Here is a 57,671-nt window from a genome sequence, read left to right on the forward strand (position 1 = left end):
TCGTCGGCAGCGTCAGATGTGTATAAGAGACAGGAGCGTCAGATGTGTATAAGAGACAGGAGATACCCGGGGCGACCGCCGGGTTTGGTGTCCCCAGGGGAACCGAATCCTGACGTTTCCCCTAATCGCTTTGCTTAAGTGAACGGTGTTAGCCTGCGGCCGCTTTTTTTATCACGCGAAATCATGCCTTTCCTATAATTCAGTCATGCTTATTCATTATCCGTCGCAGAAGGAACCAACAGGTGCGAATTGCCACAATCACAAACTGGGCCTACAGCGCGACGGTCTGCCTGACAATTATCTCCGGTATCGTCATGGTGATGGCGTCCAATGCCGATAATCACGAGCGTCAGGCAGTAGAGCAGCGGCAGATTTTCGATCAGTTGACGGACGAAGTTGAAACCGATGCCTGGGAGTTGTCGGACCTGGCGCGTCTGTATGTATTGGCGAAAGACCCCGATGTGCTGAATGACTATCAGCAGAAAATGGCGTCACAGAAAAGTATTGAATATCGCTTATCGAAGCTGAGAGATTCCGGCGCGACACGCGAGGAGCTGGTGCTGCTGCATGAGGGATTACAAATTGCCGATGAGCTGCAAGATGAACAGAAAACGGCTTTTGATAGCGTGGCGCGGGGTGAAGATAAAGAAGGGATAGCGCTGCTCTACGGAAAACTGTATGAACAGGAACTGGATCGCGTTCAGGAGCGCATCGACCACTTTCGTCAGATGCTGGATAACCGCGCACGTGATGCCATTATCGACGCCACCAAAGCGTCCCGCACGCTGCGTACGCTCTCTGAAGTGATGGTTGGGCTCACCGCGCTGCTCTTTTTGTTTGTCCTCGGGTTTATTTTAAAGCGCCGCGTGTTGCGGCCCGTTGTTCGATTGAGCGACGTCGTTCACCGTCTGGCGTCACAGGATTACGCTGTTGAAACCCCTAACTTCAACCAGATTGATGAGATTGGTGATATGGCTCAGGCCATTCGTATTTTCCGCGAAAATGGCCTGGCGCGACAGCAGCTGGAAAAAGAACGCGATGCTAACTGGGCGATACGCGAACTGCTGGCGCGGATGACCCAGCGTTTACAGGGCTGCGAAAACTTTGCTGACGTTATCAACGTGGCGGAGCTTTTCGCGCCGAACATCGCACCTGGTGTTGCGGGACGGCTCTACATTCTTGATAGAGAACCCTGGCAGATGCGCTGCGTAGCGCAGTGGCTCTCACCGCAGGGCAGTGATGAACCTTTCCATCCTGATGAATGTTGGGCGGTGCGGCGCGGTCAGAGCCATCCGCCGGTACACGGAGAGCCGGATATTGTCTGCTATCACCTGCCGGAGAGTTGTCAGGATCACACGCTATGTGTACCGCTTATCGCGCAAGGTGAAGCTATCGGTCTGCTTTCATTTCAGAATCTTGATACCACCACCGCGTCTTCTCGCGCCTATCTGGAACTGATGGCGGAGGCGCTCGGGCTGGCGTTAGCCAACCAGCGCTTGCGCGATGCGTTGCTGGAAAAAGCGCTCTACGATCCCCTGACCGGCCTGCGTAACCGTCATCATCTGGAGGATATGCTGGGGGCACAGATGAGCCAGGCGATCCGCAATAAAACGCCGATCAGCTGTTTAATGATCGATATTGATCACTTCAAAAGCATCAACGACCGATTCGGCCACGAAGTGGGGGATGGGGTGATTAAAAGCGTTGCCTCGATTATCCAGCGCGTGGTCCGCGAAGGGGGGATGGCCTTCCGCTACGGTGGTGAAGAGTTTCTGGTTTTGCTGGCGAACATGGATGAAGAGGCCGCCAACCGCTGTGCCACGGTCATTTTCAACGGCGTACGCGAAATGCCGCTGCGCTTTGGCGGCGTGGATGTGGGGCATGTTGATGTCTCTATCGGCGTCGCCAGCTACCCTGAGCATGTCCAGAGCGATAACCTGCTGCGCGCTGCGGATGTCGCGCTCTACCGTGCGAAAGAAATGGGGCGTTCGCGGATAGTCAGTTTTGGGATGCTGGAGGCGGGGTGATTTTTTCAATACCTGCGGAAAATAGCGCTGATTATTGGTAGATAATGGTTTTGGGAGTTCGTTGTTACAATGGTTTACTGAAATCGAATAATAAAAAAATGAGATATAAATGAACCGTAAACTTCTTCTCGTGCTGTTTTTACTGGCGTCACCCGCAGCGATGGCGGACACACTGCTTGTTAGCTTAACCTGCGTTGAAGAGTCTGATTTTAATCAACAGACATCTCAGCACGGCGCGATGCTTGTTGATGTGAAATCATCGGATGACAATGTTGGGTATGCCGTCACGAAGTATCTATCAAAGGAGGGTGACGTAAAGCAAGGAATGACCTATTTCAAAGCAATGACGAAGACGCAGCAAGAAAATAATGAAGATTTCATCTTGTTTACGACCCGGCAAAATATGGCGGACCTCGGGAAAGATGCTGACTTTTTAGGGCTGAATCTGAAGGATGTCGGTACGAAGGATGCCTCTCTTTATCGGGCCGTTGCGGGTCGCGGACATGATGATGTTAGCATTAGTCGTACAGGCTATTTTTGTATAGAAAACAAATAGGTTATCTGTATTCGCTGGCCTCTCATCTTTATCATTGCTGCTATAGAAAGCCGCCAGTTTCGCTCGGCGGCTTTCTCTTAGCTCATTACCGCACGGCGTGCAGCGGACTGTCTCCTTTGCCGCTTGCCTTATTCAACACTCGCTCGATAACGGATGCCAGCTCGTTAATTTCGAACTTAGCGACATAGCCATCGGCATTCACTTTACGGATATGGTCTTCGTTCGCGTTGCCTGACAGCGATGAGTGGATCACCACCGGAATATTCTTCAATCGTGGATCGGTTTTGATCTTGCGGGTGAGGGTGAAACCGTCCATCTCCGGCATTTCGAGATCGGTCAGCACCAGCGCGATTTTATCGCTGACCGGGATGCCTTCCTTCGCGGCTTCTTGCGCAAGCAGCTCGATTTTCTCCCATGCTTCTTTGCCGGTCACGTGCAGCTGCGCCGGAATATCCATCGCTTTCAGCCCTTTTTCCAGCATCGCACGCGCCACTTTGGAGTCTTCGGCGACGATGGCGGTGGCACCCGGTTTGATATTGAATTTGCGTGGGCTCAGTTCTTTAGCGTGCAGATCGTGGTTGGCGGGGGTGATGTCGTAGAGAATTTGCTCCACGTCGATAACCATCGCCAGATTGTTGCTTTCTACGTGATCGTCAAGACAGGCAATGCTGGTGATGTACTTGCCGTTCACGGCTTTCTCAGCGGTATGGATTTGCGTCCAGTCGAGACGAGTGATGTTCTCAACGGACTCAACGGCAAACGCCTGCACGCTACGGGCGTATTCGGTGATAAGCAAAATGTTGAGCCCATTTTTAGGCGTGCAGCCCGCCACGGCGGCGAGATCGATAACCGGAATGATCTGGTCGCGAATGTTCACCATTCCCATTAGCGGCGGTTTAATCCCGGCAGGGCGGGTGAAGCTTGGCATGGGGACAATTTCCCGCAGCTTAAAGACGTTAATACCGTACAGTTCGGAAGCGTCCGTTTGCGACGCGGCACCCAACCGAAAGAGCAGCAGCTCAAAACGGTTGGACAGCGTCAGGTTTGCCCTGTCGTCGATCTCTTTCTGGAAGTTATCCATGGTGCCCTCAGCGTGGTAAAGCGTAATCTCGATAGCAGAGTTATCGGCACCAAAGGGCAAAACGTTATGCCAGCGTGAAGGTGGCAAAATCCTCTGCCAGTTCGCATTCCGGGAAATGGTTGCGGCACTCGGCCAGCAGCCGACGACAGCCTTCGGCATCGTAGCGGGAACTGACGTGAGTCACGATGAGCCGTTTCACGTTGGCCGCGCGCGCCAGCTGGGCGGTCTGCTCGGTGGATGAGTGACCGCGGCTGTTGGCTTTTTCCGCCATTGCCGCTTCAAGCGTCGCCTCATGCACCATCAAATCGACATCCCGGGCCATCTCCAACGCGGATTCACAGGGGGCGGTATCACCAAAAATGGCGATCTTCTTACCGGGCGTTGCCGGGGCGATAAAGTCCTGGCCGTTAATCGTGCGGCCATCGTCCAGCGTGACGGATTCACCGGCCTTGAGGCGCTGGAACAGAGGGCCGAACGGAACGCCGGCGGCAATCAGCCGCTTGCCGTCGAGTGCGCCGGGTTTATCGTGTTCCTCAACGCGAAAACCGTAGCACTCTACCGGGTGACTCAACGGATAGGCGGTTACTTTGCGTAGGCCGTCGTCAAGTATTTCACCGGCGCTGATTTCAATCACCTCCAGTGGGAAATCGGTCCACGAACCGCTGAGCCGCAGGCTGGTTTCGACGTATTCTTTCAGTCCCTTCGGGCCGTAAATTGTCAGCGGCTGCACGTTACCCGCCATCGAACGGCTGCAAATTAGGCCCGGCAGGCCGAACAGATGGTCGCCGTGTAAATGGCTAATAAAAATGCGTTCGATTTTTCCCGGATGAAACGCGGTGTGCAGTAGCTGGTGCTGGGTCCCTTCACCGCAGTCAAAAAGCCACAGCCCCGGCTGCGTTGGATGTTGCAGATGCAGCAGCATTGCTGTTACGTTGCGGGTTCGGGTTGGCACGCCCGCAGATGTGCCTAAAAACGTCAATTGCATAGCGCCGCGCCCCTGGCGGTAAAAAGGTCTAAGGAGCCTATCATGATTCGCTGGCAAGATTTGCACCATTCTGAACTCACCGTCGCGGAACTGTACGCCTTGTTGAAGCTGCGCAGCGAAGTGTTTGTCGTCGAACAGGCCTGCATTTATCTCGATATCGATGGTGATGACTTGTTAGGGGAAAACCGTCACATCCTCGGCTGGAAGGACAACGAACTGGTGGCCTATGCCCGTATTCTGGTCAGCGAAGAAACGGTTGAACCGGTGACCATTGGCCGGGTGATTGTCAGCCCTGCGGTGCGCGGCGAACGTCTGGGTTATCAATTGATGGAAAGGACGATGGCCACCTGTGAGCAGCGCTGGCCAACTCGCGCACTCTACCTTGGCGCACAGGCTCACCTTCGTGGCTTCTATGCCCACTTTGGGTTTAACACCGTGACCGACGTTTACGATGAAGATGGCATTCCCCATATTGGGATGGCGCGCGAGGTTCAGTAAGCCTGGTCGTCGGACTTCCCCCTGATTATTCGCACTGCTGATGCCCTGCAGCGCGGAGGATTAGCGTCTATAGTAAAAGGCAAAGAGCGTTGTATTTCAGTGCGATATTGCCTTATTAGCCCTTCGCTCCCTCATCATGGGTACTGCATTTTATCCTTAGTACCCCGTATACTATGTGGTTTTTATGATAGGGAGGTTCGCGTGCGATCCATATTAGCGGCGTTGCAGAGCCTGTCAGGGCATCTGGCAGATGATTTTCCTGCGTTGCCCGGCACGCGAATACTTGAAGTGACCTTCCCTTTGAATGATGCTTTCGACCCGCTGGCCTGGCTTTCCGCACAGCCGGTGTGGCCGCAGTTCTACTGGCAGCAGCGCAGCGGCCGTGAAGAGATTGCTGCGCTCGGTGCGGTGAAAACCTTTTCCTCATTGGTACAGGCTAACGCTTTTCTGGCAACCCAGGAGCGCGATGATATTCGCCTGTGCGGCGTGAATGCCTTTGATCCGCAACACGGCATGCTGTTTCTACCGCGCCTGGTGTGGCGACGGGAAGCCGGGCGTGCGACGCTGCGGCTCTACTTGTGGAGCGATACGTCGCTTCGGCAGGATGCCGAGCGTGCCCGTGAATCTCTGGCTGCGCTCTGCGCCGATCATGCGTCGACCACACTCAATTTGCAGCAGGAAGATGAAACTCATCGTCCCGATAAAGCGGGCTGGTGTCAGCTGATAAATCAGGCTACCGAAGCGATTAGCCGCGGTGAGTTCAGCAAAGTGGTGCTGGCGCGAGCGACGAATCTGATTTTTACCCACGCACCCAACGCGGGGGCATTAATGGCCGCCAGCCGCCGGGTCAATTTCTCTTGCTATCATTTCTACATGGCCTTCGACGCGGAACGGGCATTTCTCGGCTCCTCGCCGGAGCGCTTATGGCGTCGGCGAGGTTATCAGCTGGATACCGAAGCGTTGGCGGGCACCGTGGCCGGGCATGACGATGATGCCACGGCACGCCGGCTCGGCGACTGGCTGATGGCGGATGATAAGAATCAGCGCGAAAACGGCCTGGTGGTGGATGACATATGTCAGCGACTGCAGGGCATGACGCAAACGCTGGATGTATTACCGGCCGAAATTGTGCGTCTGCGTAAGGTGCAGCATCTGCGTCGCCGCATCCAGGCTGAGTTGAACACCCCGGATGATACGCGCTGCCTGCTGCAGCTGCAGCCCACCGCGGCGGTGGCCGGATTACCCAGAGCCGCCGCGCTGGCCTTTATTGAGCGCGAAGAACCTTTTACCCGGGAATGGTACGCCGGGTCGGCCGGTATTCTCTCCCGCCGCCAGAGCGAGTTTTGCGTGACGCTGCGTTCGGCGATGGTTGAGGGCAATAGGCTGCGGCTGTATGCGGGTGCCGGTATCGTGGAAGGCTCCGATCCCGAACAGGAATGGCAGGAAATCGAAAACAAAGCGGCGGGACTCCGCTCATTACTGTTCTCTGAATAAAACATTATCGACTCATATCAAGATCCTACTCTTTCGTAGAACCTATACTGAGCCGCAATATTTGATACCGGACAATTTCATGTCAGTAAGCGCATTTAACCGACGCTGGGCGGCGGTGATCCTTGAAGCATTAACCCGTCACGGCGTGCGGCATATCTGCATTGCGCCGGGATCGCGCTCGACGCCGCTGACGCTAGCGGCAGCGGAGAATCGCACCTTTATCCACCATACCCACTTCGACGAGCGCGGTCTGGGGCATCTGGCGTTGGGGCTGGCCAAAGTCAGCCAGCAGCCGGTGGCGGTGATTGTCACGTCCGGTACGGCTGTCGCCAATCTCTATCCGGCCCTGATTGAAGCAGGGTTAACCGGTGAAAAAATTATTCTACTGACGGCGGATCGTCCGCCGGAGCTGATTGACTGTGGTGCGAACCAGGCTATTCGTCAGCCGGGTATGTTTGCCTCTCATCCCTCGCAAACCGTGTCGCTGCCGCGTCCAAGCCAGGATATCCCGGCTCGCTGGCTGGTCTCGGTGGTAGATGATGCGCTTGGCGCACTCCATAGCGGCGGCGTGCATATCAACTGTCCCTTTGCTGAACCGCTATACGGCGATATGGATGAGACAGGCCTGAGCTGGCAACAGGCGCTGGGTGACTGGTGGCAAAGCGATAAACCCTGGCTGCGTGAATCGCTGCACCAGGAGAGCGCGGCTCAGCGTGACTGGTTCTTTTGGCGACAAAAGCGCGGTGTGGTTGTTGCTGGGCGAATGAGCGCGGAAGAGGGTAAACAGGTTGCTGATTGGGCGAAAACGCTGGGCTGGCCGCTGATTAGCGACGTGCTGTCGCAAACCGGGCAGCCGCTGCCGTGCGCCGATTTATGGCTGGGTAATCCCGCAGCCATCAGTGAACTGGAGCAGGCGCAGATTGTGGTTCAGCTGGGCAGTAGCCTTACCGGCAAGCGAGTGCTGCAATGGCAACAATCCTGCGAGCCGGACGAATATTGGCTGGTGGATAATCTCACCGGCCGTCTCGATCCCGCACACCATCGCGGACGCCGCCTGGTATGCTCGATTGACCGCTGGCTGGAACAACATCCGGCGGAGAAGCGCACGCCGTGGACGAAAGTCATCCCCACTCTTGCCGAACAGGCCTGGCAAATGGTTGCCGATCATAGCGAACGCTTTGGTGAAGCACAGTTGGCGCACCGGATTCGCCGCTATCTACCGGATCAGGGGCAACTTTTTGTCGGCAACAGCCTGGTCGTGCGTCTGATTGACGCCTTGGGCCAGCTTCCGGCGGGCTATCCGGTCTACAGCAACCGCGGCGCTAGCGGTATCGACGGGCTGATCTCGACCGCCGCTGGCGTGCAGCGCGCCAGCGCTCGGCCAACGCTGGCGATTGTTGGCGATCTCTCGGCCCTGTATGACCTCAACGCGCTGGCGCTGCTGCGGCAGGTCTCGGCGCCGATGGTGTTGATTATCGTCAACAACAACGGTGGGCAGATTTTCTCCCTGCTGCCAACGCCGGTATCCGAGCGCGAACGTTTTTATGCTATGCCGCAGAATGTGCATTTCTGTCATGCGGCGCAGATGTTTGGCTTGCGCTACCAGCAGCCGCAGGATTGGGATGCGCTGGAATCCGCGCTGAGCACCGCATGGTGTACCCCAGCAACGACGGTGATTGAGCTGGTGGTGAACGATACCGACGGCGCGCAAACCTTGCAGCATCTTCTGGCGCAGGTTAGCCATCTATGATTTTGCACGCTGTCGCCGAACGTGGAGAGCCGACGCAGCCCTGGCTGGTCTTCCTGCACGGTTTTTCCGGCGACCACCGAGAATGGCAAACGGTCGGCGAGGCGTTTCCTCGCGCCAATCGCCTATATGTCGATCTGCCCGGCCACGGTGGCTCGGCATCCGTACCGGTTAGCAATTTCACCGAAGTAGCCGAAATGATTACAGCGACGCTGCTGAGTTACAACATACTCAACCACTGGTTGGTGGGGTACTCGCTGGGCGGGCGGATTGCGATGCATTACGCCTGCTGTTCGCGGCCGCAAGGTCTGGCAGGGGTGATTGTCGAAGGGGCTCACCCGGGGCTGACGGATGCCGACGCGCGTCAGCAACGGCTGCACAGCGACCAACGATGGGTGCAGCGTTTTGCCGACCAGCCGCTGGCGGACGTGTTTCATGACTGGTATCAACAACCGGTATTTTCTAGCCTGACGGCGGTTCAGCGCGATGCGCTGGTGACGCTGCGTCAGGATAACGACGGCCGTGCGCTGGCCGCCATGCTGATGGCGACGTCGCTGGCGGTGCAGGACGATCTACGTCCGGCACTGCGTCGTTGCCCCACACCTTTCTGGTATCTCTGCGGCGAGCGCGACGTTAAGTTTCGCGCTATCGCGGAGGAACTCTCGCTCCCTTGCCGCATTATTCATGATGCCGGGCACAACGCGCACCGGGAAAATCCCGCGGGCGTGGTCGCGTGTCTGGCGCAGATTCTGCCTCTCTGATAATAGGACACGTTATGATTTATCCTGATGAAGCTATGCTGTACGCCCCTGCCGAGTGGCACGATTGTTCTGAAGGTTTTACCGATATCCTTTACGAGAAATCCGCTGACGGTATTGCCAAAATTACCATTAACCGCCCGCAGGTGCGCAATGCGTTCCGCCCGCTGACGGTAAAAGAGATGATTCAGGCGATGTCCGATGCGCGCTATGACGACAACATCGGCGTGATTATTTTGACCGGTGCGGGCGACAAAGCCTTCTGTGCCGGCGGCGACCAGAAGGTTCGCGGTGATTACGGCGGCTACCAGGACGACAGCGGCGTGCATCACCTGAACGTGCTGGACTTCCAGCGCCAGATCCGTACCTGTCCAAAACCGGTTGTGGCAATGGTTGCGGGCTTCTCCATCGGCGGCGGCCACGTGCTGCACATGATGTGTGACCTGACGATTGCGGCGGAAAATGCCATCTTCGGCCAGACTGGCCCGAAAGTTGGCTCCTTCGACGGTGGCTGGGGCGCATCCTATATGGCGCGCATCGTTGGCCAGAAGAAAGCGCGTGAAATCTGGTTCCTGTGCCGTCAGTACGACGCAAAAGCGGCGCTGGATATGGGCCTCGTCAACACCGTGGTTCCGCTGGCGGATCTGGAAAAAGAGACCGTACGCTGGTGTCGTGAAATGCTGCAAAATAGCCCAATGGCGCTGCGTTGCCTGAAAGCCGCGCTCAACGCCGACTGCGATGGTCAGGCAGGTTTGCAGGAACTGGCCGGTAACGCGACTATGCTGTTCTACATGACTGAAGAAGGTCAGGAAGGGCGCAATGCGTTTAACCAGAAGCGTCAGCCTGACTTCAGCAAATTTAAACGGAATCCGTAATGCGTAGCGCGCAGGTGTACCGCTGGCAGATCCCGATGGACGCGGGTGTGGTTCTGCGTGAACGGCGGCTGAAAACCCGCGACGGGTTATTTGTCTACCTGCGTGACGGCGAACGCGATGGGTGGGGAGAAATCTCCCCCCTGCCGGGCTTCAGCCTGGAGACGCTGGATGAGGCGCAGGCGGCGCTGCTCGCCTGGGCTGAAGGCTGGCGACAAGGCAATGACCTTGTTCTGCCCGCGCAGCCTTCTGTCGCTTTTGGTATCAGCTGTGCGCTGGCGGAACTTCGCGATGAACTGCCGCAGGAAGCGGACTATCGCGCCGCGCCGCTGTGCACTGGTGACCCGGATGAACTGGTGCTGAAGCTGGCTGAAATGTCCGGTGAGAAGGTCGCCAAGGTGAAAGTGGGTCTTTACGAAGCGGTGCGCGATGGCATGGTGGTCAACCTGCTGCTGGAAGCGATTCCCGACCTGACGCTTCGCCTTGACGCCAATCGTGCCTGGACGCCATTGAAGGCCCAGCAGTTCGCTAAATACGTCAATCCTGATTACCGTGCGCGTATCGCTTTCCTTGAAGAACCGTGCAAAACCCGCGATGACTCGCGTGCATTTGCCCGTGAAACGGGGATTGCTATTGCCTGGGACGAAAGCCTGCGCGAAGCCGATTTCCACTTTGAAGCCGAACCTGGCCTGCGGGCGGTGGTGATAAAACCGACTCTGACCGGTAGCCTGGCGCGGGTTAAAGAGCAGGTGGCCGCCGCGCATGCGCTCGGTCTTACGGCGGTCATTAGTTCCTCTCTTGAATCCAGCCTTGGCTTAACCCAGCTGGCGCGTATTGCTGCCTGGTTAACGCCGCAAACGATGCCTGGCCTCGATACGCTGAATCTTATGCAAACGCAGCTGATTCGCTGCTGGCCAAATAGCTCGCTACCGTGCGGGGCGATTAAAGAGATGGAGCCGCTGCTGTGACTTTTGCCACCTGGCCGTGGCAGCACTGGCGCGCGCAGCGTGGCGACGCACCGGCGCTGCACCTGGACGAAGAAACCTTAAGCTGGTCAACGCTATGCCAGCGTATAGATCAATTGGCCGCTGGTTTTCAGACTCAGGGTGTGAATGTCGGTGATGGTGTAGCGCTGTGCGCACGTAATCGCCCCGAGGCGGTGTTGGCCTGGCTGGCGCTGCTACAGTGCGGGGCGCGTATTCTCCCTCTTAATCCGAGATTGCCTACCGCGCAGGTCGAAGAACTGCTGCCGGGTTTAACGCTGCATCACTTTCTAAACCTGGAAGCCAATGAGCACTATGGTTTGGCGCCGCTGCGTACGCTTTCGGCGTCCTCCTGTGTCGATGTTGATTGGCAGGCTCAGCGATTTGTCTCTATGACGCTGACCTCCGGTTCAACGGGGCTTCCCAAGGCCGCGGTGCACAGCGCAGCTGCCCATCTCGCCAGCGCGGAGGGGGTGTTAAGCCTGATGCCGTTTAGTGAAAACGACTGCTGGCTGCTGTCGCTGCCGCTGTTTCACGTCTCCGGACAGGGCATTTTCTGGCGCTGGTTGTTGGCGGGCGGGCAGATGGCGATAAGCGAACGGCCGCTGGCGCAGGCGCTGGCCGGGTGTACGCATGCTTCTCTGGTCCCAACGCAGCTATGGCGTTTACTAAACGATGATAAGCCTTTAAGCCTTAATGCCGTACTGCTTGGCGGCGCGGCGATTCCTGCTGAGCTAACCACACGAGCGGCACAGCAGGGCATTCGTACTTTCTGTGGTTACGGATTAACCGAATTTGCCTCTACGGTTTGTGCGCGAGAAGCCAACGGTGGCGATGACGTCGGTGCGCCGCTTCCCGGGCGCGAACTGCGGTTGGTGGACGGTGAAATCTGGCTGCGGGCGACGAGTATGGCGGCGGGTTACTGGCGCAACGGTGGGTTAATTCCGCTGGTGAACGAACAGGGGTGGTTTGCCACCCGCGATCGCGGTGAGTTGCGTGAGGATACGCTGCGGGTAATCGGGCGTCTGGATAATCTCTTTTTCAGCGGGGGCGAAGGTATTCAGCCGGAAACGGTGGAAAAGGTCATTGCCCTGCATCCAGAGGTCTCACAGGTCTTTGTCGTTCCGATTGATGACCCCGAATTTGGTCAACGCCCGGTCGCGGTTGTTGATGCACAGGCATCGCTAAACCTCTCAGAATTGGCCGCATGGGCGAAAGGTAAGTTGGCGGGATTCCAGCAACCCTGCTGCTGGTTGTTTTTGCCAGAAACAATGAAGGGCACGGGTATTAAAGTCTCTCGCCATCAGCTGACGCGATGGGTCAGTGAACAGATGAGCTAACGTATAATAGTTCTGCATTATTGAATAAATATCAATTATCATTGCCGCGGATATGGGGTTGTACTTGGTTACAATCCCACCGTTTATTGCCCGTTCAGGACATTGAATCCTGATATTATCGCAGTACAATTCAGCTGTTTATGGGCATTTATTTTTTGCGTTTGCGTGAAAGGATTAAGATGAAAAAGAGCGTGTTATTTGGCCTTGCAGGTTTGATGTTTGTCTCGGCTTCTGCGAGTGCAATCAGTTTTAATGGCCAGGCGGGTAAAGATTATACCAACCTGGGTTTTGGCGTCGGCACCGAAACGTCGGGCCTGGCGTTAACCGGTAACTGGACGCACAGTGATGACGACGGCGACGTTGCTGGTCTGGGGCTGGGTCTGAATATCCCGCTGGGTCCATTCATGGCGACGGTTGGCGGGAAAGCGCTTTACACCGACCCTAACAACAGCGATTCCGGTTACGCAGCCGCGGTCGGCGGTGGCCTGCAGTGGAAAATCGGCGATAGCCTGCGTCTGTTTGGCGAGTACTACTACTCCCCGGATTCACTGTCCAGCGGCATCGAAAGCTATACCGAAGCGAATGCCGGTGCGCGTTACACCATCATGCGTCCAATCAGCATTGAGGCTGGTTATCGCTATCTGAACCTTGCAGGTAAAGACGGTCACCGTGACAACGCCGTGGCCGATGGCCCATACGTAGGCGTGAGCGCTTCGTTCTAATATCCCCCGGCGCAGCAGCCCTGCTGCGCCAGTTTTCCCTTTTTAAATCCCCACCTTGCGCTATAGTAAACCGTTCTCTTTTTACTGGAGTAAGTGATGATAACGGTTGAGATGCTGTCCACGGGCGACGAAGTCTTATCGGGGCAGATTGTTGATACAAACGCTGCCTGGCTTGCCGATTTTTGTTTTCAGCAGGGAATTCCCCTGTCACGGCGTAACACCGTGGGCGACAACCTGGATGATTTGGTGGCTATTCTGCGCGAGCGCAGCACGCAGGCTGACGTCTTAATTGTCAACGGTGGCTTGGGCCCAACCAGTGATGACTTAAGCGCGCTGGCGGCGGCAACGGCGAAAGGCGAATCGCTGATTCTGCATGAAGAGTGGCTGGCCAGCATGGAACGTTTTTTCACCGAACGTGGTCGCATCATGGCGCCAAGCAACCGCAAGCAGGCGGAGATTCCCGCCAGCGCTGAGCTTATTGATAACCCCGTGGGTACCGCCTGTGGCTTTGCCGTAAGACTCAATCGTTGTCTGATGTTCTTCACGCCGGGCGTGCCGTCTGAATTCAAAGTCATGGTCGAAAAAGAGATTTTGCCTCGCATTCGCCAGCGTTATCCAGTAGGCGAGCCGCCAATCTGCCTGCGTTTGACCACCTTTGGTCGTTCTGAAAGTGATTTGGCGCAGAGCTTGCAGCATCTGGACTTACCGCCGGGCGTTACTATGGGCTATCGCTCCTCAATGCCGATTATTGAGCTGAAGCTGACCGGGCCCGCTGAACATCGCGATGCAATGCTGGCGCTGTGGCCGGAAGTACAGAAAGTGGCGGGAGAAAGCCTGATTTTTGAAGGCACCGAAGGTCTGCCCGCACAGATTGCCCGCGTGTTGAAAGAAAAGCAGCTGAGCCTGACGCTGAGCGAGCAGTTCACCAGCGGGCTGCTGGCGCTACAGCTCTCCCGCGCTGGTGCGCCGCTGCTGGCCAGTGAGGTGGTTCCAGCCCAGGATGAAACGCTCGCGCAAACCGCGCGTTGGGCAGAAGAGCGGCGGATTAACCACTTCGCCGGGCTGGCATTGGCGGTGAGCGGGCTTGAATCGGAACATATCAACGTAGCGCTTTCCACTCCTGACAAAACCTATGCGCTTCAGCTGAAGTTCAGCAATACGCGCCATGGCTTAGTGGTGCGTCAGGAAGTGTGCGCGATGATGGCATTAAATATGCTGCGTCGCTGGCTAAACGGTCGCCCGGTCGCCAGCGAACACGGCTGGATTAACGTGGTCGATTCTCTGGTGCTGTAAGCGCCTGAGCCAACAACGAAATGGGATGTTCGCAGCGCTTGCTGGTGGACATCTCAATCTGCCATTTACAGGTTTCACAGTCGGTTATCACAAGATCAGCACCGCTGTCTTCAATTTGCGCAAACAGTGGGGCGCCTATCGCTTGTGATGTCGGGTAGTTTTCGGATTTAAAGCCGTAGGTCCCGGCAATACCGCAGCAGTTTGACTCCAGTACCTGCAATTCCAGACCCGGAATACGCCGCAATAATTCCAGCGTATACAGCGACCAGCCCATTTTCTCCATATGACACGGCGTGTGATAGACCACTTTGAGCGGCAACGGCTTTAACGGCAGCTCAGCACCCGCATCCAGCTTGCGCCAAATCCAGCGGGTGGCGAGTTCAATACTGTCGCGCAGATCGTGGTTATCCACTTCCAGCAGGTGCGGATACTCATCCCGCAGCGTGAACGTGCAGGTGGATGAGGTGGCCAGCACCGGCATCTGTTTCTCTATAATCGCTTCCCGCAGTGAGATGGCATTACTTTGCGCCTGACGCCGCGCTTTATCGAAGAACCCATTGGCAATCAGCGGCACGCCGCAACACTTCTCTTTACTTAGCAACTGAACGCCTATGCCCAGTGCGTTAAGCACGTGGATCATGTCCAGCCCGAGCTGCGGATGGTTGTAATTCACGTAGCAACCATGGAAGAAAGCGACCTGTTCGGCAAACTGCATCTGGCTTTTAGCGATGCGCTGATAGCGGCGGCGGAAAGTGCCGAAGGAATATTTTGGCAGGCTACGGCGGTGGTCGATTTTCAGCGCCGTATCCAACAGCTGACGGACCGGTTTCAGCCCGGTGACGGCATTAACGATGGGGGCAAACGGTGTGGAAAGCGTGCCCATCATGTCGGTATGGCTGAGAATAGCGTCGCGCAGGCCCGGTTTGGCATTGCTGTAATCGGCGCGGGCGCGTTGAATAATATCGCCAATCTTGACATCAGACGGGCAGGCAACCTCACAGCGTTTGCAGTTGATGCAGTATTTTAGCGCCTCATCATACAGCCCGCTGTCTTTACGCCGCAGCCGTTCACCGTCAGGCCCAGCCTGTTTTGGCCCAGGATAGCGCGGGTTCACGCGGCTTACCGGGCAGACGGTGGTGCAGACGGTGCACTTAATGCAGTTTTCGAAACTTTGCTGGCTCATGCTTCACCTCCGGCTAATGCAATAATATGCTGCGCGGCATGCATCGCGCTGATGGCGCATACTCCGCCACCGCAGCCCATAGCGATGGGATCGTATCCACCGAGCAGCGAACCGATGGCAAAGAGATTTGGTAACGTTACCCCGCGCAGAGAGGGGTGAAGCATTTGGTCAACCACAACGCCGGAATGTTGCCACGGTTGTGAGGCAAAGAAGTCCTGGTGATACCACTGCGCGCGCGGCGCAGGGGCGAGAATATCCAGCCCCAGAATGGTTTCGCGGATACGTTCACGTTCGGCGGTCAGGCCGTTGCTGAAAAAGCTCCCGCTGGCGAGTACGGCAAAGCGCGGTCTTAACGGGATATCACCGTGGTTGCGGGTCCAGATTTCATTAATCATTCCTTCACTGTGACTGATTCGTACCACCTCATCTCCGGCCATCCAGATTCCGCCAAGTGCGACAAACCGGCGCTGTAGCGCAGCGTGGAGGCGCATACCCGGCACTGAAGGCGGTAGGGTGGGCAGCAGCGAGAGTGGGCAGGGAAGGTTAGCGTTAAGCCAGTCAAATAGCGTGCTATCCCGTAGACCAAAACAGGCCGGTATCAGCAGCAAGTCACAGCCTTCGCTCTGCGAAAGCAGAGCCTGTAAAAGCGGTTGCCATAGTGGTTTTTCATCCAGCACGCGGGCAATATTCACCGCGCGAAATTCAGTTGGGTTTTCGCGTAGCACATCCAACTCAGGTAAGTCGATTTCGGCGATATCGACGTCGAGCCCCTGCTGTTGTAGCGAACCAGCGACCAGATGCGGTTGGAAATCGAGAAAGCCACTGATGCCGATCACCCGAATATGTCCGCGCGGCAGCGGTGAAACCGGCACTTCCAGCGGGCTTAACCACGCGGAACGCAGCCTGCCGAGCGGTGTGACGCGCTGATGAATCTGCGCGACATCGCCCTGCATGGCGACGTCGCATTCTGCGAGCAGCGTTTGTGTCTGGCGGGCATAATGCCGCACTTTGTCGATTCCGATGCTGACATAGGGATGGTGGGGCGATTGCGCCGCCAGTGCTGAAAGCCCTTGATCAAGGTCATGAACCACCGCACCGTCCGGGAGGGCGCTTAACAGATCCAGCGATCCGGAAGAGAAGTGAAGGGCGCTTTGGCCACGCGAAACAATCGCGCAGCGCAGGCCGGACTGCTGTAGCCGTAGCCCGCATAGCAACCCGGCGAGGCCGCCGCCGATAATGACGCTGTCAAATTTCATCTTCAGGCTCCTTTTGTAGGCCGCACAGTCCTTGATAAACCCAGCGGGTTAATTCGCTCTCGCGCAGCGCATCACCCCAGGTAATGGGCTGCACCCCTTTCCAGCGCTCATTGAGGAAGTTTGAGAGCTGCGCCAGAGATTGCGCTGAGGTGGTGACGTCAAAACGCTGAAGCAGACCGCTGGCCCGGCAGGCGCACAGTTCACCCTGGCAGGTGCCCATGCCAACGCGGGTGCGACGGCGAAGGTCGAGTAGATTATTCACTGCCAGATTTTCGACCGCATATTGCACTTCGCCTGCGGTGACTGCCTCGCATTCGCAAACCACGCTGCGATGCAGGCGGCTATTGCCTAGCCACGTTGGGGTGCGATCGCCGTGACGATAGACGGCGGAACCGCGCAGTGGTGTGGGCAGGGAAATCATGCGCTGTAGCGTTTTTTCTACCGGCTCCTGCGAACCGGGCAACGGCGTATCGGCGGTGGTACAGGGGCGACTGTGATTCAGCTTGCGGCAGACGGCATCGGTGGCCCATTCCGCCATCAGCCGATAGGTCATCAGCTTGCCGCCGGTGATGGTGATAAAGCCTTCCAGCCCATCGCGCTCGGCGTGATCGAGCAGCACGATGCCGCGACTGACGTTGCGTCCGCTTGGGTCGTCATCGCTGGCGACCAGCGGACGTACGCCGCAGTAGGCGCGCAGAATACGCGTATTGGCCATGATGGGGGCCAGCTTTTCCCCTTCACGCAGCAGGATGTCGACTTCATCGGCGGTAACGCGGCAGCGGTCAATATCCTGGTAATCAATATGCGTCGAGGTTGTGCCAATCAGGGAAATGGTATCACCGGGTACCAGAATATCGGCGTCGGCCGGTGGACGGCAGCGGTTGATCACATGCTGGTTAATGCGACTTTCGAAAATGAGCAGCGAGCCTTTGGCCGGGAACATGCGGATTTTCAGATCGGCATATTCGGCAATTCGCTGCCCCCAAATCCCTGCGGCGTTGACCACCACCGGCGCATACAGCTGGCGATTTTCACGGCTGGCATGGTGATAGAGCCTTACTCCGCGCACCTGGTCGCCTTCTCGGATGAGGCCAGTGACTTCATGACCGGTGAAAATGGTGGCACCGTGTTCGCGGGCGTCGAGCATGTTGGCGGCAGTCAGGCGGAAAGGATCAACGGTGCCATCCGGCACGCGAACGGCACCCAGCAACGCGGGATTCACCGCCGGTTCGATACGGCGAGCGAGCGCAGGGTCAATCGCTTCGGCCTGAATACCCGCGTTGGTGCAGGCATGGATAAAAGTGTTCTGGAAGGCGAGATCATCATCCGGCAGCGTGATAAACAGCCCGCTGGTGGGTTCGATGCAGTGGCGAGCGATGCGGCGTAAGATTTGATTTTCACTGATACATTCACGCGCTGATTCACTATCGGTTACCGCGTAGCGTGCGCCGCTGTGCAGTAAACCGTGGTTACGGCCAGTTGCGCCGGTCGCAATGTCAAAGCGTTCAACCAGTGCGACCTTCAGGCCGCGCAGTGTGCAGTCACGGGCAATCCCGGCTCCGGTGGCACCACCGCCGATAATAATAGCGTCGTATTCGTGTGCAGAGGCGCTGTCCATTTAGTGTCCTCAATGTTCGTTTTAACAACATTAAGTCACATGAATAGGTTTTTTTGTTTGATATCGAACATATTCGCGCGTAAATCGAAAGTGAATTGCCGCGATTTGTGGGGGATATCGCTTTTTGTTATCGGTAATGAACGCGCTGAATGTGGCAGGTGGGGGAGGGTTAGCGGCGGAAATGTGAAAATGAGTGCACGCACGGTGCACTCATCATTACATCTCTATTTCGATGTCACCTTTCGCCCGGCAGCAGCAGGGCAAAATTTCGTCCGGCTGAATAAAGGCCAGTGGCTCGGTCAGCCAGTCTACCTGGCCGGATACCAACCGAGTACGGCAGGAGCCGCAGTAGCCTTCACGACATTGATATTCCACCTCAACGTTGTGAGATTCCAGTGCCGCCAGCAGGGATGGGTGTTCATCCTGGCACAGCAAGCGTGTGCCAGAGATGCGTAGAATCACGCGGCTCATTAGAGCTGGAAGTTGCTGAGATCGTCAGTATCGACTTCCGCGTCAATCTGTCCAACCAGATAGGAGCTGACTTCCACTTCCTGCGGCGCAACCTGTACGTTATCAGACACCAGCCAGGTGTTGATCCATGGGATTGGGTTAGAGCGCGTCTGGAACGGCAGATCCAGCCCAACCGCCTGCATACGGATGTTGGTGATGTACTCAACGTACTGGCACAGAATGTCTTTGTTCAGGCCAATCATTGAGCCGTCGCGGAACAGATAATCTGCCCACTCTTTTTCCTGTACTGCCGCCTGGACGAAGAGGTCATAGCATTCCTGTTTGCACTCTTCGGCAATCTCCGCCATCTCCGGGTCATCCGCGCCACTGCGCAGCAGGTTCAGCATGTGCTGAGTACCCGTCAGGTGCAGCGCTTCATCGCGGGCGATCAGGCGAATAATTTTGGCGTTGCCTTCCATCAGTTCACGCTCGGCGAAAGCGAAGGAACAGGCGAAGCTGACGTAGAAGCGAATGGCTTCCAGTGCGTTGACGCTCATCAGGCAGACATACAGTTTCTTTTTCAGCTCGCGCAGGTTCACGGTGACGGTTTTGCCGTTCACGGTATGCGTACCTTCGCCCAGCAGGTGCCAGTAGCTGGTCATCTCAATCAGCTCATCGTAATAGCTGGAGATGCCTTCGGCGCGTTTCTGGATCTGTTCGTTGGTGACAATATCGTCAAACACAATCGCCGGATCGTTGACGATGTTACGGATGATATGGGTATAAGAACGCGAGTGGATGGTTTCAGAGAAGGCCCACGTTTCAACCCAGGTTTCCAGCTCCGGAATAGAGATCAGTGGCAGCAGTGCCACGTTCGGGCTACGGCCCTGGATGGAGTCCAGCAGCGTTTGGTATTTCAGGTTGCTGATGAAGATATGCTTTTCGTGTTCTGGCAGCGCCTGATAGTCGATACGGTCGCGAGACACGTCCACTTCTTCCGGACGCCAGAAGAAGGAAAGTTGCTTTTCAATCAGCTTTTCGAAAATGTCATATTTTTGCTGGTCGTAGCGTGCCACGTTGACCGGCTGGCCAAAGAACATCGGCTCTTTGAGCTGATCGTTTTTCGTCTGTGAAAAAGTGGTGTATGCCATTGATGTCAATCCTGTCTGGAGAGTAATGCCGGATGGCGTTTACTTACCTGCTTACAATATCATTGTAAATATACACGTCATCTCGTCTGCGCCGTCTTGATGTAACTCGCCTGAGTGCGTGTATAAATCCGCGTACCGGATACCGTTTTTACGTCGTAACCGGGCATGACGGAAATCAAAGGCCGGGTCAGCGTAACGCTGCCCGGCAATCGTTATCAGATCTTACATGCGCCGCTTTCGCAGCCGTCGTCCTGAATGGACGGCACCAGATCGTCCTGCGCATCTTCTGCACCGTCGCGGGTGTTCTGATAGTACAGGGTCTTCACGCCAAATTTATAGGCGGTGAGCAAGTCTTTGAGAAGCTGCTGCATCGGCACTTTGCCTGATGGGAAGCGCGTCGGGTCATAGTTGGTGTTGGCAGAAATCGACTGGTCGATAAACTTCTGCATGACGCCAACCAGTTGCAGATAGCCGTCATTGTTTGGCATTTCCCACAGCAGTTCGTACGCATTTTTCAGATGCTCATAGTCCGGAACCACCTGACGAAGAATACCGTCTTTCGACGCTTTGATGCTGACGTAGCCGCGCGGCGGCTCAATACCGTTGGTGGCGTTGGAGATCTGCGAAGAGGTCTCGGACGGCATCAGGGCAGAGAGCGTGGAGTTACGCAGACCGTGGGTCTTAATCGACTCACGCAGCGCTTCCCAATCCAGGTGCAGCGGCTCGTTGGTGATCGCATCCAGGTCTTTCTTATAGGTATCAATCGGCAAAATACCCTGGGAGTAGGTCGTTTCATTGAACCATGGGCACGCGCCTTGCTCTTTCGCCAGCTCGTTAGAGGCTTTCAGCAAGTAATACTGAATAGCTTCGAAAGTCTGGTGTGTCAGATTGTTGGCGCTGCCATCGGAGTAGCGTTTGCCATTTTTCGCCAGCCAGTAGGCGTAGTTGATGACGCCGATACCCAGCGTACGACGACCCATTGCGCCGCGTTCTGCCGCTTTGATTGGGTAGTCCTGGTAGTCGAGCAGGGCATCCAGCGCACGGACTGCCAGCACCGCCAGTTCTTCGAGTTCATCGAGGCTCTTAATCGCGCCAAGGTTGAACGCTGACAGCGTACACAGAGCGATTTCACCGTTTTCGTCGTTAACATCGTCCAGCGGTTTGGTTGGCAGGGCAATTTCCAGGCACAGGTTAGACTGGCGCACCGGTGCGATAGCCGGGTCAAACGGGCTGTGGGTGTTGCAGTGGTCGACGTTCTGGATATAGATACGGCCAGTAGAGGCGCGTTCCTGCATCATCAGTGAGAACAGCTCAACCGCTTTCACGCGCTGCTTACGGATGCTGTCGTCGTTTTCATACTGGGTGTACAGACGTTCGAATTCGTCCTGATCGGCGAAGAATGCATCGTACAGGCCTGGGACGTCGGACGGGCTGAACAGGGTGATGTCGCCGCCCTTCAGCAGACGGGTGTACATCAGTTTGTTGATCTGTACGCCGTAGTCCATATGACGCACGCGGTTGCCTTCAACACCGCGGTTGTTTTTCAGGACCAGCAGGCTTTCCACTTCCAGGTGCCACATTGGGTAGAACAGGGTGGCCGCACCACCACGCACGCCGCCCTGAGAGCAGGATTTCACTGCGGTCTGGAAGTGCTTATAGAACGGGATACAGCCGGTATGGAAGGCTTCACCGCCGCGAATTGGGCTCCCCAGCGCACGAATGCGGCCGGCGTTGATGCCGATACCGGCACGCTGGGAAACGTATTTCACGATTGCGCTGGAGGTGGCGTTGATGGAGTCCAGGCTGTCGCCGCACTCGATCAGCACGCAGGAGCTGAACTGGCGAGTCGGGGTACGTACGCCGGACATAATTGGCGTTGGCAGCGAAATTTTGAACGTAGAGACCGCATCATAGAAGCGTTTGACGTAGCTCAGACGGGTTTCACGTGGATAGTTAGAGAACAGGCACGCAGCGACCAGGATATAGAGGAACTGGGCGCTTTCATAGATTTCGCCGGTGACGCGGTTCTGTACCAGGTATTTACCTTCCAGCTGCTTCACGGCGGCGTAGGAGAAGGTCATGTCACGTTCGTGAACGATGAACGAGTCCATCTGCTTGAACTCTTCTTCCGTATAGTCTTCCAGCAGATGATTGTCGTATTTACCCAGATCGACCATGTGTTTGACATGGGTGAACAGCGCCGGTGGCTCGAACTGGCCGTAGGCTTTTTTACGCAGGTGGAATACCGCCAGGCGTGCGGCCAGGTACTGGTAGTCCGGTGCGTCGTGAGAGATCAGGTCTGCGGCGGCCTTGATAATGGTCTCATGAATATCGGACGTCTTCATCCCGTCGTAGAACTGGATGTGGGAACGCAGCTCAACCTGAGAAATAGAAACGTTATGCAACCCTTCAGCAGCCCAATCCAGCACGCGATGAATTTTGTCGAGGTTAATGCGCTCTGTGCGGCCGTCACGCTTCGTCACCAGCAGACTCTGATTCATGTGATTTTTACCTGTCCGTGAAAAGAAAAATGTCCCCTGCTTATCCACAATTACCGTTGGTGTGAAAACCTGTGGATAAATACTATATGTAGGGGGTCGTTGATTAATTGAACGCTATATGGTGAGTTATTCTAGTAGGGATTCTTTTGAGTACAAGAGTTGATTTTGATGTTGAATTGAGGTTGTGAAAGGGTAAAAAACGCTAAGTCCACGGCACATAAGGGCTGGCGAGGATGTCAATAATTTGCAAAAAAAAATGAAAATTTGATCGAGTGCTGATTTCTTCGTCGAAGGGCGTTGTTGCGCAATATGATGTGGCGCAAATTCGTTGTAGCTGGCCTACCAATGATGGGTAGGCCAGCTTAATTAAGCGCCATTGGGCGGGCTGGCAGAATGCACTGGCGGATAAAAATGCGGCAGCAGCTTATCCGGCCTGTAGAGTCAGTTACTCCGCTTTCGCCGTGGTATGCAGCATATAGTTAACATCGACGCCCGGTGCCAACTTAAAGGTATTGGTCAGCGGGTTGTAGTGCAGGCCCGTCATGTGGCGCTCTTTCAGTACCGTCTGGTCAACCCAGCTCAGCAGCTCGGCAGGTTTGATGAATTTTTTCACGTCGTGCGTGCCTTTTGGCACCATGCGCAGAATGTATTCCGCGCCGACAACGGCCATCAGCCATGATTTGCCGTTACGGTTCAGCGTTGAGAAGAAAACCTGTCCGCCGGGTTTGACCAACTGGGCGCAGGCTTTTACCACCGACTGCGGGTCAGGGACGTGCTCAAGCATTTCCATGCAGGTGACGACATCGTACTGCTGGGCGTGTTTCGCTGCGTGCTCTTCCACCGTCTCCTGAATGTAATCGACGGGAATACCGGTTTCCAGCGAATGCAGTTTAGCGACCTGCAGTGGTTCAAAGCCCATATCCAGCCCGGTTACAGTGGCTCCTTCGCGGGCCATGCTTTCTGCCAGAATGCCGCCGCCGCAGCCAACATCGAGCACTTTTTTGCCGAACAGGCCGCCGGAACGCTCGGCAATATAGCCAAGGCGCAGCGGATTAATACGGTGCAAAGGTTTAAATTCACCTTCCAGATCCCACCAACGTGATGCGACGGCCTCGAATTTGGCGATCTCTTCGTGGTCAACGTTGTGCGCTACCGCAGCTTTTTCGGCATTCATGGGTGTTCCTGCTCCTTATTTCGTTATTGTCTGCGAGTATATCAGCACCGACGAGCGAATAAAGCGTCTGGCAGGTGCTATTGGGTTTACCTGTCTTTACGCGGATGTGTTATAATTTGCGACCTTTGAATCCGGGACACAGTAGAGGGATAGCGGTTAGATGAGCGACCTTGCGAGAGAAATTACACCGGTCAACATCGAGGAAGAGTTAAAGAACTCTTATCTGGATTATGCGATGTCGGTCATTGTTGGCCGTGCGTTGCCAGATGTCCGAGATGGCCTGAAGCCGGTACACCGTCGCGTACTTTACGCCATGAACGTATTGGGCAATGACTGGAACAAAGCCTATAAAAAATCAGCCCGTGTCGTGGGTGACGTAATCGGTAAATATCACCCTCATGGTGATACCGCGGTTTATGACACTATCGTCCGTATGGCTCAGCCATTCTCACTGCGTTACATGCTGGTCGATGGCCAGGGTAACTTCGGTTCTGTCGATGGCGACTCCGCCGCAGCGATGCGTTATACGGAAATCCGTATGTCGAAAATCGCCCACGAGCTGATGGCCGACCTGGAAAAAGAAACGGTAGATTTCGTCGATAACTACGACGGCACCGAACGTATTCCAGATGTGATGCCGACCAAAATTCCTAACCTGCTGGTTAACGGTGCCTCTGGTATCGCAGTAGGTATGGCAACCAACATCCCGCCGCACAACCTGACGGAAGTGATCAACGGCTGCCTGGCCTATGTTGATGATGAAGACATCACCATCGAAGGTCTGATGGAACACATCCCAGGACCGGACTTCCCAACGGCGGCGATCATCAACGGTCGCCGTGGCATTGAAGAAGCCTATCGTACCGGTCGCGGTAAAGTGTACATCCGCGCGCGCGCGGAGGTGGAAGCTGACGCGAAAACCGGTCGTGAAACCATCATCGTCCACGAAATTCCGTATCAGGTGAACAAAGCGCGCCTGATCGAGAAAATCGCCGAGCTGGTGAAAGACAAACGCGTTGAAGGCATCAGCGCGCTGCGCGACGAGTCTGATAAAGACGGTATGCGCATCGTGATTGAAGTGAAACGCGATGCGGTCGGAGAAGTGGTTCTCAACAACCTTTACTCCCAGACTCAGCTGCAGGTTTCCTTCGGTATCAACATGGTGGCACTGCACCATGGTCAGCCGAAGATCATGAACCTGAAAGACATTATCGCCGCTTTCGTTCGTCACCGTCGCGAAGTGGTGACACGCCGTACGATCTTCGAGCTGCGTAAAGCCCGCGATCGCGCGCACATTCTTGAAGCACTGGCGATTGCGCTGGCGAACATCGATCCGATCATTGAACTGATCCGTCGTGCGCCAACCCCGGCTGAGGCGAAAGCCGGCCTGGTTGCGCGTTCATGGGATCTGGGCAACGTTTCTGCCATGCTGGAACGTGCGGGCGATGACGCTGCGCGTCCGGAGTGGCTGGAGCCAGAATTTGGCGTACGCGATGGTCAGTACTACCTGACCGAGCAGCAGGCCCAGGCTATTTTGGATCTGCGTCTGCAGAAACTGACTGGCCTTGAGCATGAAAAACTGCTCGACGAATACAAAGAGCTGCTGGAGCAGATCGCTGAACTGCTGCGCATCCTTGGCAGCGCTGAGCGTCTGATGGAAGTGATCCGCGAAGAGCTGGAGCTGGTACGTGAACAGTTCGGCGATGCACGTCGCACGGAAATCACCGCCAACAGCGCTGACATTAATATCGAAGACCTGATTAGCCAGGAAGATGTTGTAGTGACCTTGTCTCACCAGGGTTACGTAAAATATCAACCACTTACCGATTACGAAGCACAGCGTCGTGGCGGTAAAGGCAAGTCGGCGGCGCGTATTAAAGAAGAAGACTTTATCGACCGCCTGCTGGTGGCCAACACCCACGATACGATTCTGTGCTTCTCCAGCCGTGGTCGTCTGTACTGGATGAAGGTTTATCAGCTGCCGGAAGCGAGTCGTGGCGCGCGTGGACGTCCAATCGTCAACCTGCTGCCGCTGGAAGCGAACGAACGTATTACCGCAATCCTGCCGGTTCGTGAATACGAAGAGGGCGTGAATGTCTTTATGGCTACCGCCAGCGGTACCGTGAAGAAAACGGCGCTGACCGAGTTCAGCCGTCCGCGTTCTGCCGGGATTATTGCCGTTAACCTCAATGAAGGCGATGAGCTGATTGGCGTTGATCTGACTTCCGGTTCTGACGAAGCGATGCTGTTCTCTGCCGCTGGTAAAGTGGTTCGCTTCAAAGAAGATGCCGTTCGTGCGATGGGGCGTACTGCCACTGGCGTTCGCGGTATCAAACTGGCGGGCGAAGACAAAGTGGTATCTCTGATTATTCCACGCGGTGATGGCGCAATCCTGACCGTGACGCAAAACGGTTACGGTAAACGTACCGCGGCGGCAGAGTATCCAACCAAGTCACGTGCCACTCAGGGCGTTATCTCCATCAAGGTCACCGAGCGTAACGGCTCCGTGGTCGGTGCGGTTCAGGTTGATGACTGCGACCAGATCATGATGATCACCGATGCCGGTACGCTGGTGCGTACCCGCGTGTCGGAAGTCAGCGTGGTGGGTCGTAACACCCAGGGCGTTATTCTCATCCGTACTGCGGAAGATGAAAACGTTGTGGGCCTGCAGCGCGTTGCTGAGCCAGTTGATGACGAAGAACTGGACGCTATCGACGGAAGCGCTGCGGAAGGCGATGATGAAATCGCGCCAGAAACTCAGAGCGACGACGATGTTGCCGACGACGCCGACGAGTAATTCGTCAGTATGAGTCGTATAAAAGAGCCGGTGAAGACCGGCTCTTTTTTTATGGCCTGTACGGGGGATTTACTCTCTCGTAGCACTCGTTCAGGCGGCTTATCTGTGCGCTTTAACATTGCGGTAAAGGGCTTTTCCCGCTACCTTAACCACATCCTGTTAGCCTTTGACGGCGGAGTTTCGCCACTTTGAAATATCTTGTCTCCTTTCGCACCACGCTGAAAGTCTCGCGCTACCTGTTCCGGGCGTTGGCATTGCTGCTTTGGCTGCTCATCGCATTGATTTCGGTATTCTATATTGTGAATGCCCTGCATCAGAAAGAGTCGGAAATCCGCCAGGAATTTAACCTTAACTCCGACCAGGCACAGCGATATTTCCAGCGCACCTCCGATGTGATTAAGGAACTCAAGTATATTGCTGAAAACCGGCTGACGGCGGCCAACGGTTCTTTGCCTGCTGGTGCGGCAAAGGATAGCGCCGATATCCCCGACTTTGAGCCGCTGTTCCCGGATTCTGACTGCGGCAATCTTGATGCCACCTGGCGTGGCCCTCTGGAATCGCTCTCCTGGTTCCTGCGCTACTGGCGAGAAAACTTTTCCGCCGCCTACGATCTTAACCGCGTCTTTTTAATTGGCAGCGATAATCTGTGCATGGCCAACTTTGGCCTACGCGAGATGCCGGTAGAGCGAAGCGAAGCGCTTAAAGCGCTGCACGAACGTATCATGGCCTATCGCGATGCCCCGCAGGATGAACGCGGTGGCAACCTGTTCTGGGTTGGACAGGGGCCGCGTCACAGCGTGGGCTATTTCTACGCCTTAACACCTGTGTATCTGGCTAACCGCCTGCAGGCGCTGTTAGGCGTTGAGCAGACGATTCGTGTGGAAAACTTCTTCACGCCTGGCAGCATGCCGATGGGTGTTTCTATTCTGGATGACAATGGCAATACGCTGATTTCGCTCTCCGGGCCGGATAACAAATTGCATATCACGACGCGGGCGCTGCAGGAGCGCCTGTGGTTTGGTTATACCGCCGGTTATCGTGAACTGGTGATGAAGAAAACCCTATCACCTTCGTCGCTCAGTATTGTTTACTCTGTGCCGTTGGACGCGGTGCTTGAGCGTATTCGCATTCTGGTACTCAACGCTTTGCTGCTAAACCTGTTGACGGGGATAGCGCTGTTTACCATGGCGCGGATGTATGAGCGGCGTATCTTCTTGCCCGCGGAGTCCGACGCGCTGCGCCTGGAAGAGCACGAGCAGTTTAACCGTAAAATCGTGGCTTCCGCGCCGGTCGGCATCTGTATTCTGAGGACGCAGGACGGCACCAATATCCTGAGTAACGAGCTGGCGCATAATTACCTGAATATGCTCACACATGAAGACCGCCAGCGGCTGACGCAGATCATCTGCGGTCAACAGGTGAACTTTGTTGACGTGCTGACCAGTAACAACACCAACCTGCAAATTAGCTTTGTTCACTCGCGCTATCGCAATGAAAACGTGGCGATTTGCGTGCTGGTTGACGTCAGTTCACGCGTCAAAATGGAAGAGTCACTGCAGGAGATGGCGCAGGCGGCGGAGCAGGCTAGTCAGTCGAAATCCATGTTCCTCGCGACCGTCAGCCACGAACTGCGTACGCCGTTGTACGGGATTATCGGTAACCTTGATTTGTTGCAGACTAAAGAGTTACCGAAAGGCGTTGATCGGCTGGTGACCGCCATGAACAACTCATCGGCGCTGCTGCTGAAGATTATCAGCGACATTCTCGACTTCTCGAAAATTGAGTCCGAACAGCTCAAGATTGAACCTCGCGAGTTTTCACCGAAAGAGGTGATGAACCATATCACCGCCAACTATTTACCACTGGTGGTGAGAAAACAGCTGGGGATGTACTGCTTTATCGAGCCTGATGTGCCGGCGAAACTGATGGGCGATCCAATGCGCCTTCAGCAGGTTATCTCTAACCTGTTGAGTAATGCCATTAAGTTCACCGATATTGGCTGCATTATTTTGCACCTGAAACGGGAAGGTTATTATCTCAGTATCAGTATTCGTGACACTGGGGTTGGGATTCCGGCAAAAGAAGTGGTGCGACTATTTGATCCGTTCTTCCAGGTGGGGACCGGCGTACAGCGTAACTTCCAGGGGACAGGTTTGGGACTGGCGATTTGTGAAAAGCTGGTCAATATGATGGACGGCGATATTGCGGTGGATACCGAGCCGGGCATGGGTAGCCAGTTTACGTTGCGTATTCCACTGTACGGTGAACAGGACCAAACGCCGCTAATGATCGGCGGGCTGGCGGCGGTTCGCTGTTGGCTCGCGGTGCGCAACGTGGCGCTGTCTAATTTCTTGCAGACTCTGTTGACCTACCATGGTATGGACGTGCGCATTTATGACGACGAAACACCACAGCCGGATGACCTGTTGATCTCCGATGATGATATTACCCAGTCGTGGGCAGGTCGCGCCGCGGTGGTCTTCTGTCGTCGCCATATTGGTATCCCACAGGAATTTGCACCAGGGCAATGGATTCACAGCATTGTTTCGCCGCACGAGATCATGACGCTGCTTGGCCGAATTTATCGCGTGAAGATGGAGACGGGCGAGGCTTCCGAGCTACAGGCAGCGCATGAGATTCCGGAAGACAGCAACGATGACATGATGATCCTCGTGGTTGACGATCATCCGATCAACCGCCGTCTTTTAGCGGATCAGCTGGGATCGCTGGGTTATCAGTGTAAAACCGCAAATGATGGTGTCGATGCGCTGAACGTGTTGAGCAAAAATCATATCGATATTGTTCTGAGTGATGTCAACATGCCGAATATGGATGGCTATCGTCTGACGCAGCGTATTCGTCAGTTGGGGCTGACGCTACCGGTTGTTGGCGTGACGGCTAACGCACTGGCAGAAGAGAAGCAGCGCTGCCTGGAATCAGGAATGGACAGCTGTCTGTCTAAACCGGTGACCCTGGACGTACTGAAGCAGACCTTGACGGTTTATGCGGCAAGAGTGCGTAAGTCGCGGGAATAAGAGAGAAAGTCATTAATGGAGAGCCTGGCTGCGGTCGGGCTTTTTTGTCATACGTGGATGAAACGGGATTCACTTTGACGGGTAATACGCCGGGGCTGACGTGCTGTCAGCCCCGGTGCGTTCGGACGTTAGTCTTTATCTGATGGGGAAAGCGTGACGGAAGATAGGTAGTTTAGCAGGGCGATGTCGTTTTCGACGCCCAGCTTCATCATTGCCGATTTCTTCTGGCTACTGATGGTTTTAATACTGCGGTTGAGTTTTCTGGCGATCTCGGTCACCAGGAACCCTTCTGCGAACAGACGCAATACTTCGCTCTCTTTCGGTGACAGACGTTTGTCGCCGTAGCCGCCAGCGCTGATTTTCTCCAGCAGGCGAGAGACGCTTTCCGGGGTAAATTTCTTCCCTTTCTGCAGCGCAGCCAGCGCTTTTGGCAGGTCAGTCGGTGCACCTTGTTTCAGCACAATCCCTTCGATGTCCAGATCCAGCACGGCGCTAAGAATTGCCGGGTTGTTGTTCATGGTCAGGACGATAATCGACAGACCCGGGAAGTGGCGCTTGATGTACTTAATCAACGTAATACCGTCACCGTACTTATCTCCAGGCATGGAGAGGTCGGTAATCAGCACGTGGGCATCAAGTTTTGGTAAATTGTTAATTAGCGCAGTGGAGTCTTCGAATTCACCAACAACGTTCACCCACTCAATCTGTTCCAGAGATTTACGAATCCCGAACAGCACAATCGGGTGGTCATCGGCAATAATTACGTTCATATTGTTCATGTAAAGGCTACCTTGCTACAGCAAGCTCTTGACGTAGGTGTCAATGTCGCTGATGTATTTTTCTATGCCTGACGCATCTTTCTCACGAATAAGATGTTCGAGCGTTTCACATAACTGCTTGCCAGGTACCAGATTTAGCATGGCAAACACCCCTTTAAGGCGGTGAGCTGTCTGTGCCAGAGCGGCAAAATCCTTCGCCGCAGATTCAGTATACAGTCTGCTAACATCTTCCGGTACCGTATCAACAAACAGAGCATAATAGCCGCTGGCATGAAGTTCGGCATTTTCATCGCTGCCCGGCAGCGATTCCGTTACTTCTTCCTGTGCCAGTTGCTCTTCAATAAGTTGGAGTACGGCGTCCTGCATGGCGTTACTCATGTTAAAGTTCACACGCAGCTGGCCCGGACCTATTTTGCGTATCCCAGCCTCATCATCGCTTAAAAGCAAGCCGGAAGCAGTAAGATTAGACGGATTATCTGTTAAAAATAAGTCAAATTCTTGACTTGTTGCGCGTTCATCCGGGCTGATGCAGGTGGCTCCCCAGCTTTCGAGCTGTCGAGTCACAATGTTCCGGATTTCGTTAGAGGTAATATCGATCATCGCCACAACATCATCCAGCAGCTGCTCTTCTGGCTCGGCATTTTCTTCACGCACCGCCATTTTAACGTGCAGCGTATAGCGTGTACCCAACGATTCTCGCGCTTTAATACTCAGGTGTCCGCCCAGCTTACGGGCGAGCTGATCGCACAGCCAGAAGGTGAGGGCGTTCGCCTTGCCATAGCGGTCTGACTGGGTATCGTTGAGATACGGGAAGTGCAGATTATCCACTTCCCCATGCGAGACACCGTTGCCGGTATCGAGGATTCGGAAGGTGAGTCTGTCCTCCGCGGACTCATCGGCGCTGACTTCAATCGTCACCTTGCCTATTTGCGTTGTGGTGACTGCATACTGGATCAGCAGTAGCAGAATGCGCCGTAGCGCATCACGGTCGCCGTAACGCTGTTCTTTGGCTGGTAACGCATTGTTGATCAGCAGCTGTAAGCCTTTACGCTTGATCGACGGGAGAACCTCTGGCACCACTTCATCAATCAATTCCTGAAGAGAGAACTGTGAAGATGAGCCTTTCCAGCTGTCGTTTTCCAGCATATTGGCCAGCTGAATTTCATCGACTAACCGCACGAGCAAATCAGCATGATTCGCCAGCTTTTGACTCTCAGCGGTATCAAGAGTCGTCGCTTCGGCGGCCAGCGCTTTGATTGGCTGCTTCAGCGTGTCGCTAATATTCTGCATAAAGGCCGCGCGGCCCTGCTGGTTTTTCTCATACAACCGCTGAGCCTGTTTGAGCTTTTTATTGACCAAAACTTCCCGGTCCTGATCGCGGATGATAAAGATTTGCGTGCGCGGCGAGACCTGGCTTCTGAACTGGCGTATTTCATACAGTTCATTATTGATGGTGGCTTGAATAACCCCCTGATGCTGGTCGGCCATGCTGGTGATATTTTGTAGATTCAGGTGCGGCAGCAGGTGATCGGCAATTTTATTGCTAATAATCGTGCGATTTGACTCCTGGTCATGAACCAGCAGCCCGAGCGGTAATAAGGAAACAATCTCTTCATTCAGCACCCTCAGCATGCGCAGTTCGTTATTGGTGCCAGACGTTGGCGTCGTGTTACTGCTGCTGCCGCGCGTGGGGAGGTTACGGAACGTCGAGTAGCCAAAGAGTGCGAGTGCCAGGAGGCCAATATTTAACAGTAACGGCAGCATGATGTTCTGGAAAGTATCTAACAGCAGAGTACCAAACGGCACCTGCCACACCAGTCGCATACCGGTTGTGTTGAGCGCAGAAGCGATTTCAATGCGCGAGCTATTAAAATTAATGGTGACGCTGTCGCCGGGATCTTTTTCCTGCCCGCGCGGCGACGCCTGCGCCGGATCGGGCTCGAGGCGGAAGCTATCCAGCGACATGGTGGGCGGTACCAGATCGTTTATCGGTAAATCGAAGGCGACGACGGTAGCCAGATGTCCCGGCTGATTAAAGGTGGTGCGCAGGGTAAAGTAGCGGCCGTTTTGCCACGCTAAACGGCGTAATGTCGAAAAGCTTTCACGTTCATCCAGCGTATTCGCTTGCTGCAGCATTTCGGCACGGCGTGAGTCGACAATGCTGCCGACGGTAGATTCTTTGAATCCTGACGAGAGATCTTTGAGCGGCAATGTGGAGATGAGGATTAGGCTGTTATCCTGCCCGTTCAGATAGTACATCGACCATGGCACGTTCTCGGCGCCCCACAGGGTATCCAGGTAGGTGGACATCCGCTGGGTAATATCCAGCGTCGCGCTATCGTGAGAGCCGAAAATCAGCGCTTCAGTTTTACGGCGCGGCTTTTCCAGATAATAGACATCCTGCTTTAGACGGGTTTCCTGTAGACCCTCAATCGGTGCGGTACTGCTGCTTGCGGCAGCAATATTGTCGTATATCTGCCAGGTGGTGTAGCGCCAGGTATCAATGCGTTTATGCACGGCGTGTGTCAAATCGACAATCTGATAGCTCTTATCTTTTAGCCACGCGTTGACCGCGCTTTGAATCATCACGCCCATAGTCACCAGCAAGACGATGATCATAAGAAGGAAAAAACGCGTGATGCTCCCAGGGAGAAGGGAGAATTTCGTCGGGCTCATCTTGTCGGACTGACTCATTGGCGTGTGTAACCCATCATAACGGCATCTGAATGAGGATATGCTCAAGCGTAAAGTGCATTGAGGCGTAAAACCTTATTTTACTCTGCTGGCAGTATATACAAAAAATCCAACAAGATGCATCCACGCGGCAAATTGATCGGTTCCGTAGCGGGAGTTGATAGGAAATGAAACTGATTTTCATTATTGTTCAGGAAGGAAGGGTGATACTGCGGTCAAAGTGTACAATGAAACATATATTGTACAATTATTTACCAAACGAATTAAAAAATAGCACGAAATAACAAGACATTATTTCTGTACGGTGCGCAATGAATTATTTTTATATCGCATTCGATTAATTAATAGTCGTTATAATTTACGATGGGTAGCACGGATTGATTAAGTTTTCGTAAAGAAAGGTAAAAAAAACCGGATGCGAAGCATCCGGTTGAAATAGGGGTAAACAGACATTCAGAACTGAATGACGGTAATAAATAAAGTTAATGATGATAGCGATGACTATTTTAGTTGTGGGTGAAGGTTTTGTTTTATCATTCAGTGCTATACTCATCATGTTTTTTAACTTATTGATTTAATGAATCTAATTTTTTTGTTTTTGATTTTTAGTGCTATTTCCCCTGGCTTTTCGTGCTTATAAAAGTTCCCTGAGATTTACATTTAGAAACATTTGTACGTGTAAATGAAACATTTCAAGGCTTTTCGTATCATATTCCTATTGGATTATTCTAATTTTTACAGCACAATGGGTCTGCCGACTGATTAATGAGGGTTAATCAGTAAGCAGTGGCATATATAAAGGCATATAAATAACAACAGAGGGTTAATAACATGAAAGTTAAAGTACTGTCCCTCCTGGTACCAGCACTGCTGGTAGCGGGCGCAGCAAATGCGGCTGAAATTTATAACAAAGATGGCAACAAATTAGATCTGTACGGTAAAGTCGACGGCCTGCACTATTTCTCTAGCGACAACGGCAACGATGGCGACCAGTCTTACGTTCGTCTGGGCTTCAAAGGTGAAACTCAGGTTAACGATCAACTGACCGGTTATGGCCAGTGGGAATACAACGTTCAGGCGAACAACACCGAAGGTTCTTCTGACCAGGCGTGGACTCGTGTGGGCTTCGCAGGTATCCGCGTTGCTGACGCAGGTTCTTTCGACTACGGTCGTAACTACGGCGTTGTATACGACGTAACCTCCTGGACCGACGTTCTGCCAGAATTCGGCGGCGACACCTACGGTTCCGACAACTTCATGCAATCCCGTGCTAACGGCGTTGCTACCTACCGTAACACCGACTTCTTCGGTCTGGTTGATGGCCTGAACTTTGCTCTGCAGTATCAGGGTAAAAACGGCAGCGTATCTGGTGAAGGCGCAACGGCTAACGGCCGTCAGGCTCTGAAACAGAACGGTGACGGCTTCGGCGGTTCCATCACTTATGACATCGGTGCAGGCTTCAGCGTTGGTGGTGCAATCTCCTCCTCCAAACGTACTACCGATCAGAACAACAGCTCCTTCGCAATCAAAAATGATGCAGGCGTTCAGACTGGCACCAGCGAAATCTACGGTAGCGGCGATCGCGCTGAAACCTATTCCGGTGGCGTGAAATACGACGCAAACAACATTTATCTGGCCGCTCAGTACACCCAGACCTACAACGCAACTCGTTTCGGTGGTTCCCCGAACGCTGGCGTTTACGGCTATGCTGACAAAGCTCAGAACTTCGAAGTGGTTGCACAGTACCAGTTCGACTTCGGCCTGCGTCCATCCATCGCTTACCTGCAGTCTAAAGGCAAAAACATCGACAACGGTGTTGCCGGCGGCAACTACGGCGACCAGGATCTGCTGAAATATGTTGATGTAGGCGCGACTTACTACTTCAACAAAAACATGTCTACCTACGTTGACTACAAAATCAACCTGCTGGACAAAAACGACTTCACCACTGCAGCTGGTATCTCTACCGATAACATCGTTGCACTGGGTATGGTTTACCAGTTCTAATACTGATAACACCGCGAAAAGGGGCCATTTGGCCCCTTTTTTTATGCCGGAATTTAACGAATTAGTGTACTCTTGCGCCGATTGCAGGAGGGTAATAACGGATGGAAATGACATTTTTACGTGTGGCGCTAGTGAGCGTCGTTTTACTGCTGGCTGGCTGCGACAATGCCAGCGCTCCGGCTGCGCCAAAAGCCGCAGCGACCGTGCTTGAAGGCAAAACCATGGGGACCTTCTGGCGGGTGAGCGTTGTTGGAATGGATAATGCGCGGGCTGAAGAACTCCGCCAAAAAGTGCAACAACAGCTCGACGCTGACGATCAACTGCTGTCGACATGGAAAAATGACTCGGCGCTGATGCGTTTTAACCATTCAAATAGCATGACGCCATGGCCCGTGAGTGAAGCGATGGCGGATATCGTTACCGAGTCGCTGCGTATCGGTTATAAAACCCAGGGCGCCATGGACGTGACCGTTGGCCCGCTGGTTAATCTATGGGGGTTTGGCCCGGATAAGCAGCCGGTTAAAACACCGACCCAGGCGCAAATTGATGCTGCGAAAGCGCGTACCGGGCTTGGATTCCTCTCAGTGATCAACCGCTCGGGCAGGCAGTATTTGCAAAAATCGATCCCCGATCTGTATGTCGATCTCTCCACGGTGGGTGAAGGCTATGCCGCCGATCATCTGGCGCACCTGATGACGGAAGAGGGGATCTCTCGTTACCTGGTTTCTGTGGGCGGTGCACTTGTTAGCCGTGGGATGAATGCCGATGGACAACCGTGGCGAGTGGCTATCCAAAAACCGACTGACCGCGAGAATGCAGTACAGGCCATTGTGGATATTAACGGCCACGGCATTAGCACTTCGGGTAGCTATCGCAACTACTACGAGCTGGACGGCCAGCGAATTTCGCACGTCATCGACCCGCAAACCGGGCGCCCAATTACCCATAAACTGGTTTCGGTGACCGTTATTGCACCAACCGCCCTCGAAGCCGATGGCTGGGATACCGGTCTCATGGTGCTTGGCCCACAAAAAGCCCAGCAGGTTGTCCGCGAGCAGGGGCTGGCGGTGTATATGATTATGAAAGAAGGCGAGGGCTTCACCACCTGGATGTCCCCGCAGTTCAAGGCCTTCCTGGTCGGCGGGAAAAATTAAAAAGCAAGATTGCGGGTTTTTTAGTTCCTCCCTTTGGGCACAGTGATGGTTACACTAAAGGGAGGAGCTCGTTATGACATCTCAAACGCTACATACCGATGAGGATCGCTGGCAAGCGGTGCTCAATCGCGATACCGACGCTGATGGCCAGTTTGTTTTTGCTGTCCAGACCACCGGCATTTTTTGCCGTCCATCCTGTCGTGCTCGTCACGCGCTGCGCCATAACGTTTGTTTCTATCCGAATGCCGATGCGGCACAGGCCGCTGGCTTTCGTCCGTGCAAGCGCTGCCAGCCCAATACGCTGACGCCCGAGCAGCAAAAAATCGACAAAGTGACCTATGCCTGTCGACTGCTGGAGCAGGAAGAGCCCGTCACGCTCGATGTGCTCGCCCAGGCAGTGGCGGTTAGCCCGTATCATTTCCACCGCATGTTTAAATCAGTTACCGGTATGACGCCAAAAGCCTGGCAGCAAGCGTGGCGCGCACGTCGGCTGCGTGAGTCGTTAAGCGCAAGCGCGTCGGTGACTGAAGCGGTGTTGGCGGCAGGCTTTCCCTCAAGCAGCAGCTATTATCGCCATGCCGATGAGATGCTCGGTATGACCGCGAAAACCTATCGCCAGGGCGGTAAAGCGGCAGAGATACATTATGCGACAGGTGAGTGCTCACTGGGGCGCTGTTTGGTGGCAATAAGCGAGCGTGGAATTTGCGCGGTGCTGCTGGGCGATGATGAATCGACGCTGATAGATGAATTACAGCGTAGTTTCCCTGCGGCGCGTTGTCTGCTGGCAGATACGGCTTTCAGCCAGCAAATCGCCGAGGTTATCGCTAGCCTCAGTCAGCGGGTGACGTCATTATCATTACCGTTAGATATTCGCGGCACCGCATTTCAACAGCAGGTGTGGCAGGCGCTGCGTGCTATACCGGTAGGTGAAACGCGCAGCTATCAGCAGGTGGCTGAAAGTATTGGCAATTCGAAAGCGGTACGCGCGGTCGCAAGCGCCTGCGCGGCGAACCGATTGGCGATTCTGGTGCCCTGTCACCGGGTGGTGCGTGGCGATGGCGCGCTTTCCGGCTATCGCTGGGGCGTGGCGCGGAAAGCGGCACTGTTACAACGTGAAAAGGAGCGCTAATGCTGGATCTGTTTGCTGATGAATCACCGTGGTCCGAACCGCTGGCACCCGGCGCGGTGATTCTTCGTCGTCAGGCGCGTGAACAAAGCGGGGTTTTGTTAGCCGCCATCGAACAGGTAGCGGCCATTTCACCGTTTCGCCATATGGTGACCCCGGGGGGATACACGATGTCCGTGGCAATGACCAACTGCGGGCCGTACGGCTGGAGTACCGACCGGCACGGATACTGCTATGCCGCCGTCGATCCGCTGAACGGAAAACCGTGGCCCGCAATGCCCGAGTGTTTTCGCCTGCTCGCGCAGGGCGCTGCTGCCCTCGCGGGCTATCCGGCGTTTGACCCTGATGCCTGCCTGATTAACCGCTATCAGCCCGGTGCAAAACTGTCGCTGCATCAGGATAAAGATGAGGTGCGTTTGGATGCGCCGATTGTTTCCGTCTCGCTTGGCTTACCGGCGACTTTCCAGTTTGGTGGCCTGAAGCGTACCGATCCGCTACAACGCGTGTGGCTTGAACACGGTGACATCGTGGTATGGGGCGGCGAGTCACGACTCTTTTACCATGCCGTTTTACCGCTTAAGGCTGGAAGCCATCCACAGGTTGGTCCCTGGCGCTATAACCTGACTTTCCGCCGTGCAGTCGAATAGCGAATAAAAATAAGAATTATTCTTGATGTAACCACTCAGCAGTTTACACTGCTGGCTGTTTTTCTTGCCCTGGTTGCTGCTATGGAACTTCTGTTACTCGTCTGGCGTCAATATCGCTGGCCTTTTATTGGCGTTATGGCTCTGAGCCTGCTCAGCGCGGCGTTAGGTATTGGACTTATCGCCTTTATCAACGTTCGCTTGATTGAAACCGTTGATACCACGTTTGCTGTGCTGCCGGAATTTCTCGGTCTGCTGCTGCTCTTAATGGCGGTGACCCTCGGCTCTCAGCTGGCGCTGACCACGCTGGGGCACCATTTTGTCTATCGCCTGCGCCGCGAATTTATCAAACGCATTCTCGATACCCAGGTTGAACGGGTGGAAAAGCTCGGCAGCGCGTCACTGCTGGCGGGGCTGACCAGCGATATCCGGGCGATCACCATCGCTTTTGTCCGTCTGCCGGAGTTGGTGCAGGGGATTATTTTGACCTTCGGCTCTGCCGCCTATCTGGCGGTTCTGTCGACCAAAATGCTGCTGATCACCGCGCTGTGGATGGCGTTGACCATCTGGGGCGGTTTTCTGCTGGTGGCGCGTGTGTATAGACATATGGCGACATTGCGTGAAACCGAAGACCGTTTATACAACGATTACCAGACGGTGCTCGAAGGGCGTAAGGAGCTGACGCTCAACCGTGAACGCGCGGAATACGTTTTTGAGCAGCAGTTCACGCCGGACGCCAAAGCCTATCGCCACCATATTGTTCGCGCGGATACTTTCCACCTGAGCGCAGTTAACTGGTCCAATATTATGATGCTGGGGGCCATTGGCCTGGTGTTTTGGATGGCGAATGGCCTGGGGTGGGCGGATACCAACGTCGCGGCAACGTATTCACTGACCCTGCTGTTCCTACGCACGCCACTGCTGTCGGCAGTGGGGGCGCTGCCAACGCTGCTGAGCGCCCAGGTGGCATTCAATAAGCTGAATAAATTCTCGCTGGCGCCGTACCAGGAAGCCTTCCCGAAGCCCGTGGCGCATTCGAACTGGCAGACGCTTGAGCTACGCGACGTGTGCTTCCACTATGAAGACAACACGTTTGCCGTCGGCCCGCTGAACCTAACGCTTAAGCGTGGTGAGCTGGTGTTCCTGATCGGCGGTAACGGGAGCGGAAAATCTACGCTGGCGATGCTGCTGACCGGGCTGTATCAGCCGGTTTCCGGGCAAATTCTCCTCGACGGTCAGCCTTTGGCGGCGGAGAAACCGGAAGACTATCGTAAGTTGTTCTCGGCGGTGTTTACCGATGTCTGGCTTTTTGAGCATTTGCTGGGGCCGGATGGTCAGCAGGCAAATCCTCAACTGGTCGATAAATGGCTGACGCAGTTGCAAATGACCCATAAGGTCAAACTCGATAACGGCCGCATTTTGGACCTGAAATTATCCAAGGGGCAAAAAAAGCGCGTGGCGCTGCTGCTGGCGCTGTCGGAAGAGCGGGATATCATCATGCTGGATGAATGGGCGGCCGATCAGGACCCACACTTCCGCCGTGAATTTTATCAGGTGCTGTTGCCACTGATGCAGCAAATGGGCAAAACCATCTTCGCCATCAGCCATGATGACCACTACTTCGTCCATGCCGATCGCCTTCTGGAGATGCGTAATGGCCAGCTCAGTGAGCTGGTGGGTGAAGAGCGTGAACGTGCGTCACGAGACGCCGTGGCGCGAACGGCCTGATTTTTTGGCCACTTTGGCGTTTTTTTCAACGCTTGAGCGGCCCGTTTAGCCTTTTTTACATACCCCGCGCTATGCTTAGAGCGCCCATTCATTCGATTGGGCGTTTCTCCTCGAATAAGGATTATTCATGTCTCTGTTGAAGAAGAACAGCGCCCGGTTACGCGACGAAGAGCGTATGCGCCTTATCTGGTTGCTCACCACCGATAAGGCCATCACGTCCGCGCTACTGGGAAAACTGACGCTCGCCGAGCAGTATGATGAAAGCACGCTGGTCGATGACCTGGCGGAAGTTGGCATGCTGGTGGCGCACCTTCAGCCAGCGGATCTCGCCGATACCCTGGAAGCATTGCCATCAGAAGAACGTCACGCGCTGTGGAACATGATCGAAGACGATCGCCGCGGGAAAGTGTTGCTGGAAGCATCGGAGAACGTCTGGGACGACCTCATCGAAGACATGAGCGACCGGGCGTTGCTCGATGCACTGCAAACGCTGGATATTGATGAACAGATCTACCTCGTTCAGCACCTGCCGCGTGATTTAACCGGCCGCCTGTTGGCGTCGATGACGCCGGAAGAGCGGGCGCGCGTTCGTCAGGTGATGAACTATGCACACGAGCAGGTCGGTTCGATCATGGAGTTCGAGGTGATCACCATCCGGCCGGACGTGACGCTGGCGTCGGTGCAGCGGTTTTTGCGTCGGCTGGGCAAAATGCCGGAGAACACCGATAAGCTGTTCGTCATCAAGCGCGACCAAACGCTGATTGGTGAACTGGAGCTGAAAACGATTTTGCTGAATTCCGCCGATCGGCTCGTGTACGAGGTGATGGAGGCGGATCCGGTGGCTTTCCATCCGGAAGAGAAATCGGAAAGCGTTGCGCGTACCTTTGAACGTGACAACCTAATCAGCGCCGCGGTGATTGATAGCGATGGCAAACTGATGGGGCGTTTGACCATCGATGAGATCGTTGATGTGGTTTATGAAGAGACCGACAGCGATTTACGTCGAATGGGGGGCTTGAGCAGCGATGAGGATGTGTATGCGCCGGTGATGAAAGCGGTGAAAACCCGCTGGGCGTGGCTGGCCATTAACCTCTGTACTGCCTTTATCGCCTCGCGGGTGATTGACGGTTTTGAGCACACCATTTCCCAGCTGGTGGCGCTGGCCTCGCTGATGCCTATCGTGGCGGGTATTGGCGGTAACACCGGTAACCAGACAATCACCATGATTGTGCGCGCGCTGGCGCTGCAGCACATTCAACCGGGTAATTTCTCGTTCCTAATCCTGCGTGAAATGGGCGTGGCGCTGATTAACGGCATCGTGTGGGGCGGGATTATGGGCGGCATCACGTGGCTGCTGTATGACGATATGCAGCTGGGCGCGGTGATGTCGCTGGCCATGATCTTAAACCTGTTGGTGGCTTCGGTGATGGGCGTGCTGATCCCGATGATCATGGTGAAATTTGGTCGTGACCCGGCAGTCGGTTCAAGCGTGATGATCACCGCGATCACCGACACCGGGGGCTTCTTTATTTTTCTGGGGCTGGCGACGGTGTTTCTGCTTTAAGCTTTGCCCGCGCTTTCAGCCGCGCGGGAACCAGCACCATCATTATAATCCCGGCCAGTACGCCAATGGCCAGGTTGCCGGTGCTGACCGTTGCGGCAACGGTTACCAACATCACCAGCGTTTCCGGCCACGGCGTGCGTTTGAGCGTCGCGGGCTGGAGGCTCTGCCAGCTAAAGGTTTTAAACGCCACAATCACCATTATTCCCGCCAGTACCGACATTGGGATCATCGCCATCACTTCGCTTAATGCCGTCACCAATAATAGCAGGACCAGTGCGGCCGCAACGGTAGAGACGCGGCTGCGCCCTTTACCCATCTCAACGTTAACGATGGTTTGACCGATCATCGCGCAGCCGGCAATCCCGCCGTAGCAGCCCGCCAGAATATTGGCGATGCCCAGACCCGCGCTTTCACGGGTTTTATTGGATGGGGTATGGGTCAAATCATCCACCAGTTTGGCGGTGAGCAGTGATTCCATCAGCCCGACAAAGGCGATACTTAACGCACATGGCCAGATAATTTGCAGGGTATCGAGATTAAACGGCACCAGCCACTGAGTAAGACCGGGTAGCCCGCCAGCCATAGAGCCTTCATCACCAACTGTAGGCAGAATCTGCCCGCTGGTTGCGGTATACAGCGTTAATAAAACCACGGCTACCAGCGGTGAAGGGATGCTTTTCATGACTTTTGGCAGCCACAGAACAATCAAAATGGTGGCGGCAAAGAGCGCGACGATAAGCGGGCTTCGGCTCCAGAAGTGGGGCACCTGGGCGAAAAAGATAAGAATACCCAGCGCGTTAACAAAACCGCTCATCACTGAAGCGGGGATAAACCGCATCAGTTTTGCCATGCCGAAAAGGGCAAAGAGAATCTGAATGACGCCCGCCATGAGAACCGCTGGCAAAATATAGGCGACACCATGCTGGTGTACCATTGGGCCGATAACTAGCGCTACCGAACCGGCAGCGGCGGTGACCATAGCTGGGCGACCGCCAAGAAATGACATCGACAGGCATAATACCACCGAGGCGATCAGACTGACCTTTGGGTCAACGCCGGCAATGACTGAAAACGAAATAACTTCCGGAATCAGCGCGAGTGCGGTAATGACACCGGCCAGCACTTCACGGGTTAACAGTGTGGGAGAGCGCAAAATCGTCAAAAAAGAACCAGAAGGGGAGTTGTTTGGCATAGCGTGTTCGCAGGTTATCGATGGCCGGTTTTCCATAAGCCACAGCTTCCGTGCGTACCATCACAAAGGGGAGAATAATACCGCTTCCCGTCACACTCTACCAGTACCAAATCTCATTTTTTGTACACATTTATTAAACATTTTAATAACAGATCTCAAAACTCAACTTAAATTTTAAACAATATTTAAATTCAACGCGCCTGGTGGTAACGTAACTGTACGGATGTTTTTACCTGCATGTAACAAATCGCAAGTCAAGTAAGGCCCCCTACGATGAAAAAAAACAAAGCTGTACCCAACGCACAGAAATCGGGTACCGAGAAGGTTTCTGTGGCGACTAAGGCGAAGACTCGTGAGGTGCACGAGACGGATGTATTGCTGATCGGTGGCGGAATTATGAGCGCCACGCTGGGTACATGGCTGCAGGAGCTTGAGCCAGACTGGTCGATTACCATGGTTGAGCAGATGGAGAGCGTGGCGGAAGAGAGCTCCAACGGCTGGAACAACGCTGGCACCGGCCACTCGGCGCTAATGGAGCTCAACTATACCCCGCAAAAAGCTGACGGCTCTGTTAGCATTGAAAAAGCCATTGATATTAACGAAGCCTTCCAGATTTCCCGTCAATTCTGGGCGCACCAGGTGACACGCGGCGTGCTGACGCAGCCGAAAAGCTTTATCAACACCGTGCCACACATGAGCTTTGTGTGGGGCGATGACAACGTGAACTTCCTGCGCGCTCGTTATCGCGCGCTGCAAAAGAGCCCGCTGTTTAACGGCATGCGCTACTCTGAAGACCACGAACAGATCAAACAGTGGGCGCCGCTGGTGATGGAAGGGCGCGACCCGCAGCAGAAAATTGCCGCTACGCGGACAGAAGCGGGTACTGACGTTAACTACGGTGAGATTACTCGCCAGATGATTAACGCGTTGAAAAAACACGAACGCTTCACGCTGCAGCTCAATACCGTGGTCCGCCGCTTCCACCGCAATGCGGACAACAGCTGGAATGTCACGGTTTCGGATGCCAACAACAGCCATGCAAAACGGACCATCAAAGCCAAATTTATCTTCATCGGTGCTGGCGGCGCGGCGCTGAAATTGATGCAGCAGACCAAAATCCCGCAGGCGAAAGAGTACGCCGGTTTCCCAGTGGGTGGCCAGTTCCTGGTTTGCGACAACCCTGAGGTGGTAAACCATCACCTGGCGAAGGTCTACGGACAGGCTTCTGTCGGTGCGCCTCCAATGTCGGTGCCGCACATCGATACCCGTATTATTGACGGGAAGCGAGTGGTGCTGTTTGGGCCGTTTGCGACCTTCTCAACCCGTTTCCTGAAAAATGGTTCGCTGTGGGATTTGCTGGCCTCTACTAACAAATCCAATATTTTGCCAATGCTCAACGTCGGGCTGGATAACTTTGATCTGGTTAAATATCTGGTCGGCCAGGTATTGCAGAAAGACAAAGATCGCCATGCGGCGCTGCGTGCCTACTATCCAATGGCGAAAAAACAGGATTGGCGCCTGTGGCAGGCCGGTCAACGCGTGCAGATTATCAAACGCGATGCGCGCATTGGCGGCGTCCTGCGTTTGGGTACTGAGGTGGTGAGCGATGATGAAGGCACCGTTGCGGCACTGCTGGGTGCTTCTCCGGGCGCGTCAACGGCAGCCCCGATCATGCTGGATCTGCTGGAGAAAGTGTTTAAAGACAAAATGCAGACCGCTGAATGGCAGGAAAAAATCCGTGCGGTAGTACCAACATATGGTTCGACGCTGACTGAGAATCCGCATTTGATAGACAAAACGCTGGCATATACCAGTGAGGTGCTGGGGCTGCGTCATGAGGTTGCCCGTGAGGCCGATCCGGTACCTGCAGTACAAACGCCAGTAAAACCGCTAGAAGTGAAAGAAGTTGCGGATATTGCACTGTAAATGTCGCGCACAAAAAAACCGGCCAACGGCCGGTTTTTTTGTATCTACAACCCGGAAAAGCTCCCCGAGTTTTAGGGATTAACGCACAACGGCGTCCTGCACGGTTTCCTGTGCTTCCCACACGCGATACTTCACTTCTACGTTATCTGGGGTATAGACCACGATTGGCAGCTTGCTGTTATAGCGCAGCATGCCTTCATCTCCCAGGGAAGCGGTAACAAACTGTTTGGTTTTTTTCTGGTCATGACAAGCCATCATGGTCGACATTGGACCGCTGACTTTCTCAACCACGTAGTAGTCATAACCCCAACCTTCGAGCGTTTTACTTTCCAGTTTGGCACCCAGACGATGGTGGTTACAGTCGACTTCCAGATTCTGCCCTACCAATAACTCCACCTTGTAGGCAGACTCATCTTTCTGTTCTGGCAACTGAATAACCTGACGTTTCATGCCTTTCTGCGCTTGCGGATAAGGGGCGACCTTTTCCAGCGGCTGCTCTGCTGCCCAAGCGGTGCTGGAAGCGAAAGCAATGGCGAGTAATGAAGCGGCAAGTTTATGTGTGTTTTTCACTGTTCATCCTTTTTATCAGTATGCAACAAGAGGAGAATATCATTCCTGTCATCAATGGTAATCGTATTTTACTGAATTTTGCATTAGGAATAGTTCTATATATTGAGTTAATGAATGATTGTAGCGATTATCACTTTTATTAACTGGTTGAGGGGCTCGGACATTCTGTTCGGTGAATTATGATCAAGCAATTACTCATTATAGCCGCAATGTGCGGCTCTATCTCCGTTGCGCATGCTTCGGTGCAGGTCGGTTTTTCGCCGGAAGGCTCAGCCCGCGCATTAGTGCTGGAGTCAATCAACCACGCGAAACAGTCGATTGATATGATGGCCTACTCATTCCAGGCCAAGGATATTGTCGAGGCATTAGTGCGTGCAGAGATACGTGGTGTCAACGTGAGAGCGGTGATAGACAAGCGGCGCAATAGAGGCGCGGTCAGCCAGAAAGCTATTACGCTAGCGCGAGTCAATGGCATACAAATACGACTCGACGATCATTACCACCTTCAACACGATAAAGTGATGATTATTGATGGTAAGACGATTGAAACCGGGTCGTTTAACTTTGCGAAATCGGCTGAAGTGGCAAATTCGGAGAATGTGCTGGTCATCCGCGATGAACCGGCGGTGATTAGTCAGTATCAGGCGCATTTTGCAAGTCGTTGGCAGATAGCTCAGTTTTGCGATTGCTTATCCAGATAACGATCACTCGTGAAATGCTGACCCATTTCGTCAACGTCCACAGGGGGGAGATCTTTTATTAGCATATCCTCTCGCCGGTTTCCATTTCAACGAGCATCAGCTTGCATTCTATACGACCATCATTTTTTATATCACTTGATTGAATTTTATTTGCCACGCGTTACGCGTAACAAGCAAACAATCGATAAACAAATAATTAAAAATAATATCAATACCAATCATATTAGTAATGAAAAACATCGTCAGTGGTATTACCTGTTCTTGAATATTGCATATATTTTATTATTTCTATTGTAATTCCATGAGTGTAGGCATAAATTCTTGCCCCCGTTGTTGGTTATTTTATTATTTTTATATTTATACAATAATTTAACTCATGGTGATGGCGTTTCATATGAAACTTTCAATTATTTCTTTAATTGTATTTTCTGTTATTTCAGCTTCGGCATTAGCCAAAACTGGAAACAAAGCTCTGGATAACGCTAATAGGGCGTTATCCATTGCTCAACATAATTATAACGATGCTGAGAAAGGGATGAAAAGCGCGCAATACAATTATGGAAATGGTAACACAGCGGGTACTCCAGAAGCTCAGGCAATGGCAGAGGCCTCTCACAATCTACGCGTAGCATCTAACAACCAGTATGACGCGCAGATGGCTTATGAGAGCGCTTTGGCAAAAGCTCAACAGCAACAACCGATCGCAAATTTAGATCCCGTAACTCATCCTACTTTGGGTCCTCAAGTTAATATCCCGAGTAAAGTTATTACACAACATCCGCCATTTGCTGGTGAATCATGGGGTAACGCACATGGAGCCAACAACGGTGATCATGGTCGTAGTGGGACTGGAAATGGTTCTAATAATGCTGCTAATAGCCATAGCGCTCATGGATTAGGTGGTGGGGATCATATTGGTGGCGGTCGCAGCGGTGGTGGTTATCATTATTAGTTGATAATGATTTTAAATCCGAGGAGACTTTTTAAGTCTCCTTTTTAATTTTGATGTCATTTGAGATGAGTAAATTTATATGACGAGATTTTTAATTGTTGGTATCACTTCTGTTAAGTTAATAAAAATAGATAACGCTAAGCTTGCTAAGCATTATCTAAAAGTGATGTTGGTTGAGGATTTATTTGTCTATTAACGATGCTAACTACTTGATAGAAAAGTGAAGGATGATCTACTCTCTACGTCTATAACCATTAATGCCAATGAATCAAAATGGTGCAAAGAGATGAATGATAAACACTGGACAGAAGTTGAGTATTTGCACCAAACGGTGACCAACCCCAACATTATTATAAAAGGAACTCGCAGCTACTACAGTGACTGTTGGGATAATGGTTTTGAGCGCTCAGTCGTCCGGTATTTGCACGGTAGTCCAGCGAGCCAAACGTGGCCGCCATTAGGGCCCGTGGATCAATTGTTTATCGGTAATTTTGTCTGCATTGCTGCTGAGGTTGTTATCCTGATGGGGGGGAATCATACCCATCGGATGGATTGGATTAGTCTTTACCCCTTTGCTGAATCAATAGAAGAATGTTACCAGGAACGCGGTAACACTGTGCTGAAAGACGGGTGCTGGATTGGTATGCGTGCCATGATAATGCCGGGCGTGACAATAGGCGAAGGTGCTGTTATTGCAGCAGGCGCGGTTGTCACTAAAGATATCCCACCCTATGCGGTGTATGGCGGCAATCCAGCGAAATTTATTAAGTATCGTTTTGCTGAATCAGACATCAAACGAATAGAAGCACTCAATCTCTATGCGCTGAGTGAAGATGAAATCCTCTCATTACAGCCGTTACTCTCCAGTCAGGATATTGCGGAACTCGAACTGGCGGTAGAACAGCTCAGGCAGAGCCAAAGATAAGCACCTGCGATTGGCACATCAACAAACCGCTCGGAAGGCCGTTATGTCGAAGGATGGTTAGATTATGGTCTCTCACCTTGACCTTTACTATTCCATATCCATAACAAAGCATTGCGCGGCGCTTCGTCAATTGAGCGAGCTATGATAAGGCGCAGCCACTTTTACACGGAACCCGGACATAAAAAAACCAACCTGGGTAGGCTGGTTCTTTTTACTGTTGGTCGGCACGGAGAGATTCGAACTCTCGACCCTCGCCACCCCATGACGATGCGCTACCAGGCTGCGCTACGTGCCGATGCATGAATAAAATAGTACCGCTTTTATTGCTGATTGCAAGAGGGCAACCGTCGACTGATTCACAATTAATCAATCAGTTAGCGATAAAGCGTTTTTCTTCTGTCAGCACCTGCAGCAGTAAACTCAACTGCGCTTTTGGTTCGTGTTCCTTCTCACCCGATGCGGTCCACGTTTTGTAGTGGCCGTTGTGGTCGAGAACGACGGTAATGGTTGGTGTCGTAATGGCCAGCGTACTGTTATCCGCTGCGGTGACCCAGTCGTGACGACGAGTCGCACTAAACAGATCCTGACCCTGCGAGTACTCGTTTGCTGGCGTGCTGACGTGGAGCAGACGCTGCATCAGCGTGGTCATAATGTCTTTATGATCGGTCAGCGTATCGATACGCTGTGCTGGCGTCCCAGGCCAATGAATCACCAGTGGAACCTGCAGCCGCGCACGCGACCAGTCGAAATGACTGTTTTGGCTGTTCAGCGCAACGCCGTGGCCTGCAGTAATCACCACCACCGTATCGTTCAGTTTGCCTGATTCACGCAGCGCATCCAGCACGCGGCCAATCTGCACATCCACCGCTGCGGCCGCAGTGCTGTACTGGCGATCGCTAAGCTCGGTATTGTCGACGGTCGTGCCGTTAAATGAAACCCAGGAGAACCAGCGGTTTTCATCCTGCGCGTTATTATCCAACCAATTAATCCACTGGCTGGCGGTCTGGGTATCGTTTTGCGATTTGCTCGGCGGTAATGAGAAATCGGACAGCAGCGCCTGGCGATAAATCGGGCTGGTAAATCCATCAGAGGAGAACAGCCCCAGCTGATAGCCCTGTTGATTGAGTGCGCTAATGAGTGCCGCGGGTATACGTGCTGCGAGCACGCCATCCATATAGCCAGGGGATATGCCGTAGAACAGGCCAAAGATGCCGTTGTCCGCGGAGTTACCTGCGCTCATATGCTGGGTGAAATTGACGTTGTCTTTGGCAAAGTTTGCCAGTGACGGCATCTGCTGTTCGTAGCGTGAGTAGTTCAGACCATCGACGGTAATCAGCAGCACATTCTTCCCGGCACCGAGATCGCGATAGCGCAGATCGCTAAGCGGATACTGGACGGTAACGGCTTCAGGATCGCCTTGTTCAATCAGGCGACGCTGATACTCCTGCGCATCAAGCAGGCCATGTTTTTCCAGGAAGCGGCGCGCCGTCATCGGATAGGAAAGCGGCAGGTTAGCGCGCTGCATGGTCACTGGACGATAGAAATTGGCATCCGCCCAGATGTACATGACGTGCGAGGCGACGAAGGAGGCGAAAAAGAACCAGGCGACAGGCCGCGCGTAGTGGCGACGTCGCGTCAGGCTGCGCAGCTTTTGCCAACTCCAGGTGGCAAAGAGCATCTCCACGAGCAAAATCACCGGCACGCTGATAAACATCAACTGCCAGTCGCGCGCCGTTTCATTTTGGTCAGGGTTTATCACCAGTTCCCACACCACCGGATTGAGGTGCAGGTGGAAACGGGTAAAGACCTCGCTGTCGATTAACAGCAGCGTCATGCCGGCCGTCGCGAAAATCGCAGACAGGAAGCGCATCAGGCGCTGGGACATGACGACAAAGGTCAGTGGGAACAGGATCAGCAGATAGGCGGAGAACACCAGAAAGCTGAAATGCCCGACAAGGCTGATGTAGGAATATACCCGTCCAGCCAGCGTCGTCGGCCAGTCGGCGACAAAAAGATAGCGACTACCGAGCACCATGGCCAACAGCATGTTGAACAGGGCGAACCAGTGCCCCCAGCTAACCATCTGGGAGACTTTTTCTCGATAAGGCTGACGATGTGTCACCATAAACTGTTGCTTGTACCCTTAGTGCGCAGGATCGCTGTTAATAGAAGACTGCAGCGCCTGGGCGAAAGAACGCGCGATAGCCTGGCGTTGAGCCGGCGCTACGCTGCTGTTAATCAGATTGGTCACCATATTACCCAGCACCATCAACGACAGATCGGTCGGGGTCTTATGTTCTTCCAGTACGTTGGCGAGCTCGCTCAGCAGCTTTTCGACGTGTTCATCACTATAGCGGGATTGTTGTGGCATAAATCGAAATCGGTCCGTTCATTAAAGGGCAGTATATTACCGTAGCAGCAGCATTTTTTCCGCTTTTTTTCAGCGTAACGCGTTATCCTTTCGCCATTATGCTGCCACGACTGCGGTAATGTGCGAGTTGCACTGTTGCATCGGGGGTGGTTGAATACACCCGATCTTAAAGGAGAGTTTAACATGAGTCTGGATATCGACCAGATTGCTTTGCATCAGCTCGTCAAACGCGACGAGCAAAACCTGGACGTTGTGCTGCGGGATTCACTGCTGGAGCCCACCGCGCCGGTTGAAGAAATGATGGCTGAGCTGCATCGGGTGTATAGCGCAAAAAACAAGGCGTATGGCCTGTTTACCGAAGAGAGTGAATTGGCGCAGGCGCTGAAGTTGCAGCGTCAGGGCGAAGAAGATTTCCTCGCGTTCAGCCGTGCGGCCACCGGACGTCTGCGCGATGAACTGGCGAAATACCCGTTTGCTGACGGTGGTATCGTTCTGTTTTGCCACTATCGCTATCTGGCCGTTGAGTATCTGCTGGTCGCGGTACTGAACAACCTGAATAGCATGCGTGTGAACGAACAGTTGGATATCAGCGCGACTCACTATCTGGACATCAACCATGCGGATATCGTGGCGCGTATTGATCTGACCGAATGGGAAACCAATCCAGAGTCCACCCGTTATCTGACTTTCCTGAAAGGGCGCGTTGGACGCAAAGTGGCGGATTTCTTCATGGATTTCCTCGGTGCCAGCGAAGGGTTGAATGCCAAGGTACAAAACCGTGGTCTTCTGCAGGCGGTTGACGATTTCGCCGCCGAAGCGCAACTTGATAAAAACGAACGCCAGAACGTGCGCCAGCAGGTTTACACCTACTGCAACGAGCAGCTGCAGGCCGGGGAAGAAATTGAGCTGGAGTCGCTGTCGAAAGAACTTTCCGGCGTGAGTGAAGTGAGTTTCAGCGAGTTTACCGCTGATAAAGGCTACGAGCTGGAAGAGAGCTTCCCGGCCGATCGCAGTACGCTGCGCCAGCTGACGAAATTCGCCGGTAGCGGCGGCGGGTTGACGATTAACTTCGATGCCATGCTGCTGGGTGAGCGAATCTATTGGGATCCGGCCACCGATACCTTAACCATCAAAGGTACGCCGCCAAACCTGCGCGACCAGCTGCAGCGCCGGACTTCCGGTAAAAGCTAAGCACCTATCTTCTAAGCCCGCGCCATCATGTGCGGGCTTTGTCTATCCGTATTATTGCCTGTTTTGGGTGACCGCCTTCTCACTTCTGATATTGACTGTTTTCTCTACGGGTCAAATATTGACCTGACTCTCAGTTATTCCTTAAGCAAATAAATAAAAATACATTTTATTTTAAATGAATCATTATTTTGATTTATGAAAAGGGAAGCCTCAGTTTTGGGCGAGGCTTAGGGACGCGGTTGTTTGCAGGCTGCCGCGGATAACGCAGAGGAAAAATAGGATATGCACAGTACTTTCAGGCCTTCCCGATGGGTGTTGGCAATGGCCGTGATGCTTACCGCTGCCGTCGGCTGTGATGATAGCGCTGCCGCTCAGCGAAAAGCCTCGGCCGCACCGCAAAACCTCCAGTCGCCCGTGCTGTCTGCCGATGAGGATAGCGCGGTTCTGGTATGGGAAAAACCGCTGGTGGAGGCCGATAAAGTGGTGGATTACCATATCTACCGTGGTGAGAAATTACTCGGCAGCGCGCGGGACAATCAGGACAGCTTTTCTCCCGCCAAGCCCTATATCGACAATTTCTATCAGACGCTGGATAGCGATAGCTGGCAGCAAAGAGTCGATTTGCGCACCTTTACCGTCGACGGACTGAAAGCCGATAGCGAATATCAATTTACCGTCCGGGCGGTCTATTCGGATGGCAGCGAGTCCATTGATAGCGCACCGGTAACGCTGCATACCACCAAAGCGCCCCACGTGGTGGATGTGAAAACCGCGGGTGCCGTGGGTGATGGCAAAACACTTGATACCGAGGCGCTGCAGCAGGCGATTGATAGCTGTACGGTTGCTCGCTATCCGCAGGGTTGCAAGGTCAGCGTGCAGGGCGGGGTATTTAAAACAGGTGCACTGTTTCTGCATAGCGATATGACGCTGGAGATCGCGGAAGGGGCGACGCTGCTCGGATCTGACGATCCCGCCCAGTATCCGCTGATTAAAGGTTATTATCTCTATCCTTATACCGATAACCCGCTGCCGAAGCGGCCACCGTCGCTTATCAACGTCCTGGAAGCCGATGACAACGGCAATTCGCACGCCGGAACGTTCCGCAATATTCGCATCGTCGGTAAAGGTACTATCGATGGCAATGGCTGGACGCGTGGCGTGAAGCCAGGGGGAAGCGAGTCGATTGTCGATGAGCTTGGTAACTCACTGCCACAATACCGCGCCAGCAACGCCAAAAAGGTTGGCGATGACGGTATTCTGGCAAAAAATCAGACCGAAGGGGCCGTTGCGGAAGGCATGGACCGCGACAGCGCTTATAAAAATCGCCGTTCCAGCCTGATGACGCTGCGCGGTGTGAGCAATCTCTATATTGAGGGGCTGACAATCCTCAACCCGGCATTCCACGGCATAATGGTGTTGGAGTCGGAAAACATTGCCTTGAACGCGTTGGTGCATAAAACCTTTGATGGTAACAATGCCGACGGTATTGAGCTAGGTAACAGTCAGAATAGCCTGATATTCAATAACTTCTTTGACACTGGCGATGACGGTATGAACTTTGCCGCAGGCTATGGCAAAGGCGTGGAAACTTTTGCCCAAAAAGCGCAAAGCGGTGCGTGGATCTTCAATAACTATTTCCGCAAAGGGCACGGTGCGGTGGTGACCGGCAGCCATACCGGTGCATGGATTGAAAAGATTATCGCTGAAGATAACGTGATGTACCTGACCGACATCGGTCTGCGCATGAAAAGTCGCCCTTACTACGGCGGCGGCGCACGTGACGTGGTATTCCGCAATAATGCGATGAAAGACCTGGCCAAAGAGCCGTTTATCTTCACCATTAAATACAGTGCTGACGTTAACGACACCACGCCAGCGGCTGAACCGGCGCAGTTCCGTGATGTCACTGTGCAGAATGTGACCGTAGACGGCACGGCAGCGAAGAAAAGTATTTTAGTGGATGGGATGACGGTGAAAGAGATGATGACGGCGTACGGAATCACCTATCCGCGTGATGCCTACCATCAAAACCTGGTGTTCAGTAACGTGACGTTCCGCAACGTACAGGCGAGCAAAATCACCTTTTTGCACGATAGCCAGTTTACGCATGTCATGTATGTGAATACGGATAACGCGTGGAATTTTGCGCAGGTCAGCGGGATTACGCTGTTTGATAGTGCTAATAATGAGAAAATCTCGGCGGCAGGGAAGGAAGTCGTGGTGCGACAGGCGGCAATGAAGTAAAAAAAAACGGCTCCGAAAGGAGCCGTTCTTCTGTCACGTTGACTGGTTTGCGATTAAGCGCGAACGAAGTCGATGTGAGCCAGCTTTGGCTTGAACGGGTGACGCTGTACAGCCTGAGCTTTAACTTTTTCTTCTTTACCATCAACAACGATGGTCAGAACTTCGCTGTAGAATTCAGCGTTGTTCTGGAGGTTCCACAGCTTGTCGTGATCCAGTTCGATAGCAACTGGAGCTGCTTCGCCACCATAAATGATAGCTGGGAACTTGTTAGCTGCGCGCAGGCGGCGGCTCGCACCCTTACCCTGCTCTTTACGTACTTCTGCATTGATAGTAAACATTGATAGCTCTCTATATAAATCCTGCTACAGGCGACCCAGCAGCAGGCAATTGATCTGCTTCACGGATGTGAAAGCGGGCGGCATTATAGCCTCCAATTCCTTATCGGGCAATGAAAACATCGAATTGCCGGGCAGGGGAAACCGCCCAGCAAGTGCTGTGGTAGCGGTGTGGTGTGAGAAAAGCAGATCAATTCGCCGTTAAGCGTAGACGCAAACTGTCGGGATAAGGCGCGAAATACTTTTGCGTCAACAGGTAATCGTCAGGATGCTCGGCCAGATAATGCTGTAACAGCGTCAGCGGAGCGAGAATCGGCAGGCGTCCCGCATGGTAGTTCACAATCACATCGCGGAGCTCGGCGCGCTGGCGCACATTAAGCTGCTCGCGAAAATAGCCCTGAATGTGCATCAGTACGTTGGTGTGGTTTTTCCGCGAAGCGGGCTGCTGCAAAATGGCCATCAGCTTTTCCCGATAGGCGACAAAAAAGGCCTCCAAATCATCCCATTCATGAATGCGGGCAATAAAGGGACCTATTTTGCGATATCCCGGTTGGCTGTGCGCCAACAGATGCAGCTTATAGCGACTGTGAAAGGCCAGTAGCGCCCCGCGGCTCAGGCCGTCCTGACGCAGCGCATTGAGTTCATGTAGCGCAAAAACGCGCGCCACAAAGTTCTCGCGCAGAATGGGGTCGTGAAGCCTTCCGTCTTCTTCAATCGGTAACCACGGGTAGCGCTGGCGCAGCGCCGCGGTAAATAAACCAACGCCCTCTTTAGCTCCTCGATTCCCTTGTTCATCATACAGCCGCACGCGCTCCATACCGCAGCTCGGGGATTTGGCGCAGACCACGAAGCCGGCAAAATCGGCGGCGGCGGGGAGATAGCCGTCGGCGAAATGCTGCATCTGTTCAGTCACGTCTTTATCAAGCGACAGACTAAAGCGTAAGCGAGTCTCTCCGCCGGGCATATTCACGAGCCGCAGCGCCGGACGAGGCGTGGGTAGGCCTATCGCCATTTCCGGACAGACCGGTTTGAAGGTGACCCATTCGGCGAGTTCATCCATGATGAAGCTCATTCGCTTGTGGCCACCATCGAAGCGAACCGCCGCGCCGGTCAGGCAACCGCTAATTCCCAAAGTCGGTTTACTGTTCATTATTCCATCTCCTTAACCGTGCGTCATCTCTAAAGCATAGATTCTTCCGTTTCTGCCCGCGTCAGTTTTTTATCCTCTACACTTAACGAACTCATTGTTCGCAAAGGAGGTTGCATGAAACTTTGGCCCATTTTAACCGGTGTCGCGGTCTCACTCGCACTGGTGGCATGCCGTTCGCCGACGCCGCCAGGCGGCGTTACGCCGATAAGCCATTTTGATGCCAGCCGCTATCTGGGCAAGTGGTATGAAATTGCGCGCCTGGATAATCGCTTCGAACGTGGACTGGAACAGGTGACTGCCACCTACGGCAAGCGGCTGGATGGCGGTATTTCGGTACTTAATCGAGGTTTCGACCCACAAAAAGGGGTCTGGAAAGAGAGTGAAGGCAAGGCCTATTTCACCGGTGAATCCACCACCGCAGCGCTCAAAGTCTCCTTCTTCGGGCCGTTTTATGGCGGTTACAACGTGATTGCGCTGGACGATGACTATCAGTACGCGCTGGTGAGCGGGCCGAATCGCGACTATTTGTGGATCCTGTCGCGCACGCCAACGCTGCCACCACAGGTGCGGCAGAATTACCTGAATATCGCTCGTGGCCTCGGTTTTGCAACAGACAATCTGCTGTGGGTGAAACAGTCCGGCGGCTAGCGCAGCTCGCCGGCGCGGCGAAAGCGCCCCTGATAATCGAACACTTTTTCGCGCACCTGCCAGTATCTGTCTTTTTGCCGGGCGACGACAAAATCCGGGGCGCGCAGCAGCATCTGCTGGGCGATGATGTCCGCAGGCGTAATCCAGCGCAGAGGTACGCCCGGCGTGCGGGTGTGTGGGCGAAGGAATAGCTGCTCGAAGGCCATTCTCTGCGCGGGTGTATGCAGACGGAAGCGCTCACTGACGTCGGCACCATCTTCATCGTAATAGGTGATTTTCAACCAGCCGCCTTTATCGTCCATTCCGTCCTGCAACGTCATACCACTGCAGCGTAGCACCAGCGCATCTTTGAGTTTTAACGCCGCTTTTAGCATATCGTCGGGGTCTACCAGTACCGTGTCGCACTCGCGGCAGCGGCGGGCGGCAATATCATTCTCGGCGTTACACTGCGGGCAGTTTTTAAAACGAAAACGGTAGTCGCATTGCTCGCGATGGCCTTCGTCATCCTCCAGCCAGCCCTGACAGCGTCGGCCAAAGTGTTCAATGAGTGTGCCGTCGGCGGTGGTTTTGCCCCAGAACGTGTTGGCAAACCCGCAGCTGGGGCAAAAAACCTGCACCGGTACGTTATCGCTTTTACCTTTTGGCGAACCAACTTCCGGCGTGTAGAGATCGTGAGGGTTGCCAGCGTAGTCGAGAATTAAGCAGTCGGTTTTTCCCGGTGCCAGGCGCAGGCCACGGCCAACAATTTGTTGATACAAGCTGATGGACTCGGTCGGGCGCAGGATGGCAATCAAATCAACGTGCGGGGCATCAAAACCGGTGGTCAGGACGGAAACGTTCACCAGATAGCGGAACTGTTGCTGTTTGAACGCTTCAATCAGCTCATCGCGCTGCGGGCCGGGGGTTTCACCGGTTATCAGCGCCGCATCGTTGGCGGGCAACAGGCCGGTAATTTCACGGGCGTGCTCGACGGTGGCGGCAAAAATCATCACCCCTTTGCGGTCCTGGGCAAACTCAATAATCTGGCTGATGATATGCGGCGTAATCCGCTGCTGCTGTTTTAGCTCGCGGTTGAGGTCCGCTTCGCTAAACAGCCCGTTGCTGTTGGCCTGCAGGCGGCTAAAGTCGTACTGCACCACCGGCATATCCAGCCGCTCCGGGGGCGTGAGATAGCCGTGTTTGATCATATAGCGTAGCGGCAGTTCGTAAATACAATCGCGGAATAGCGCTTTTTCATCGCCGCGTACCATGCCGTGATAGTGGAACTGATATATCCACCCTTTACCCAAGCGGAACGGCGTGGCCGTGAGCCCCAATAGGCGAATGTGAGGATTCACTTTGCTGAGGTGAGTGAGGATTTGCTGATACTGGCTGTCATCGTCGTCGCTGATACGATGACACTCATCGACAATCAGCAGCGAAAACTCACCTTGAAAATGGTCCAGATTACGGGCAACCGACTGCACACTGCCAAACACCACTTTGCCGTGGCTCTCTTTGCGTTTCAGACCGGCGGCGTAGATATCGGCCTCAAGACCCAACGCGAGGTATTTGGCATGGTTTTGTGCAACCAGCTCTTTCACGTGCGCCAAAACCAGCACGCGGCCGCGCGCCAGTCGCGCCAGTTCGGCGATAACCAGGCTCTTGCCCGCGCCGGTGGGCAGGACGATGACCGCCGGCTGCGTATGGCGGCGAAAATAGGTGAGGGTCGCGTCGACCGCTTCTTGCTGATAGGGGCGTAGTGTAAATGTCATTAGCGTGATGATTGTCCTTAACTGCCAAATAGTATGCCATGAATCTTTTCACTTGAGTGGCATGACAAGCCCGTTATACTTACCGATTGTTACTACCCCTTTTTTCGGACGTTGAGTCCGACACCCGGCACTATTACAGGCTAAAAATACTTCATGCGACTTGATAAGTTTATCGCTCAGCAACTCGGCGTCAGCCGTGCTATTGCCGGGCGTCAGATCCGCGGCAATCACGTGACCATCGATGGCGAAGTGGTGCGCGATACGGCATTTAAACTGCTTCCTGAACACGAGATTGCTTACGAAGGCAACTCGCTGACCCAGCAAAATGGCCCGCGCTATTTTATGCTGAACAAACCTCAGGGCTATGTCTGCTCAACCGACGATCCGGATCATCCGACGGTGCTGTATTTCCTCGATGAGCCCGTGGCGTACAAGCTGCATGCTGCAGGGCGGTTAGATATTGACACCACTGGGCTGGTACTGATGACCGATGAC

At 53.9% G+C, this 57,671-nt stretch carries 45 protein-coding genes and 1 tRNA gene (1 of these 46 running past the window's edge); 27 read left to right on the forward strand and 19 right to left on the reverse strand.

Going from position 1 to position 57,671, the window contains the following annotated elements:
• Nucleotides 1-242 precede the first annotated feature (242 nt).
• A complete protein-coding gene (locus KP80_RS18410; RefSeq protein WP_052285085.1) occupies nucleotides 243-2,027 on the forward strand; it encodes a diguanylate cyclase in 1,785 nt (594 codons plus the stop codon).
• 109 nt (nucleotides 2,028-2,136) lie between these two features.
• Entirely contained in the window at nucleotides 2,137-2,583 is a 447-nt protein-coding gene (locus KP80_RS18415; protein WP_052285086.1) for a hypothetical protein, read from the forward strand.
• An 85-nt stretch (nucleotides 2,584-2,668) separates the two neighbouring features.
• Here the strand turns inward: KP80_RS18415 and KP80_RS18420 are convergent, their stop codons facing one another.
• Entirely contained in the window at nucleotides 2,669-3,664 is a 996-nt protein-coding gene (locus KP80_RS18420) for a chemotaxis protein (protein WP_052285285.1), read from the reverse strand.
• A gap of 64 nt (nucleotides 3,665-3,728) precedes the next feature.
• Nucleotides 3,729-4,649, reverse strand: a complete 921-nt coding sequence (gene rbn, locus KP80_RS18425; RefSeq protein ID WP_052285087.1) for a ribonuclease BN — start codon at nucleotides 4,647-4,649, stop codon at nucleotides 3,729-3,731.
• 42 nt (nucleotides 4,650-4,691) lie between these two features.
• Here rbn and KP80_RS18430 point away from each other — a divergent pair, with 42 nt between their 5' ends.
• From KP80_RS18430 to KP80_RS18470, 9 genes are all read left to right on the forward strand, one after another.
• The gene (locus KP80_RS18430) at nucleotides 4,692-5,147 is read left to right on the forward strand and encodes a GNAT family N-acetyltransferase (protein ID WP_052285088.1); all 456 of its coding nucleotides are present in this window, start codon (nucleotides 4,692-4,694) and stop codon (nucleotides 5,145-5,147) included.
• Between the two features lie 201 nt (nucleotides 5,148-5,348).
• The gene (gene menF / locus KP80_RS18435) at nucleotides 5,349-6,641 is read left to right on the forward strand and encodes an isochorismate synthase MenF (RefSeq protein ID WP_052285089.1); all 1,293 of its coding nucleotides are present in this window, start codon (nucleotides 5,349-5,351) and stop codon (nucleotides 6,639-6,641) included.
• 79 nt (nucleotides 6,642-6,720) lie between these two features.
• Nucleotides 6,721-8,391: a 2-succinyl-5-enolpyruvyl-6-hydroxy-3-cyclohexene-1-carboxylic-acid synthase gene (gene menD / locus KP80_RS18440; protein ID WP_052285090.1), complete on the forward strand. Its 1,671-nt coding sequence runs from the start codon at nucleotides 6,721-6,723 to the stop codon at nucleotides 8,389-8,391.
• Nucleotides 8,388-9,149 (forward strand): 2-succinyl-6-hydroxy-2,4-cyclohexadiene-1-carboxylate synthase, encoded by a 762-nt coding sequence (menH, locus tag KP80_RS18445; protein ID WP_052285091.1) that lies wholly within the window; start codon nucleotides 8,388-8,390, stop codon nucleotides 9,147-9,149. The genes menD and menH overlap by 4 nt, the downstream gene beginning before the upstream one ends.
• A 14-nt stretch (nucleotides 9,150-9,163) precedes the next feature.
• Entirely contained in the window at nucleotides 9,164-10,021 is an 858-nt protein-coding gene (gene menB / locus KP80_RS18450) for a 1,4-dihydroxy-2-naphthoyl-CoA synthase (protein ID WP_052285092.1), read from the forward strand.
• A complete protein-coding gene (gene menC, locus KP80_RS18455) occupies nucleotides 10,021-10,986 on the forward strand; it encodes an o-succinylbenzoate synthase (protein WP_052285093.1) in 966 nt (321 codons plus the stop codon). Before menB ends, menC begins: the two co-directional genes overlap by 1 nt.
• The gene (menE, locus tag KP80_RS18460; protein WP_052285094.1) at nucleotides 10,983-12,341 is read left to right on the forward strand and encodes an o-succinylbenzoate--CoA ligase; all 1,359 of its coding nucleotides are present in this window, start codon (nucleotides 10,983-10,985) and stop codon (nucleotides 12,339-12,341) included. Before menC ends, menE begins: the two co-directional genes overlap by 4 nt.
• Before the next feature lie 179 nt (nucleotides 12,342-12,520).
• Complete coding sequence (locus KP80_RS18465; protein ID WP_052285095.1) at nucleotides 12,521-13,063, forward strand: YfaZ family outer membrane protein; 543 nt, start codon at nucleotides 12,521-12,523, stop codon at nucleotides 13,061-13,063.
• Between the two features lie 96 nt (nucleotides 13,064-13,159).
• Nucleotides 13,160-14,356, forward strand: coding sequence for a nicotinamide mononucleotide deamidase-related protein YfaY (locus tag KP80_RS18470; protein ID WP_052285096.1), 1,197 nt, complete (start codon nucleotides 13,160-13,162; stop codon nucleotides 14,354-14,356).
• Here KP80_RS18470 and glpC read toward each other — a convergent pair.
• The 7 genes from glpC to ubiG all read right to left on the reverse strand — a co-directional run bounded on the left by glpC (nucleotide 14,328) and on the right by ubiG (nucleotide 23,689).
• Nucleotides 14,328-15,539 (reverse strand): anaerobic glycerol-3-phosphate dehydrogenase subunit GlpC, encoded by a 1,212-nt coding sequence (gene glpC / locus KP80_RS18475; RefSeq protein ID WP_052285097.1) that lies wholly within the window; start codon nucleotides 15,537-15,539, stop codon nucleotides 14,328-14,330. The two genes, KP80_RS18470 and glpC, sit on opposite strands and share 29 nt — an antisense overlap.
• Entirely contained in the window at nucleotides 15,536-16,795 is a 1,260-nt protein-coding gene (gene glpB / locus KP80_RS18480; protein ID WP_052285098.1) for a glycerol-3-phosphate dehydrogenase subunit GlpB, read from the reverse strand. Before glpB ends, glpC begins: the two co-directional genes overlap by 4 nt.
• Nucleotides 16,785-18,413 (reverse strand): anaerobic glycerol-3-phosphate dehydrogenase subunit A, encoded by a 1,629-nt coding sequence (glpA, locus tag KP80_RS18485; RefSeq protein ID WP_052285099.1) that lies wholly within the window; start codon nucleotides 18,411-18,413, stop codon nucleotides 16,785-16,787. Before glpA ends, glpB begins: the two co-directional genes overlap by 11 nt.
• Nucleotides 18,414-18,629: 216 nt before the next feature.
• Nucleotides 18,630-18,884 (reverse strand): class I ribonucleotide reductase maintenance protein YfaE, encoded by a 255-nt coding sequence (gene yfaE, locus KP80_RS18490; RefSeq protein WP_052285100.1) that lies wholly within the window; start codon nucleotides 18,882-18,884, stop codon nucleotides 18,630-18,632.
• Nucleotides 18,884-20,014 (reverse strand): class Ia ribonucleoside-diphosphate reductase subunit beta, encoded by a 1,131-nt coding sequence (nrdB, locus tag KP80_RS18495; protein WP_052285101.1) that lies wholly within the window; start codon nucleotides 20,012-20,014, stop codon nucleotides 18,884-18,886. The genes yfaE and nrdB overlap by 1 nt, the downstream gene beginning before the upstream one ends.
• Nucleotides 20,015-20,229: 215 nt before the next feature.
• Entirely contained in the window at nucleotides 20,230-22,515 is a 2,286-nt protein-coding gene (gene nrdA, locus KP80_RS18500; RefSeq protein ID WP_052285102.1) for a class 1a ribonucleoside-diphosphate reductase subunit alpha, read from the reverse strand.
• A gap of 445 nt (nucleotides 22,516-22,960) precedes the next feature.
• A complete protein-coding gene (ubiG, locus tag KP80_RS18505) occupies nucleotides 22,961-23,689 on the reverse strand; it encodes a bifunctional 2-polyprenyl-6-hydroxyphenol methylase/3-demethylubiquinol 3-O-methyltransferase UbiG (RefSeq protein WP_052285103.1) in 729 nt (242 codons plus the stop codon).
• A 160-nt stretch (nucleotides 23,690-23,849) separates the two neighbouring features.
• Here ubiG and gyrA point away from each other — a divergent pair, with 160 nt between their 5' ends.
• Nucleotides 23,850-26,486, forward strand: coding sequence for a DNA topoisomerase (ATP-hydrolyzing) subunit A (gene gyrA / locus KP80_RS18510; RefSeq protein ID WP_052285104.1), 2,637 nt, complete (start codon nucleotides 23,850-23,852; stop codon nucleotides 26,484-26,486).
• A 188-nt stretch (nucleotides 26,487-26,674) separates the two neighbouring features.
• Nucleotides 26,675-29,521, forward strand: coding sequence for a two-component system sensor histidine kinase RcsC (gene rcsC, locus KP80_RS18515; protein WP_052285105.1), 2,847 nt, complete (start codon nucleotides 26,675-26,677; stop codon nucleotides 29,519-29,521).
• A 128-nt stretch (nucleotides 29,522-29,649) separates the two neighbouring features.
• On the opposite strand, the gene rcsB is transcribed toward rcsC, so the two are convergent.
• Both rcsB and rcsD read right to left on the reverse strand, forming a co-directional pair.
• Nucleotides 29,650-30,300, reverse strand: coding sequence for a response regulator transcription factor RcsB (gene rcsB, locus KP80_RS18520; RefSeq protein ID WP_052285106.1), 651 nt, complete (start codon nucleotides 30,298-30,300; stop codon nucleotides 29,650-29,652).
• Between the two features lie 15 nt (nucleotides 30,301-30,315).
• Complete coding sequence (gene rcsD / locus KP80_RS18525) at nucleotides 30,316-32,994, reverse strand: phosphotransferase RcsD (RefSeq protein ID WP_072129164.1); 2,679 nt, start codon at nucleotides 32,992-32,994, stop codon at nucleotides 30,316-30,318.
• Nucleotides 32,995-33,825: 831 nt separating this feature from the next.
• On the opposite strand from rcsD, the gene KP80_RS18530 reads away from it, so the two are divergent.
• The 6 genes from KP80_RS18530 to mgtE all read left to right on the forward strand — a co-directional run bounded on the left by KP80_RS18530 (nucleotide 33,826) and on the right by mgtE (nucleotide 41,217).
• Nucleotides 33,826-35,001 (forward strand): porin OmpC, encoded by a 1,176-nt coding sequence (locus KP80_RS18530; RefSeq protein ID WP_052285108.1) that lies wholly within the window; start codon nucleotides 33,826-33,828, stop codon nucleotides 34,999-35,001.
• Nucleotides 35,002-35,102: 101 nt separating this feature from the next.
• Nucleotides 35,103-36,155: an FAD:protein FMN transferase ApbE gene (apbE, locus tag KP80_RS18535; RefSeq protein WP_052285109.1), complete on the forward strand. Its 1,053-nt coding sequence runs from the start codon at nucleotides 35,103-35,105 to the stop codon at nucleotides 36,153-36,155.
• A gap of 73 nt (nucleotides 36,156-36,228) precedes the next feature.
• Nucleotides 36,229-37,284 (forward strand): bifunctional DNA-binding transcriptional regulator/O6-methylguanine-DNA methyltransferase Ada, encoded by a 1,056-nt coding sequence (gene ada / locus KP80_RS18540; protein WP_052285110.1) that lies wholly within the window; start codon nucleotides 36,229-36,231, stop codon nucleotides 37,282-37,284.
• The gene (gene alkB / locus KP80_RS18545; RefSeq protein ID WP_052285111.1) at nucleotides 37,284-37,928 is read left to right on the forward strand and encodes a DNA oxidative demethylase AlkB; all 645 of its coding nucleotides are present in this window, start codon (nucleotides 37,284-37,286) and stop codon (nucleotides 37,926-37,928) included. The genes ada and alkB overlap by 1 nt, the downstream gene beginning before the upstream one ends.
• 81 nt (nucleotides 37,929-38,009) lie before the next feature.
• On the forward strand, nucleotides 38,010-39,653 hold the full coding sequence (locus KP80_RS18550; protein ID WP_052285112.1) for a multidrug ABC transporter permease/ATP-binding protein: 1,644 nt from the start codon (nucleotides 38,010-38,012) through the stop codon (nucleotides 39,651-39,653).
• A gap of 127 nt (nucleotides 39,654-39,780) precedes the next feature.
• Nucleotides 39,781-41,217 carry a magnesium transporter gene (mgtE, locus tag KP80_RS18555; RefSeq protein WP_052285113.1) on the forward strand — a complete coding sequence of 479 codons (1,437 nt, stop codon included), beginning with the start codon at nucleotides 39,781-39,783 and terminating at the stop codon, nucleotides 41,215-41,217.
• Here the strand turns inward: mgtE and KP80_RS18560 are convergent.
• Nucleotides 41,180-42,409, reverse strand: coding sequence for a SulP family inorganic anion transporter (locus tag KP80_RS18560; RefSeq protein ID WP_052285114.1), 1,230 nt, complete (start codon nucleotides 42,407-42,409; stop codon nucleotides 41,180-41,182). The two genes, mgtE and KP80_RS18560, sit on opposite strands and share 38 nt — an antisense overlap.
• Before the next feature lie 273 nt (nucleotides 42,410-42,682).
• On the opposite strand from KP80_RS18560, the gene mqo reads away from it, so the two are divergent.
• Nucleotides 42,683-44,335: a malate dehydrogenase (quinone) gene (gene mqo / locus KP80_RS18565; protein WP_052285115.1), complete on the forward strand. Its 1,653-nt coding sequence runs from the start codon at nucleotides 42,683-42,685 to the stop codon at nucleotides 44,333-44,335.
• Nucleotides 44,336-44,413: 78 nt separating this feature from the next.
• On the opposite strand, the gene eco is transcribed toward mqo, so the two are convergent.
• Complete coding sequence (gene eco, locus KP80_RS18570) at nucleotides 44,414-44,905, reverse strand: serine protease inhibitor ecotin (protein WP_052285116.1); 492 nt, start codon at nucleotides 44,903-44,905, stop codon at nucleotides 44,414-44,416.
• Nucleotides 44,906-45,084: 179 nt separating this feature from the next.
• On the opposite strand from eco, the gene KP80_RS18575 reads away from it, so the two are divergent.
• The 3 genes from KP80_RS18575 to KP80_RS18585 all read left to right on the forward strand — a co-directional run bounded on the left by KP80_RS18575 (nucleotide 45,085) and on the right by KP80_RS18585 (nucleotide 47,483).
• Nucleotides 45,085-45,606 carry a phospholipase D family protein gene (locus KP80_RS18575; protein ID WP_052285117.1) on the forward strand — a complete coding sequence of 174 codons (522 nt, stop codon included), beginning with the start codon at nucleotides 45,085-45,087 and terminating at the stop codon, nucleotides 45,604-45,606.
• Between the two features lie 394 nt (nucleotides 45,607-46,000).
• Nucleotides 46,001-46,558: a hypothetical protein gene (locus KP80_RS18580; RefSeq protein ID WP_052285118.1), complete on the forward strand. Its 558-nt coding sequence runs from the start codon at nucleotides 46,001-46,003 to the stop codon at nucleotides 46,556-46,558.
• 286 nt (nucleotides 46,559-46,844) lie between these two features.
• A complete protein-coding gene (locus tag KP80_RS18585) occupies nucleotides 46,845-47,483 on the forward strand; it encodes a CatB-related O-acetyltransferase (protein WP_052285119.1) in 639 nt (212 codons plus the stop codon).
• Nucleotides 47,484-47,701: 218 nt separating this feature from the next.
• On the opposite strand, the gene KP80_RS18590 is transcribed toward KP80_RS18585, so the two are convergent.
• From KP80_RS18590 to KP80_RS18600, 3 genes are all read right to left on the reverse strand, one after another.
• Nucleotides 47,702-47,778, reverse strand: a tRNA-Pro gene (locus KP80_RS18590).
• Nucleotides 47,779-47,853: 75 nt separating this feature from the next.
• A complete protein-coding gene (yejM, locus tag KP80_RS18595) occupies nucleotides 47,854-49,608 on the reverse strand; it encodes an LPS biosynthesis-modulating metalloenzyme YejM (RefSeq protein WP_052285120.1) in 1,755 nt (584 codons plus the stop codon).
• Nucleotides 49,609-49,626: 18 nt separating this feature from the next.
• Nucleotides 49,627-49,854, reverse strand: coding sequence for a YejL family protein (locus KP80_RS18600; RefSeq protein WP_052285121.1), 228 nt, complete (start codon nucleotides 49,852-49,854; stop codon nucleotides 49,627-49,629).
• 183 nt (nucleotides 49,855-50,037) lie between these two features.
• On the opposite strand from KP80_RS18600, the gene yejK reads away from it, so the two are divergent.
• Nucleotides 50,038-51,045 carry a nucleoid-associated protein YejK gene (yejK, locus tag KP80_RS18605; protein WP_052285122.1) on the forward strand — a complete coding sequence of 336 codons (1,008 nt, stop codon included), beginning with the start codon at nucleotides 50,038-50,040 and terminating at the stop codon, nucleotides 51,043-51,045.
• 282 nt (nucleotides 51,046-51,327) lie between these two features.
• Nucleotides 51,328-53,289 (forward strand): glycosyl hydrolase family 28 protein, encoded by a 1,962-nt coding sequence (locus tag KP80_RS18610; RefSeq protein ID WP_052285123.1) that lies wholly within the window; start codon nucleotides 51,328-51,330, stop codon nucleotides 53,287-53,289.
• 53 nt (nucleotides 53,290-53,342) lie between these two features.
• On the opposite strand, the gene rplY is transcribed toward KP80_RS18610, so the two are convergent.
• Together rplY and KP80_RS18620 are read right to left on the reverse strand one after the other, a co-directional pair.
• The gene (rplY, locus tag KP80_RS18615; protein ID WP_052285124.1) at nucleotides 53,343-53,627 is read right to left on the reverse strand and encodes a 50S ribosomal protein L25; all 285 of its coding nucleotides are present in this window, start codon (nucleotides 53,625-53,627) and stop codon (nucleotides 53,343-53,345) included.
• A 187-nt stretch (nucleotides 53,628-53,814) separates the two neighbouring features.
• The gene (locus tag KP80_RS18620) at nucleotides 53,815-54,774 is read right to left on the reverse strand and encodes a YbgA family protein (protein ID WP_052285125.1); all 960 of its coding nucleotides are present in this window, start codon (nucleotides 54,772-54,774) and stop codon (nucleotides 53,815-53,817) included.
• A 114-nt stretch (nucleotides 54,775-54,888) separates the two neighbouring features.
• Between KP80_RS18620 and blc the strand changes: the two genes are divergently transcribed.
• Complete coding sequence (gene blc, locus KP80_RS18625; RefSeq protein WP_052285126.1) at nucleotides 54,889-55,422, forward strand: outer membrane lipoprotein Blc; 534 nt, start codon at nucleotides 54,889-54,891, stop codon at nucleotides 55,420-55,422.
• On the opposite strand, the gene KP80_RS18630 is transcribed toward blc, so the two are convergent.
• The gene (locus tag KP80_RS18630) at nucleotides 55,419-57,176 is read right to left on the reverse strand and encodes a DEAD/DEAH box helicase (RefSeq protein ID WP_052285127.1); all 1,758 of its coding nucleotides are present in this window, start codon (nucleotides 57,174-57,176) and stop codon (nucleotides 55,419-55,421) included. The two genes, blc and KP80_RS18630, sit on opposite strands and share 4 nt — an antisense overlap.
• 153 nt (nucleotides 57,177-57,329) lie before the next feature.
• On the opposite strand from KP80_RS18630, the gene rsuA reads away from it, so the two are divergent.
• Nucleotides 57,330-57,671, forward strand: partial view of a 16S rRNA pseudouridine(516) synthase RsuA gene (gene rsuA, locus KP80_RS18635; protein WP_052285128.1) — the beginning only. The gene runs 366 nt beyond the window's last position; 342 of the gene's 708 nt are visible here — the first part of the coding sequence; it begins with the start codon at nucleotides 57,330-57,332; its stop codon lies beyond the right edge, outside the window.

It is taken from the genome of Kluyvera genomosp. 1 (assembly GCF_001266615.1).
Classification (GTDB): Bacteria; Pseudomonadota; Gammaproteobacteria; order Enterobacterales; family Enterobacteriaceae; genus Kluyvera; species Kluyvera cryocrescens_A.

What these genes read in the sequence shown, in the direction of transcription:
- KP80_RS18415 (WP_052285086.1), top strand. Translation starts at nt 2,137, where the DNA reads ATGAACCGTAAACTTCTTCTCGTGCTGTTTTTACTGGCGTCACCCGCA.
- KP80_RS18420 (WP_052285285.1), bottom strand. Translation starts at nt 3,664, where the DNA reads ATGGATAACTTCCAGAAAGAGATCGACGACAGGGCAAACCTGACGCTG.
- rbn (WP_052285087.1), bottom strand. Translation starts at nt 4,649, where the DNA reads ATGCAATTGACGTTTTTAGGCACATCTGCGGGCGTGCCAACCCGAACC.
- KP80_RS18430 (WP_052285088.1), top strand. Translation starts at nt 4,692, where the DNA reads ATGATTCGCTGGCAAGATTTGCACCATTCTGAACTCACCGTCGCGGAA.
- menD (WP_052285090.1), top strand. Translation starts at nt 6,721, where the DNA reads ATGTCAGTAAGCGCATTTAACCGACGCTGGGCGGCGGTGATCCTTGAA.
- menH (WP_052285091.1), top strand. Translation starts at nt 8,388, where the DNA reads ATGATTTTGCACGCTGTCGCCGAACGTGGAGAGCCGACGCAGCCCTGG.
- menB (WP_052285092.1), top strand. Translation starts at nt 9,164, where the DNA reads ATGATTTATCCTGATGAAGCTATGCTGTACGCCCCTGCCGAGTGGCAC.
- menC (WP_052285093.1), top strand. Translation starts at nt 10,021, where the DNA reads ATGCGTAGCGCGCAGGTGTACCGCTGGCAGATCCCGATGGACGCGGGT.
- KP80_RS18465 (WP_052285095.1), top strand. Translation starts at nt 12,521, where the DNA reads ATGAAAAAGAGCGTGTTATTTGGCCTTGCAGGTTTGATGTTTGTCTCG.
- KP80_RS18470 (WP_052285096.1), top strand. Translation starts at nt 13,160, where the DNA reads ATGATAACGGTTGAGATGCTGTCCACGGGCGACGAAGTCTTATCGGGG.
- glpC (WP_052285097.1), bottom strand. Translation starts at nt 15,539, where the DNA reads ATGAGCCAGCAAAGTTTCGAAAACTGCATTAAGTGCACCGTCTGCACC.
- glpB (WP_052285098.1), bottom strand. Translation starts at nt 16,795, where the DNA reads ATGAAATTTGACAGCGTCATTATCGGCGGCGGCCTCGCCGGGTTGCTA.
- glpA (WP_052285099.1), bottom strand. Translation starts at nt 18,413, where the DNA reads ATGGACAGCGCCTCTGCACACGAATACGACGCTATTATTATCGGCGGT.
- yfaE (WP_052285100.1), bottom strand. Translation starts at nt 18,884, where the DNA reads ATGAGCCGCGTGATTCTACGCATCTCTGGCACACGCTTGCTGTGCCAG.
- nrdB (WP_052285101.1), bottom strand. Translation starts at nt 20,014, where the DNA reads ATGGCATACACCACTTTTTCACAGACGAAAAACGATCAGCTCAAAGAG.
- nrdA (WP_052285102.1), bottom strand. Translation starts at nt 22,515, where the DNA reads ATGAATCAGAGTCTGCTGGTGACGAAGCGTGACGGCCGCACAGAGCGC.
- ubiG (WP_052285103.1), bottom strand. Translation starts at nt 23,689, where the DNA reads ATGAATGCCGAAAAAGCTGCGGTAGCGCACAACGTTGACCACGAAGAG.
- gyrA (WP_052285104.1), top strand. Translation starts at nt 23,850, where the DNA reads ATGAGCGACCTTGCGAGAGAAATTACACCGGTCAACATCGAGGAAGAG.
- rcsB (WP_052285106.1), bottom strand. Translation starts at nt 30,300, where the DNA reads ATGAACAATATGAACGTAATTATTGCCGATGACCACCCGATTGTGCTG.
- rcsD (WP_072129164.1), bottom strand. Translation starts at nt 32,994, where the DNA reads ATGAGTCAGTCCGACAAGATGAGCCCGACGAAATTCTCCCTTCTCCCT.
- KP80_RS18530 (WP_052285108.1), top strand. Translation starts at nt 33,826, where the DNA reads ATGAAAGTTAAAGTACTGTCCCTCCTGGTACCAGCACTGCTGGTAGCG.
- apbE (WP_052285109.1), top strand. Translation starts at nt 35,103, where the DNA reads ATGGAAATGACATTTTTACGTGTGGCGCTAGTGAGCGTCGTTTTACTG.
- ada (WP_052285110.1), top strand. Translation starts at nt 36,229, where the DNA reads ATGACATCTCAAACGCTACATACCGATGAGGATCGCTGGCAAGCGGTG.
- alkB (WP_052285111.1), top strand. Translation starts at nt 37,284, where the DNA reads ATGCTGGATCTGTTTGCTGATGAATCACCGTGGTCCGAACCGCTGGCA.
- KP80_RS18550 (WP_052285112.1), top strand. Translation starts at nt 38,010, where the DNA reads ATGGAACTTCTGTTACTCGTCTGGCGTCAATATCGCTGGCCTTTTATT.
- mgtE (WP_052285113.1), top strand. Translation starts at nt 39,781, where the DNA reads ATGTCTCTGTTGAAGAAGAACAGCGCCCGGTTACGCGACGAAGAGCGT.
- KP80_RS18560 (WP_052285114.1), bottom strand. Translation starts at nt 42,409, where the DNA reads ATGCCAAACAACTCCCCTTCTGGTTCTTTTTTGACGATTTTGCGCTCT.
- mqo (WP_052285115.1), top strand. Translation starts at nt 42,683, where the DNA reads ATGAAAAAAAACAAAGCTGTACCCAACGCACAGAAATCGGGTACCGAG.
- KP80_RS18575 (WP_052285117.1), top strand. Translation starts at nt 45,085, where the DNA reads ATGATCAAGCAATTACTCATTATAGCCGCAATGTGCGGCTCTATCTCC.
- KP80_RS18580 (WP_052285118.1), top strand. Translation starts at nt 46,001, where the DNA reads ATGAAACTTTCAATTATTTCTTTAATTGTATTTTCTGTTATTTCAGCT.
- KP80_RS18585 (WP_052285119.1), top strand. Translation starts at nt 46,845, where the DNA reads ATGAATGATAAACACTGGACAGAAGTTGAGTATTTGCACCAAACGGTG.
- yejM (WP_052285120.1), bottom strand. Translation starts at nt 49,608, where the DNA reads ATGGTGACACATCGTCAGCCTTATCGAGAAAAAGTCTCCCAGATGGTT.
- KP80_RS18600 (WP_052285121.1), bottom strand. Translation starts at nt 49,854, where the DNA reads ATGCCACAACAATCCCGCTATAGTGATGAACACGTCGAAAAGCTGCTG.
- yejK (WP_052285122.1), top strand. Translation starts at nt 50,038, where the DNA reads ATGAGTCTGGATATCGACCAGATTGCTTTGCATCAGCTCGTCAAACGC.
- KP80_RS18610 (WP_052285123.1), top strand. Translation starts at nt 51,328, where the DNA reads ATGCACAGTACTTTCAGGCCTTCCCGATGGGTGTTGGCAATGGCCGTG.
- rplY (WP_052285124.1), bottom strand. Translation starts at nt 53,627, where the DNA reads ATGTTTACTATCAATGCAGAAGTACGTAAAGAGCAGGGTAAGGGTGCG.
- KP80_RS18620 (WP_052285125.1), bottom strand. Translation starts at nt 54,774, where the DNA reads ATGAACAGTAAACCGACTTTGGGAATTAGCGGTTGCCTGACCGGCGCG.
- blc (WP_052285126.1), top strand. Translation starts at nt 54,889, where the DNA reads ATGAAACTTTGGCCCATTTTAACCGGTGTCGCGGTCTCACTCGCACTG.
- KP80_RS18630 (WP_052285127.1), bottom strand. Translation starts at nt 57,176, where the DNA reads ATGACATTTACACTACGCCCCTATCAGCAAGAAGCGGTCGACGCGACC.